The sequence below is a fragment of the Novosphingobium rhizovicinum genome (assembly GCF_040813635.1).
GTDB lineage: Bacteria > Pseudomonadota > Alphaproteobacteria > Sphingomonadales > Sphingomonadaceae > Novosphingobium > Novosphingobium rhizovicinum.
This window is the reverse complement of record NZ_JBFNXR010000044.1, coordinates 1-42710: the sequence shown is the minus strand read 5'-3', so window position 1 is coordinate 42710 and position 42710 is coordinate 1. Positions and strand designations below refer to the sequence as shown.

43 protein-coding genes are annotated in these 42710 nt (G+C 64.0%); 23 read left to right on the top strand and 20 right to left on the bottom strand.

The window, feature by feature from the left end; all coding sequences use genetic code 11:
- From ABUH87_RS11350 to ABUH87_RS11315, 8 genes are all read right to left on the bottom strand, one after another.
- A partial coding sequence (locus ABUH87_RS11350) for a methyl-accepting chemotaxis protein (protein ID WP_367773619.1) occupies positions 1-1790 on the bottom strand: 1790 nt, incomplete at its 3' end.
- A gap of 248 nt (positions 1791-2038) precedes the next feature.
- Positions 2039-3817 carry a DNA helicase RecQ gene (gene recQ, locus ABUH87_RS11345; RefSeq protein ID WP_367773615.1) on the bottom strand — a complete coding sequence of 593 codons (1779 nt, stop codon included), beginning with the start codon at positions 3815-3817 and terminating at the stop codon, positions 2039-2041.
- Between the two features lie 52 nt (positions 3818-3869).
- A complete protein-coding gene (locus ABUH87_RS11340; protein ID WP_367773613.1) occupies positions 3870-4439 on the bottom strand; it encodes an NUDIX hydrolase in 570 nt (189 codons plus the stop codon).
- Positions 4439-7057, bottom strand: a complete 2619-nt coding sequence (metH, locus tag ABUH87_RS11335; RefSeq protein WP_367773611.1) for a methionine synthase — start codon at positions 7055-7057, stop codon at positions 4439-4441. Before metH ends, ABUH87_RS11340 begins: the two co-directional genes overlap by 1 nt.
- Positions 7057-7596, bottom strand: a complete 540-nt coding sequence (locus ABUH87_RS11330; protein WP_367773609.1) for a GNAT family N-acetyltransferase — start codon at positions 7594-7596, stop codon at positions 7057-7059. Before ABUH87_RS11330 ends, metH begins: the two co-directional genes overlap by 1 nt.
- A 1-nt stretch (position 7597) precedes the next feature.
- On the bottom strand, positions 7598-8644 hold the full coding sequence (locus ABUH87_RS11325) for a homocysteine S-methyltransferase family protein (protein WP_367773607.1): 1047 nt from the start codon (positions 8642-8644) through the stop codon (positions 7598-7600).
- Positions 8641-9606, bottom strand: coding sequence for a methylenetetrahydrofolate reductase [NAD(P)H] (metF, locus tag ABUH87_RS11320; protein ID WP_367773604.1), 966 nt, complete (start codon positions 9604-9606; stop codon positions 8641-8643). Before metF ends, ABUH87_RS11325 begins: the two co-directional genes overlap by 4 nt.
- Positions 9603-10598 carry an ArsR/SmtB family transcription factor gene (locus tag ABUH87_RS11315; protein ID WP_367773621.1) on the bottom strand — a complete coding sequence of 332 codons (996 nt, stop codon included), beginning with the start codon at positions 10596-10598 and terminating at the stop codon, positions 9603-9605. Before ABUH87_RS11315 ends, metF begins: the two co-directional genes overlap by 4 nt.
- A gap of 169 nt (positions 10599-10767) precedes the next feature.
- Between ABUH87_RS11315 and ABUH87_RS11310 the strand changes: the two genes are divergently transcribed.
- The 4 genes from ABUH87_RS11310 to gltX all read left to right on the top strand — a co-directional run bounded on the left by ABUH87_RS11310 (position 10768) and on the right by gltX (position 13921).
- Positions 10768-10977 (top strand): hypothetical protein, encoded by a 210-nt coding sequence (locus ABUH87_RS11310; RefSeq protein ID WP_367773602.1) that lies wholly within the window; start codon positions 10768-10770, stop codon positions 10975-10977.
- 336 nt (positions 10978-11313) lie between these two features.
- The gene (locus tag ABUH87_RS11305; protein WP_367773600.1) at positions 11314-11748 is read left to right on the top strand and encodes a hypothetical protein; all 435 of its coding nucleotides are present in this window, start codon (positions 11314-11316) and stop codon (positions 11746-11748) included.
- Between the two features lie 17 nt (positions 11749-11765).
- Complete coding sequence (locus ABUH87_RS11300; protein ID WP_367773598.1) at positions 11766-12515, top strand: TorF family putative porin; 750 nt, start codon at positions 11766-11768, stop codon at positions 12513-12515.
- Between the two features lie 62 nt (positions 12516-12577).
- Positions 12578-13921: a glutamate--tRNA ligase gene (gene gltX, locus ABUH87_RS11295; RefSeq protein WP_367773595.1), complete on the top strand. Its 1344-nt coding sequence runs from the start codon at positions 12578-12580 to the stop codon at positions 13919-13921.
- A gap of 23 nt (positions 13922-13944) precedes the next feature.
- On the opposite strand, the gene ABUH87_RS11290 is transcribed toward gltX, so the two are convergent.
- From ABUH87_RS11290 to ABUH87_RS11280, 3 genes are all read right to left on the bottom strand, one after another.
- Positions 13945-14493 carry a pseudouridine synthase gene (locus tag ABUH87_RS11290; protein ID WP_367773593.1) on the bottom strand — a complete coding sequence of 183 codons (549 nt, stop codon included), beginning with the start codon at positions 14491-14493 and terminating at the stop codon, positions 13945-13947.
- Between the two features lie 21 nt (positions 14494-14514).
- A complete protein-coding gene (locus ABUH87_RS11285) occupies positions 14515-15297 on the bottom strand; it encodes a 3-hydroxybutyrate dehydrogenase (RefSeq protein ID WP_367773591.1) in 783 nt (260 codons plus the stop codon).
- A 106-nt stretch (positions 15298-15403) separates the two neighbouring features.
- Complete coding sequence (locus ABUH87_RS11280; protein WP_367773589.1) at positions 15404-18154, bottom strand: [protein-PII] uridylyltransferase; 2751 nt, start codon at positions 18152-18154, stop codon at positions 15404-15406.
- Positions 18155-18330: 176 nt separating this feature from the next.
- Between ABUH87_RS11280 and lgt the strand changes: the two genes are divergently transcribed.
- Both lgt and ABUH87_RS11270 read left to right on the top strand, forming a co-directional pair.
- A complete protein-coding gene (lgt, locus tag ABUH87_RS11275; protein WP_419956691.1) occupies positions 18331-19209 on the top strand; it encodes a prolipoprotein diacylglyceryl transferase in 879 nt (292 codons plus the stop codon).
- A complete protein-coding gene (locus ABUH87_RS11270; RefSeq protein ID WP_367773585.1) occupies positions 19206-20279 on the top strand; it encodes a class I SAM-dependent methyltransferase in 1074 nt (357 codons plus the stop codon). The genes lgt and ABUH87_RS11270 overlap by 4 nt, the downstream gene beginning before the upstream one ends.
- A 27-nt stretch (positions 20280-20306) precedes the next feature.
- Here ABUH87_RS11270 and ABUH87_RS11265 read toward each other — a convergent pair whose 3' ends face one another.
- From ABUH87_RS11265 to ABUH87_RS11255, 3 genes are all read right to left on the bottom strand, one after another.
- A complete protein-coding gene (locus tag ABUH87_RS11265) occupies positions 20307-22073 on the bottom strand; it encodes a bifunctional metallophosphatase/5'-nucleotidase (RefSeq protein WP_367773583.1) in 1767 nt (588 codons plus the stop codon).
- Positions 22074-22177: 104 nt separating this feature from the next.
- Positions 22178-23548 carry a glutamate--cysteine ligase gene (locus tag ABUH87_RS11260; RefSeq protein WP_367773581.1) on the bottom strand — a complete coding sequence of 457 codons (1371 nt, stop codon included), beginning with the start codon at positions 23546-23548 and terminating at the stop codon, positions 22178-22180.
- A 10-nt stretch (positions 23549-23558) separates the two neighbouring features.
- A complete protein-coding gene (locus tag ABUH87_RS11255) occupies positions 23559-24335 on the bottom strand; it encodes a 16S rRNA (uracil(1498)-N(3))-methyltransferase (protein WP_367773578.1) in 777 nt (258 codons plus the stop codon).
- A gap of 46 nt (positions 24336-24381) precedes the next feature.
- Here ABUH87_RS11255 and ubiA point away from each other — a divergent pair, with 46 nt between their 5' ends.
- Positions 24382-25281 carry a 4-hydroxybenzoate octaprenyltransferase gene (gene ubiA, locus ABUH87_RS11250; RefSeq protein WP_367773576.1) on the top strand — a complete coding sequence of 300 codons (900 nt, stop codon included), beginning with the start codon at positions 24382-24384 and terminating at the stop codon, positions 25279-25281.
- A gap of 97 nt (positions 25282-25378) precedes the next feature.
- On the opposite strand, the gene ABUH87_RS11245 is transcribed toward ubiA, so the two are convergent.
- Positions 25379-28084 (bottom strand): M1 family metallopeptidase, encoded by a 2706-nt coding sequence (locus ABUH87_RS11245; protein WP_367773574.1) that lies wholly within the window; start codon positions 28082-28084, stop codon positions 25379-25381.
- Positions 28085-28370: 286 nt separating this feature from the next.
- Between ABUH87_RS11245 and ABUH87_RS11240 the strand changes: the two genes are divergently transcribed.
- Together ABUH87_RS11240 and ABUH87_RS11235 are read left to right on the top strand one after the other, a co-directional pair.
- Entirely contained in the window at positions 28371-29237 is an 867-nt protein-coding gene (locus tag ABUH87_RS11240; RefSeq protein WP_367773572.1) for an SDR family oxidoreductase, read from the top strand.
- A 37-nt stretch (positions 29238-29274) separates the two neighbouring features.
- Positions 29275-29670, top strand: a complete 396-nt coding sequence (locus ABUH87_RS11235; protein ID WP_367773570.1) for a cupin domain-containing protein — start codon at positions 29275-29277, stop codon at positions 29668-29670.
- Positions 29671-29987: 317 nt separating this feature from the next.
- Here ABUH87_RS11235 and ABUH87_RS11230 read toward each other — a convergent pair whose 3' ends face one another.
- The 5 genes from ABUH87_RS11230 to ABUH87_RS11210 form a co-directional block, all read right to left on the bottom strand.
- Positions 29988-30209, bottom strand: a complete 222-nt coding sequence (locus ABUH87_RS11230) for a hypothetical protein (RefSeq protein ID WP_367773568.1) — start codon at positions 30207-30209, stop codon at positions 29988-29990.
- A gap of 98 nt (positions 30210-30307) precedes the next feature.
- Positions 30308-31144 (bottom strand): 2,3,4,5-tetrahydropyridine-2,6-dicarboxylate N-succinyltransferase, encoded by an 837-nt coding sequence (dapD, locus tag ABUH87_RS11225; protein ID WP_367773566.1) that lies wholly within the window; start codon positions 31142-31144, stop codon positions 30308-30310.
- 108 nt (positions 31145-31252) lie between these two features.
- Positions 31253-31927 carry a guanylate kinase gene (gmk, locus tag ABUH87_RS11220; protein WP_367773564.1) on the bottom strand — a complete coding sequence of 225 codons (675 nt, stop codon included), beginning with the start codon at positions 31925-31927 and terminating at the stop codon, positions 31253-31255.
- A gap of 78 nt (positions 31928-32005) precedes the next feature.
- A complete protein-coding gene (locus ABUH87_RS11215) occupies positions 32006-32458 on the bottom strand; it encodes a hypothetical protein (protein WP_367773563.1) in 453 nt (150 codons plus the stop codon).
- Positions 32459-32487: 29 nt separating this feature from the next.
- On the bottom strand, positions 32488-32988 hold the full coding sequence (locus ABUH87_RS11210) for an SspB family protein (RefSeq protein WP_367773560.1): 501 nt from the start codon (positions 32986-32988) through the stop codon (positions 32488-32490).
- A gap of 166 nt (positions 32989-33154) precedes the next feature.
- On the opposite strand from ABUH87_RS11210, the gene hisB reads away from it, so the two are divergent.
- The 14 genes from hisB to ABUH87_RS11140 all read left to right on the top strand — a co-directional run bounded on the left by hisB (position 33155) and on the right by ABUH87_RS11140 (position 42600).
- A complete protein-coding gene (gene hisB, locus ABUH87_RS11205; protein WP_367773558.1) occupies positions 33155-33748 on the top strand; it encodes an imidazoleglycerol-phosphate dehydratase HisB in 594 nt (197 codons plus the stop codon).
- Positions 33741-34370, top strand: a complete 630-nt coding sequence (gene hisH, locus ABUH87_RS11200; RefSeq protein WP_367773555.1) for an imidazole glycerol phosphate synthase subunit HisH — start codon at positions 33741-33743, stop codon at positions 34368-34370. The genes hisB and hisH overlap by 8 nt, the downstream gene beginning before the upstream one ends.
- A gap of 13 nt (positions 34371-34383) precedes the next feature.
- Positions 34384-35112: a 1-(5-phosphoribosyl)-5-[(5-phosphoribosylamino)methylideneamino]imidazole-4-carboxamide isomerase gene (gene hisA / locus ABUH87_RS11195; protein WP_367773552.1), complete on the top strand. Its 729-nt coding sequence runs from the start codon at positions 34384-34386 to the stop codon at positions 35110-35112.
- A gap of 1 nt (position 35113) precedes the next feature.
- Positions 35114-35875 carry an imidazole glycerol phosphate synthase subunit HisF gene (hisF, locus tag ABUH87_RS11190; protein ID WP_367773550.1) on the top strand — a complete coding sequence of 254 codons (762 nt, stop codon included), beginning with the start codon at positions 35114-35116 and terminating at the stop codon, positions 35873-35875.
- Between the two features lie 133 nt (positions 35876-36008).
- The gene (locus tag ABUH87_RS11185; protein WP_367773548.1) at positions 36009-36197 is read left to right on the top strand and encodes a PEP-CTERM sorting domain-containing protein; all 189 of its coding nucleotides are present in this window, start codon (positions 36009-36011) and stop codon (positions 36195-36197) included.
- 65 nt (positions 36198-36262) lie between these two features.
- On the top strand, positions 36263-36586 hold the full coding sequence (locus ABUH87_RS11180) for a phosphoribosyl-ATP diphosphatase (RefSeq protein WP_367773546.1): 324 nt from the start codon (positions 36263-36265) through the stop codon (positions 36584-36586).
- A 13-nt stretch (positions 36587-36599) separates the two neighbouring features.
- Positions 36600-36977 carry a histidine triad nucleotide-binding protein gene (locus ABUH87_RS11175; RefSeq protein WP_367773544.1) on the top strand — a complete coding sequence of 126 codons (378 nt, stop codon included), beginning with the start codon at positions 36600-36602 and terminating at the stop codon, positions 36975-36977.
- Between the two features lie 131 nt (positions 36978-37108).
- On the top strand, positions 37109-37600 hold the full coding sequence (locus ABUH87_RS11170) for a YbgC/FadM family acyl-CoA thioesterase (RefSeq protein ID WP_367773542.1): 492 nt from the start codon (positions 37109-37111) through the stop codon (positions 37598-37600).
- Positions 37597-38307, top strand: a complete 711-nt coding sequence (tolQ, locus tag ABUH87_RS11165) for a protein TolQ (RefSeq protein ID WP_367773540.1) — start codon at positions 37597-37599, stop codon at positions 38305-38307. Before ABUH87_RS11170 ends, tolQ begins: the two co-directional genes overlap by 4 nt.
- Positions 38307-38759 (top strand): ExbD/TolR family protein, encoded by a 453-nt coding sequence (locus tag ABUH87_RS11160; RefSeq protein ID WP_367773538.1) that lies wholly within the window; start codon positions 38307-38309, stop codon positions 38757-38759. Before tolQ ends, ABUH87_RS11160 begins: the two co-directional genes overlap by 1 nt.
- Before the next feature lie 17 nt (positions 38760-38776).
- Complete coding sequence (locus ABUH87_RS11155) at positions 38777-39766, top strand: hypothetical protein (protein WP_367773534.1); 990 nt, start codon at positions 38777-38779, stop codon at positions 39764-39766.
- Positions 39763-41151, top strand: coding sequence for a Tol-Pal system beta propeller repeat protein TolB (tolB, locus tag ABUH87_RS11150; protein WP_367773528.1), 1389 nt, complete (start codon positions 39763-39765; stop codon positions 41149-41151). Before ABUH87_RS11155 ends, tolB begins: the two co-directional genes overlap by 4 nt.
- A gap of 103 nt (positions 41152-41254) precedes the next feature.
- Entirely contained in the window at positions 41255-41770 is a 516-nt protein-coding gene (gene pal / locus ABUH87_RS11145; RefSeq protein WP_367773526.1) for a peptidoglycan-associated lipoprotein Pal, read from the top strand.
- Between the two features lie 296 nt (positions 41771-42066).
- Positions 42067-42600, top strand: a complete 534-nt coding sequence (locus ABUH87_RS11140) for a J domain-containing protein (RefSeq protein WP_367773524.1) — start codon at positions 42067-42069, stop codon at positions 42598-42600.
- Positions 42601-42710: the final 110 nt, after the last annotated feature.

Genomic DNA, 42710 nt, shown 5'->3' with positions numbered 1-42710 from the left:
GGCGGCGGCGCCAGATCGTTGACGGGCGGAGCCATCAGGCTGGTTGCGGACTTCACGACGACCTTGGCGGACCGTGCGCCATCGCTGATCCGGAACTGACCGGCGGTGACGGCGAGCGCTTCGGATTCGCTGTTCAGGTTGCGCGCTGCGGCCGACGTTTGCTCGACCATGGCGGCATTCTGCTGCGTCGCCTGATCCATGTTGTTCACGGCAACGCTGATCTGGGTGATCGCAGAGGCCTGCGCCTGGTTGTCGGACGCCATGCCGCCGAGCAGCTGGTGCACTTCGCCCACGCCTTCTGAAATCCCGGCCAGAGCACCATCGACCCGCTGCACGGCTTCTACCGCGGTGACAATGTCGGTCTGCGTCACCGTCAGCTGATCACGGGCGCGCTTGGCTTCCTCTTCGGCGCGCATTGCAAGCGCGCTGACCAGATCGGCCACGACAGCGAAACCACGGCCCGCATCGCCTGCACGGCCTGCCTCCACGGCAGCATTCATGGCCAGAACCCGGGTCTGGAACGCGATCTTGTCGACACCCTCGATGACCTCGTCGATGCCCTTGGCGCTTTCGCGAACACGGCTCATGGCGCGCACGGCTTCGTCAGCCACGCCCCGGCCGCCCGAGACGGTGCTGATCGCCTCGTCCGCACGCGTCACAGTGCGGCTGGCCGCTTCGGCGGTCGCCTTGATGCGGCCATCGATCTGCGTCAGCGCAGCCGAGGTCTCCTCCAGGCTGGCCGCATTGCTCTCGGTCCGGCGGGCCAGATCTTCCGAAGCCTGCGCGATCTCGTTCGACCCGGTGCGAAGGCTGTGCGAGCTCTCGATCACAGAGCCGATCAGCTCTCGCAGCGATTCCAGTGCCAGGTTGAAGTTGGTTTTCAGCTCTGCGTAGGCTGGCGGGAAATCGGCCTTGATCGGAGATGTCAGGTCGCCTGAGCGCAGGGCAGAAAGGCTGTCGCGCAGGGCGCCTGTGACGATCTGCTGCTCCGCTGCCTCTGCAGCCGCACGCTCGCGCTCCTTCGCCACGGCCGCGCTGAGGAAAGAATCCACCGCTCGGGTGATGTCGCCGATTTCGTCCTTCTGGTCGAGATTGGGAAGCTTGGCTTCTCCTGAGGAGCGGGCAAGTCCGCTGATGACAAGCGACAGGTTCTGAATCGGGCTGATGACTTTGCGAGTGATGGTGAAGAAGGAAAAGCCGAGAACCACCGCAGCTGCAAGTGCCAGGACAAACATCAGGATCATCGCGGCGCCTGCCGTCTCCAGCGCTGCCGAAGTATCCGTTGAAGCGACCTCGATCTGGATCTGGGTGAGCTTGCTCATCGTTTCCGACAGGGGATCGATGGTCTGATACAGTTCACTGGCTACGAACCGATCGAGCGCCTCGCGGTCGCCGGCCTCAAGGATGCTCAGTAGCCGCTCGACGCTTGCGCCCGAGACTTGCATGCGACGGGTTGCCTCCGAAGCAAGCGCCTGCTCTTCCCCTTCGATCTTGGTGGCACTGTAGCGCGCCCAGGCTGCGTCGGCTGCGCTCTCTCCCTCTCGGACCTGTTTTGCCGCCTCGGCAAAGGACAGGTTCCCGTTGCGGGCCTTGTGCGCGGAATCGACGATATCCACCGCATAGCTGTCTGCCACGATCTTGAGATCCCTAAGCGGCACCACGCGGTCGGCGAGCACGGTCTTCAGGGCACCGCGACTGTGGTTTCCCGACCAGTAGGAGGCGCCCACAAGCAACATGGTGGCCAGAGCGAAGAGGGCGAGACAACCTAGGAGTTTTTGTCGAATGGTCATTGGGCTTCCAGATATGCGGTGTTCCGTTCCCGCTGCCTGTGGAGACGGAGCATTGGTTCTTGGCGCTGCCCAACGCATCCAGACGCAGAGAACGCGTTGAGGTGCTTTGCACATTATAGGAGCGGGAGCGGTCGACCGGCGCGACCGCCCGGGGAATTTTAGCGGCCGAGACCCTGCCCGAAAGGGCAGTTCACCCGATCGCTGCGCGGAGCCGATATTTCATGCATGAGCCCCTTGGACGGGGAGATTCAGAACTGCCGGATTACCGTCAGGAAGGCATCGCCATATGCCTCAAGCTTTCGTGCGCCGATCCCCGAAACGCGTCCCATCTCAGCAAGTGAAGAGGGGCGCGCTGCGGCCATTTCACGCAAGGTTACGTCATGGAAGATCACGTAGGGCGGCACACCTTGGTTCTGGGCCAGCTCGCGCCTTGTATTGCGGAGTGCCTCGAACAGCGGGTTGTCGGCAGGGTTTGTGCGCATGCTGTCGCGCTGTTTGCGTCGACGCTCGCGTGGCGGCGGGATCGTGATCTCTACCGCAGCTTGTCCCTTCAGGATTTCGCGCGCATTCCCGCCAAGCGCGAGGCCGCCGTGCTCCGTCGGCAATAGCGAGCCGCGTGCTTGCAAGGCGCGAGCCACCGGCTTCAGCAGCGCAGCCTCCTCAGGCCCGACAATGCCGAACACTGAAAGGCTATCATGCCCACGTTGCAGGATGCGGTCGTCGCTCTGTCCCGTGAGCACTTTCTCGATGTAGCCCAAGCCGAAGCTCTGGCCGGTGCGATAGACGGCGGAGAGCAGCTTGCGGGCCACTTCGGTCGCGTCGGTGACCGCCACCGGCTCCAGGCAGTTATCGCAGTTGCCGCAAGTCTCCGGCGGATGCTCACCGAAGTGCCGAAGCAGGATTGCACGGCGGCACTGCGCAGTTTCGACGAGAGCGGCGAGGGCATCGAGGCGCTGGCGCTCCGAGGCGCGGCGATGTTCGTCTACCTCCGTCAGGCGCTGCCGGGCGCGCGCGAAGTCATCGGCCCCCCACAGCATGACAGCCATTGACGGGTCTCCATCACGCCCAGCGCGTCCGGTCTCCTGATAGTAGGCCTCGATGGACTTGGGGACGCCGGCATGCGCCACAAAGCGCACGTCGGGCTTGTCGATGCCCATCCCGAATGCGACCGTCGCCACCATCACCATGTCTTCAGACGCGACGAATGCAGCCTGGTTGCGCGCGCGCACCGCCGGGTCGAGCCCCGCATGATAAGGGAGCACCCTGCGACCGGTGGCGGCGAGCGCCTCGGCAAGCTGCTCCACCTTGGCTCGCGTGGGCGCGTAGATGACACCCGGTCCGGGGTGTTCCTGGAGAATGCCCTTGAGCTGGCGCAAGGCGTTGTCGCGCGGGCGAATAGCGTAGCGGATGTTGGGACGGTCGAAACCCGCGACGATCAGCCCGTCTTCGGGAATGCCAAGCTGGCTCAGGATGTCGGCCCGCGTATGCCGGTCCGCCGTGGCCGTAAGAGCAAGGCGCGGAACGTCGGGGAAGGCGTCGAGCAGCGGGCGAAGCAGACGGTAATCGGGCCGGAAGTCGTGGCCCCACTCGGACACGCAGTGCGCCTCATCGATAGCGAAGAGGGCGATCGGAGCACTGGAGAGCAGTTCGCGGAAGTGTGGCTGGCTGGCGCGTTCAGGCGCGATGTAGAGCAAGTCCAGTTCGCCCGCCCGGAAGGCGTCCATGGTCGCCATGCGGTCACTGTCAGCGCTGGTGAGCGTGGCTGCGCGGATACCGTTGGCAGATGCGCTGCGCAGCTGATCGTGCATCAGTGCGATCAACGGCGAAACGACGATGCACGTGCCGCGCAACATGACTGCCGGGAGTTGATAGGTCAGCGACTTGCCCGCGCCCGTCGGCATTACCGCGAGAGTGGACTGTCCGTGAAGCACGCGCGCCACGACTTGCTCCTGCACGCCACGGAATGCCGAGAACCCGAAGGTATCGTGAAGAGCGGTGCGGGCGTCGGGGAAGGCGGTATCAAGCATTGGCTCGGCTTGCCTAGCACGGCTGACCCGGCGTGTAACCGGGTGGCGCGGTTTACCAGAGTTCCGGGTGCTTCAGCAGGAGTGCCTGGGCAAGGATAAGCGTCTTCGCGTCGGTCAGGCGGCCGGAGAGTGCGAGGTCGCGCAGTTCGTCGAGGGCGATCTCGTGGACCATGATGTTCTCATGTTCGTTTGCGTTGCCCCCTCCTTCGCCGATCCGATCCTCAACCCGGTACTGCGCCAGATAGAGTTGCACACGCTCGGTGGAGACCGGGACCATCGACCACATGTTCACCACCGGCTCCAGGGCGTGGACCCGCAGCCCGCCTTCCTCCATCGCCTCGGCCGCAATCCGGCTCGCAGGATCGATGCCGTCGAGACTGCCGGCGATGGCTTCGTACGGGCTTGGTTCGCCATGGAACAAGGCGCCGGGTCGCGGCTGCGTGATCAGCATAACAACCCGGCGCGCCGGGTCGTAGGGAAGAACGGCGCAGGCGGAATCGCGATGCAGGAGTTCGCGATCGGCGACCAGGCCGTCGGGCATTTCCACGCGCAGGCGCATGAAGGTGTACCAGCCCTGGAACACCACCTCCCGACCGACAATGCGCGCGCTCGCCCCGGTCATCAGTCCAGGTTCGGGCGCAGCCAGCGTTCTGCCGTTTGCAAGTCGGCACCGCGTCTCGCGGCATAGTCCTCCAGTTGGTCTCGGCCAATCCGGGCGACGCCGAAATACTGGCTTTCGGGATGCGCGAAATAGAAGCCCGAGACGGCAGAGGTTGGCAGCATCGCCTGGCTTTCGGTCAGGGTGATGCCCGCGTTCTCCTGAGCCTTGAGCAGGTCGAACAGGATGGGCTTCAACGAATGGTCCGGGCAGGCCGGATAGCCGGGCGCGGGGCGGATGCCGCGGTATTCTTCGCGAATCAGGGCCTCATTGGTCAACTGCTCACCCGGCGCATAGCCCCACAGCGTCGTACGCACATGCTGGTGCAGGCGCTCAGCGAAGGCTTCCGCAAAGCGGTCAGCCAGAGCCTTCAGCAGGATGTCAGAGTAGTCGTCATGGGCAGCCTGGAAGCGAGCGAGGTGCGGCTCGATGCCGTGAATTCCGACTGCGAAGCCGCCGAGCCAGTCTCCGGCAGGATCGATGAAGTCCGCCAGGCAAAAGTTCGCGCGCGAGCGGGATTTCTTGAACTGCTGGCGCAGGAAGGGAAGGCGGGTCTCATTGTCCGCGAGGACGATGTCATCGCCATCGCGGCGGCATTCCCAGAAGCCGCAGACACCCTTGGCCGTCAGCCACTTTTCGCTGACGATCTTCTCCAGCATCGCCTTCGCATCGGCGAACAGGCTGGTCGCGCTTTCGCCTACGACATCGTCGGTGAGGATCGCGGGGTAGGTGCCCGCCAGTTCCCAGGCGCGGAAGAACGGCGTCCAGTCGAATATCTCGACCAGGTCGGTCAGGTCCCAGTCCTCGAACACGTGCAGACCGGGTTGTGCGGGTGCGGGAGGCTTCAAGGCAAAATCGGCGGGGAAGGCGTTGGCGCGTGCGTCGTCGAGCGGCAGCAGTTCGCTCTGGCCCTTCCCCTCGCGTGCCTCGCGCACCCGTCCATAGTCGATCGCCGTGTTCGAGACGAAATCGTCGCGCTGCGTGTCCGAAAGCAGCTGCGATGCGACGCCGACCGCACGGCTGGCGTCGAGCACATGGATCACCGGGCCCGCATAGGCCGGGTCGATCCGGAGCGCGGTGTGCACCTTGCTGGTGGTGGCGCCACCGATCAGGAGCGGAATGTTCATGTCAGCGCGTTGCATTTCCTCGGCGACGGTGACCATCTCGTCGAGGGAAGGGGTGATGAGGCCGGACAAGCCGATGATGTCGGCGTCGTTCTCGTTCGCCGCCTCCAGGATCTTTGTCCAGGGCACCATGACGCCAAGGTCGATCACCTCGTAGCCATTGCACTGCAAGACAACGCCGACGATGTTCTTGCCGATATCGTGGACGTCGCCCTTGACCGTCGCCATGATGATCCGGCCTTTAGCCTTCGCGCCGGGCTGCTTTTCCGCTTCGATGTAGGGGATGAGGTGGGCCACGGCCTTCTTCATCACCCGCGCGGACTTCACCACCTGGGGCAGGAACATCTTGCCCGAGCCGAACAGGTCGCCGACGACGTTCATGCCATCCATCAGCGGGCCTTCGATAACCTCGATCGGGCGTCCGCCCGCCGCTGCCGTCGCGGCGCGCATCTCTTCCGTATCCTCGACGATGTACGCGTCGAGACCTTTCACCAGTGCGTGCTCGATCCGCTTGTGAACCTCCCAGCCGCGCCATTCTTCGGCCGCCTTCTCGGCAACGGTGTCCTTGCCGCGGAACTTCTCGGCCAGCGCGACAAGGCGCTCCGTCGGAGTCTCGTCGGGGTTCCTCGCGGGACGATTGAGGATCACGTCCTCGCAAGCCTCGCGCAGTTCGGGGTCGATCTGGTCGTAGACGTCGAGCTGGCCGGCGTTGACGATAGCCATGTCGAGGCCGGCGGGGATGGCGTGGTAGAGGAAGATCGAGTGCATCGCCCGGCGCACCGGCTCGTTGCCGCGGAACGAGAACGACAGGTTGGACAGGCCGCCCGAGAAGTGCACGTGCGGACACCGCGCGCGTATCTCCTGCACCGCCTCTATGAAATCGACACCGTAGTTGTTGTGCTCTTCGATGCCCGTAGCGACCGCGAAGACGTTGGGGTCGAAGATGATGTCCTCAGGCGGAAAGCCGATGCCGGTAAGCAGCTTGTAAGCGCGCTCGCAGATCTCGACCTTGCGCTCCTTGGTGTCGGCCTGCCCGACTTCGTCGAAGGCCATCACCACGACGGCGGCGCCGTAGTCCATGCACTTGCGAGCAGCATCCAGGAACGGTCCCTCGCCCTCCTTCATGCTGATGGAGTTTACGATCGGCTTGCCCGATACGCACTTCAGGCCCGCCTCGATCACCTCCCACTTGGAGCTGTCGATCATGATCGGCACCCGCGCGATGTCCGGCTCGGCAGCGATCAGCTTGAGGTACGTGGTCATCGCCTCGACAGCGTCGAGCAGACCCTCGTCCATGTTAACGTCGATCACCTGCGCGCCGTTCTCGACCTGCTGGCGCGCGACTTCGACGGCGGCAGGATAGTCACCCGCCATGATCAGCTTCTTGAACTTCGCCGAGCCGGTGACGTTGGTGCGCTCGCCGATATTGACGAAGCGGGAAGAGGCAGGGGTGGTCATCAGGTTTCCGATGTTGCGGGGATCAGGGGACGGGCGAGCACGAAGTCGTCGAAACGCTGGGCGCCGACCTGGAACGTGCGGGCACCCGCTTCGATAAAGCCGTGCTTGCGGTAAAAGCGCAGAGCCCGGTGGTTGTCTTTCTTCACGCCGAGCAGCAAGCGGGGCCGGCCTTGCGCGCCATCAATCACCGCTCGCAGCAGGGCAGCCGAAATGCCGGTGCCGTGAAAACGGGAAAGAAGATAGATCCTCTTCAGCTCCCAGTCGCCGGGCCGGGCCTGCTCCAGATCGGATTCACACGCGAGTGCGTATCCGATGGGTGCTCCTCCCGGCTCCATGCTGACCAGCCACGCTCTCGCGCCTTGGTCCAGCAGCGCGCGGTAAGCGTCGGCGGAGTGCTGGTGCAGACAATGCTCGATGAGCGCTGCGCCGTCGATCGCGCCTGCATAGGCGTCGAGAAAGGTCGCACTCGCGACAAGCGCGAGTGCGTCCACATCTTCGCACCCGGCGGCGCGGATCGACCACTCCACAGGTGCGTACATGTCAGGCGGCCATGGTGAATGGCTCTAGGCCTGCAAGGCGTGTTACCGGCGCGAGACTTGGCAGTTGCCGCGCCGGAAGGCCTTGCACCGCCTTCGCCATCGCCGCGATGTGCGCCGGTGTCGAGCCGCAGCAGCCGCCCAGCACATTGACCTGGCCCGCGATGGCCCATTCCTTCACGAATCCGGCCGTCGTCTCAGGCATTTCGTCGTAGGCGCCCAGTTCGTTGGGCAGCCCCGCGTTGGGGTAGATCATGATGAGCGTGTCGGCGTTCTCGGCGAGGGTCTTGACGTGAGGGCGAAGCTGCGTCGCGCCGAACGAGCAGTTCAGGCCGATCGTCAGGGGTCTGGCGTGGCGTACCGCGTGCCAGAACGCCTCGACGGTGTGGCCCGACAGGTTCCGGCCGGATAGGTCGGTCAGTGTCATCGAAAGCATGATCGGCACTTCGCGACCGAGCTCTGCCTCCAGCTTGCGCACGGCCATGATGCCCGCCTTGGCATTGAGAGTGTCGAACACCGTCTCGATCAGGATGAAGTCGGCCCCGCCTTCCACCAGGGCGCGGGCCTGCTCCAGATAGACATCGACCAGCGCATCCCACTCGATCTCGCGATAACCTGGATCGTTGACGTCCGGGCTGAGCGAGAGCGTCTTGTTGGTCGGTCCGATAGCGCCGGCGACGAAGCGAGGGCGGCCATCCTTGGCTGCGAACTCATCGGCGAGGCGACGCGCCAGACGCGCGCTCTCGACGTTGATCTCGCGTACGAGATGCTCTGCGCCGTAGTCTGCCTGGCTGATCCGGTTTGCACTGAAGGTATTTGTCTCGGCGATGTCCGCACCCGCCTCGAAGTAAGCGCGGTGAATCGATTCCGGCACCTCCGGCTTGGTGAGGGCCAGAATATCGTTGTTGCCCTTCTGATCGTGCGAGAGGCCAAGGCTCCCGGCATAGTCAGCTTCGGACAGCTTCCAGTTCTGGATCTCGGTGCCGAACGCGCCATCGGTGATGAGGATGCGCTTGGCTGCCTCGGCCAGGAACGTTTCGCGGGCGGTCATGGCTGGGTCTCCTTGGGGCGCAGGCCCAACAACTGGCAGATGGCGTAGGCCTGTTCTGCCCGGTTCAGTGTGTAGAAGTGGAAGTCGCGCACACCGCCTTCGTACAGGCGGCGGCACATGTCCGCGGCGGCCACGGCTGCCACCAGCGCGCGGGGGCCCGGACGCTCGTCGAGCCCCTCGAACATGGTCTCCAGCCAGCTCGGGATCTCGGTATTGCCGGACATGCGGCGGATCGCCGCGAAGTTCGTCACAGGCATGATGCCGGGCAGGATCGGGGTCTCGATGCCAGCGGCCAGAGCCTTGTCGAGGAAGCGGAAGTAGGCGTCCGTTGAATAGAAGAACTGCGTGATCGCCCGGTTTGCCCCGGCATCTAGCTTACGCTTCAGATTGTCCAGGTCATCGTCCGCGCTCAGAGCTTCGGGGTGGACCTCAGGGTAGGCGGCTACCGAAATCTCGAAGTCGTGCTGGCTTTTAAGACCGGCGACCAGTTCGGCGGCGCTGCCATAGCCCTCCGGATGCGGGACGAAGCGCCCGCCATCAGCCGGTGGTGGATCGCCCCGGAGCGCGACGATGTGGCGCACACCAGCCCGCCAGTACTGATCCGCAATCTCGGCGATCTCCGCCTTGCTCGCGGCGACACAGGTAAGATGCGCAGCGGGCTTCAGGCTCGTCTCACGAACGATCCGTGCTACTGTGGCGTGCGTGCGCTCCCGCGTGCTGCCTCCCGCCCCGTAGGTGACGGAGACGAAGCTCGGCGAGAGGGGCGCGAGATCGCCGATCGCCTGCCACAGCTGCGCGTCCATCTTTTCCGTCTTGGGCGGAAAAAATTCGAAGGACACGCCAATATCGCCTGGAAGCTCTGCGTAAGGGCAGGCGCCAGACGCGGCGTTCTGTCCAAGCTCGGCGTTTTGCCCAAGCTCTGCGTTCTGCGATGTCTTTGGCTCTATCACGCTGGTCATCATCTCTCTTCCCGCTGGAGCAGCGCGCTGCCGGCTGCCTTGGGCGCGGCGTCCTTGCGGGCGGTCCAGATCTTCACAGTAAGGGGTTGTCCTGCCACTTCGCGCATTGCTTCACCGGCAAAGCCGGCGCCGGCAAGAAAGCCGGCCATCTGCTCGTCAGTGAAGCCCAGGCGGGCGTGCGCGTGGCGCTCTCGCAACTCTTCGCGGTCATGCGCCGCGAAATCCGCGATCGCCACCCGGCCGCCGGGGCGGGTCACTCGCGCTGCTTCAGCAAGGACCGCCGCGGGGTTCTGGGCGTAATGAAGCACCTGGTGGAAAAGCACCGTGTCGAATGTGTCCTCATCGAAGGGCAGTGCAGTGAAATCACCCTGCACCAGATCCACCGCTCCCGAAGGCATCTTGTCGAGCCGCGAGCGTGCGACGCGAAGCATCTCCGGACTCTTGTCCAGGGCGGTGATGCGCGCAGCCCTTGGTGCAAAGAGCTCCGCCATTCGACCCGTCCCGGTACCAACATCCAGAAGAATGCCGAGCGACTGATCGCACAGTACGGACTGAAGCATGTCCTCAACCGCCGCATCGGGGCTGTGGAGAGAACGCAGAGTGTCCCATTCGCGGGCATGCCGCGCGAAGTATGCCTCAGCGCTGGCCTGCCGCGTCGCCCGGATCGCTGCGAGGTGGCGGCGGTCCTCCTCGCACTGCATGGCGAAGGCGGCATCGTCGCGTTCCGAAACGGATAGCAGCCGCGCCGTGGCCGCCCCAAGCGGAGGCGTACCCGTCTCGGTGATGGCGGCGCGAAGAAACACCCAGCTGCCCTCCTTGCGCCTTTCCGCAAGGCCGGCCGCGCACAGGATACGCACGTGGCGTGAAACGCGCGGCTGGCTCTGCCCGAGCACTTGCGCGAGTTCGCCAACAGCCAGCTCCATATGCGCAAGCAGGCGCATGATCCGCAGGCGCGTGGGGTCGGCAAGGGCCTTGAGAAGCGGTTCAAGTCGCATTTCGCCGCGCATATAAAGAAATCTTTATATGACGGCAAGGGTGCTGCAGGGGCGGCTGGAGCAGCCGGATTATTCCCGTTTGCGTTGCATCATGCACTCGTCTACACAATGCCCCGCAGGCTTGCCTGCAAGCGTTGGCGCCTGCGCCAAACAATGCAAGGGGATTCGCATGAAGAAGATTGCTTACGCCGCTTTCGCGTCGGCTGCCGCTCTGGCTCTCGCCGCTTGCGGTAGCTCGGAAACGCCGACTGAAGAGGTCGCCACCGACACCGTAGAGACCATGCCTGAGGAAACTCTGGCTGTTGACCCGATGGCAACCGACGCCATGATGGCCGAAGACGGCATGGCCACGGAAGCGGCCACCGAAGCGGCGATGTAATCCGGCCGGGGGCCGGGTGCGCGATTTTCGCGCACCGGCCCCCGATCGTACTTGCAAGCCTTCAGGTTCTGTAGTGCCGCGCCGTGCCGGCTGACCTCCTCCTGGAGGTTTTTTTGTGCCCTAGTCAGATGCGTTCTGGGCCGGGCTAAGCTTTCGGCATCTTTCGGGCGTGCATCAGCGGGCGCAGCAGGCCAAAGGGCGGTTGGTGCCGCTCAAGACAGACAAGCCTACATCCCAGCAATAAATGGGAAGCATCCAGACCTTAGTTCGCGTCTGCACAAAGATTGTGCAGAGTGTGCTTAATATTTAAGCAGAAACGCGAATGGAGAGATCATAATGAGCCTGCTTGCCCTTGCCGCTGCCGCAGCAGCAACGCTTGGCGCCAATCCTGTCCACACGGTTCACATGGATCATCGCGGCAGCACCTATCGGGTGGATTATCGCGCCCAGGTCGAGACGCAGATGCGCACGATTGGCATGTCGGCGCCCACCCGTTCGAGCAGCCAGCGCTGCCTGATCACCGCAAATGTCGCCGTAGAACGCGTTATCGCTTCGGCCACAGGTGGGCACGAACTCAAGTCCATGTTGCCTGAGGACGAGAGCTTCACGAGCAGCCTGCCCGGCCACTGCCGCGGCCGCGATGGCGAAGCGGCTCGTCTTGTAGAGAACAAGACTAGCGCGATAAACGCGCACCTCGCGAGCACTGCCGCTGGCGATTCACGCGCAGCGTTGGCGGCGATCGATTCCGCCCACCATTTCGCTGCAAATTGAGAGTATAGAACCGGACGATGAATACGCGAGTTTGTTGCTGGACGATCGCCGCATGTGGCGCCCTTTTCACGGTCGGCGCGCAGGCCCAGCCGGTAGCAAGTGCAAGCGTATCCCTCGAAGCGGAGACCGATCGGCGCGAGCGGGGCTTGAGCTGGAGTGACGGCAAGCCTGCCCTTTCGGTCTTCGCGACGGTCCCGTCGGGTGATGCACTGGCCTTTGATCTGGGTGCCGCCACCTTGCGGGATAGCGCCCGGCATGGCGGGGCGGATGTCGCGCTGACGATCGCGCCCCGCTACACCGTCTATACTGGCGGCTTTGCATTGAGTGCAGGTGCGCGCGGGAACGTGTTCATCGGCCGCTCGGGCATGACTTATGCCGAGATTACCGGCGAAGTGGCGCGCACGATAGGACCCGTGCAGCTTGTGCTCGGCGCGGACTTCGCGCCGTCACAGGACTCGATCGGCGGACACAACCTTCATGTCGATGCCAGTGCATCGGCCGGCATTCCCGGGCTGCCTTTCACCCTTTACGGTGGCGTTGGTCGCACCAGTGGGTCATCGCGAGACGATGCGCGGTCGGCCCGTCTTCGTCCCGGCGGAACCTATACCGACTATCATCTGGGAATCGAACGGTCGCGTGCGCTCTTGTCAGTCGGCGTGCGATACTCTGATACGTCTATCGGCAAGAATGAGGTGGACCGTCTCTCGCCCTACTACGATCAGCATTTCGGTTCACGAATCGTTGGATATCTGCGCATTTCGACGTGATCAGCCGCGGGCCGTCTCGGCTTAAATTGACCTGATCTCCCGCGCGCCGTAATCGGCGCCACATGACCGTCGTCACTCGCTTCGCGCCTTCGCCTACCGGGCATCTGCATGTCGGCAATGTCCGCACCGCCTTGCATAATTGGCTTCTGGCCAAACATCATGGCGGGCGCTTCCTGCTGCGCATTGACGATACGGACGCGGAGCGCAGCCGGGAGGAATACGTTCACGCGATCAAGGCCGACCTGGCGTGGCTGGGCATAGAGCCTGAGGGCGAAGAGCGCCAATCTGCCCGCTTCGCTATCTATGAGGAAGCATTTGCACGCCTGGCCGATGCCGAGCGAGTCTACCCCTGCTGGGAAACACCGCAAGAGCTTGAGCTGAAACGCAAGGTCCTGCTCGGACGCGGACTGCCGCCGGTATATGACAGGGCGGCTCTTGCCATCCCGGAGATGGAACGGATGCGTCGTATCGCTGCGGGCGAGCAACCCCATTGGCGCTTCCTGTTGGATCGGGAGCGGCCCATCGAATGGGACGACGGTGTACGCGGCCCCCAGCGCTTCGACCCCGCGCAGATGTCGGATCCTGTGGTTCGGCGCGCTGACGGCTCGTGGCTGTACATGCTGCCGAGCGCGATCGACGATGTGGCGATGGGCGTCACCGATGTTCTGCGGGGCGAAGATCACGTATCGAATACGGCCGCGCAAGTGCAGATGTTCGAGGCACTGGGTGCAACCGCGCCTCGCTTTGCGCATGAAGCGCTGCTCACCGGCACGGAAGGCAAGCTGTCCAAGCGGCTCGGATCCATCGGCGTCGCGCAGTTCCGCGATGCTGGCATCGAGCCGGCAGCTTTGGTGGCGCTGCTCGCGCGGTTGGGGACGAGCGATCCGGTCGATCCTTCTCTCGACGCGGATGCGCTCGCTGCCTCATTTGACCTCTCGCACTTCGGGCGTGCGCCAGCACGGTTCGACGAGGCCGAACTGGAGCGAGTCAATGCGGCCGTGGTGCATGACCTTCCTTACGCTGCCGTCTCTGACCGCCTTCCCGAAGGGATGGACGCAGCGGCCTGGGAAGCCATCAGGCCCAACCTTTCGCATGTTGGTGAGGCAGCGGATTGGTGGCGCGTGGTAACTGGCCCGGTGCCGGCTCCCGCTCTTTCAGACGAGGACCGGGGCTATGTTGCCGAAGCGGCGCAGGTGCTGGACGAAAGCGCCTGGCAAGAGAGCCCGTGGCAGATGCTGACGAGCGAGTTGAAGGCGCGGACTGGAAGGAAGGGCAAGGCTCTCTTCCTCCCGCTCCGCTTGGCTCTCACCGGCATGGACCATGGTCCGGACATGGCGGCACTGCTGCCGTTGATCGGACAAGCTGCCGCAGTGGAGCGATTGCGGGCCGCCAGCATCCCGACCTGAGGTTGAAGAGGTAGAGTGCTGGATCAGGCAGTGACTTCGCGCCATTCACCTGGCTGCAGTTGATCCAGCGACCACGGGCCGACACTCTCTCGCACAAGGCGCAGGGTGGGGTGCCCGACCGCTGCAGTCATGCGGCGGACCTGCCGGTTGCGGCCTTCGCGGATCGCGATGCGGAGCCATCGGTCGGGAATCGACTTCCGAAAGCGGACCGGCGGATCGCGAGGCCAAAGGTCTGGAGGTGAAATGGCGGCGGCCTGTGCGGGGCTGGTCATCCCGTCCTTGAGCATAAGGCCTCGGCGTAAGGCTTGCAGCGCCTCTTCCCCCGGCTCGCCTTCCACCTGGACTAGGTATGTCTTTGGAAGCTTGTAACGCGGGTCGGCAATACGCGCCTGTAACTGCCCGTCATCGGTAAGAAGCAGAAGGCCCTCGCTGTCCCGATCCAGCCGTCCGGCGGGATAGACACCTGGCAGGTCGATGTAGTCAGACAGCGTAGCGCGCGCGGTCTCCGTTCCCCGGTCGGTGAACTGACTGAGGACGCCGAAGGGCTTGTTGAAAAGGAGCAGCCGGGACATTCGCGCGCTTCTAGTCGCCTATCACTCCATGAACCAGCCATGGCTTGCGACAAGCGATTGCCCGTTCAGCGCATTGCTTTCGAAAGCGGCGAAGAACAGGGCAACTTCGGCTATGTCCTCCACCGTCGTGAACTCGCCATCGACCGTCTTCCCCAGCATGACGTTCCTGACCACCTCCTCCTCGGAGATGCCCAGTTCCTTGGCCTGCTCGGGGATCTGCTTGTCTACGAGGGGCGTGCGTACAAAGCCGGGGCAGATGACGTTGGTCCGCACGCCTTTGCCTCCCCCTTCCTTGGCGATGACGCGCGCAAGACCGAGAAGGCCGTGCTTGGCTGTTACGTAGGCGCTCTTCAGCGAGCTCGCCTCCTTGGAGTGGACCGAACCCATGAAGATGATTGAGCCGGCGCCCTTGGCATACATGTGCGGAAGACAGGCCTTGGAGGTGAGAAATGCACCGTCGAGGTGAATGGCGAGCATCTTCTTCCAGTCCGAAAATGCAAACTGCTCAACCGGATTGACGATCTGGATACCAGCGTTCGACACGAGCACGTCGACACCACCCCAGTGCTCGACGACATGCCCGATGCCCGCATTGACCTGATCCTCATTGCTGACGTCCATTGCCAGCGCCAAAGTCTCGGTGCCGCAACTCGCGGCGATGCCGTCGGCAGCCCTCCGTGCTGCGTCCAGATCGAGGTCCGCGATTGCGACCTTGCCGCCCGCTGCAGCGAAGCGCCGGGCGATCGCATAGCCGATCCCGCTCGCCGAGCCTGTGACAACACAGCTTTTGCCTGCCAGCTTCATGTGCGATTTCCCATCATGCCAGATCCAACCGCCTCGCTCCTTTGTGCGGTGCATCAAAGCATGCCACGGGCGGGCCCAAGTGCAAGTGCGGCCAAGCAACTGCCTCTCAGGCGGCCACCGCTTCTCCCGTCGCTTCGCTTGCTGCCTCGAGCAGGCGTTTCTCAAGGCTTTTGATGCGTGCTTGCGACTGCAGCTTATCGCCGAGAAGATCGGTGACATAGAAGGTGTCCGCCGCACGCTCCCCATATGTCGCGATATGGGCCGAATGGACCATCAGGCGTGCGTCGAAAAGGGTGTGTGCAAGCCGGTTCAGCAGCGCCGGACGGTCGCGGGCGTTGACCTCGATAACGGTGAAGCGGTTTGACGCCTTGTTGTCCACGAGTACGCGCGGGCGGACATCGAACGCGTCGGCACGAAGGCGCGCGTCTGGCCGGGCATGCAACTGGGGTAGCAGCTCCACACGATTTGCAAGTGCGTTCTCGATCGAGACACGCAAGCGTTCCAGCTGTGCGTCCTCCTGGAAGGGGCGGCCCAGCGGATCCTGGATCAGGAAGTTATCGACGGCCCGGCCCGTGCGTGTCGTGTGGATGCGCGCATCGATGATGTTGCCGCCAGCGAGATGGATGCCGCCGGCAATCCGGTAGAACAGGCCGGGGTGGTCGGCCGCGATGACCGTCACCAGTGTGGCGCCGCGCGCAGGGTAATACTCGGTCTGGATCGAGAGCGGTTCGTCGCTTGATCCGTGGTATTGCGCGAGGTTTTTTGCAATGACGTCTTCAGGTTCGGCAATCCAGTAGGCGTCCGTAAACAAGTCGCCGGTCGCGTCCAGCAGCGTGCTGTCGTCGCCAAGCTGTGCTTCCACAGCAGCACGCTTCGCCGCGATGCGCTTCTCGCGTCCGTACTCGGCATGGCCAAGACGAAGGCGCTCTTCGGCTGCACCGTACAGATTACCGATCAGCTGACGTTTCCAGCTGTTCCATGTGCCGGGACCGACCGCTCGTATATCGACGATGGTCAGCAAAGTGAGCTGCCGGAGCCGATCGATGAACTGTACCTGCCCAACGAAGTCATCGATGGTCTTCGCGTCGGACAGATCGCGCTTGAAGGCAGTCGCACTCATGATCAGGTGGTAGCGGACCAGCCAGCTGACCAGTTCGGTCTCCTCCTCGTGCAACCCCAGACGAGGGCAGAGTTTCAGCGCAATCTCGGCACCCAGTACCGAGTGATCGCCACCCCGGCCCTTCGCAATGTCGTGCAACAGCACCGCGACGTAGAGCGCGCGCCGGGATCGAACCTTTCTGATGATGTCGTGTGCCAGCGGATGCTCGTCGTGCAGTTCGCCGCGCTCGAACCGGGCGAGCAAGCCGATGGCGCGGATCGTGTGCTCATCGACGGTGTAATGATGATACATGTCGAACTGCATCTGAGCGTTAACCCGCCCGAACTCTGTCACAAAGCGCCCAAAGACCCCAGCTTCGTTGAAGGCGCGCAGAGTTTTCTCGGGATCGCGCCGGCTTGTCAGCAACTCCAGGAACAATGCGTTGGCACGTGGGTCATTGCGCAGTTCATCGCGGATCAGCACTGCATCGCGCGCAATCAGGCGCAGCGTTCCGGGGTGAATTTCCAAGCCCTCGCGATCGGCAACGACGAACACGTCCAGGAGCCGTACCGGGTCCTCGCTGAACCAGGTCTCCGAGGGCGCGCGGATGCGTCCTCCGAACACCTTGTAGCCCTTCACGGTGCGCTCCTTGGCGCGGAAGGTGGCGAGCAGGCCGCGCACCGGGCGCTGCGCGAACTGGTCGTCCAGTTGTGACAGGAAGACCCCGGTCAGGCTCCCCACCACTTTGGCCTGGAGGAAGAAGTACTGCATGAACCGCTCTACCGCGCTTTTGCCTGGGCGATCGGCATAGTTCATCCGTGCGGCGACTTCGCGCTGAAGGTCGAAAGTCAGCCGGTCCTCGGCCCGCCTTGTGATCGTGTGCAGATGGCAGCGTACGGCCCAGAAGAAGTTCTCGGCACGGCGGAAGGAGCGGTATTCCTTGCGCGTGAGAAGTCCCACGTCGACCAGCTCGGCGGGTGAACGCACTTTGTGGATGTATTTGCCGATCCAGTACAGCGTGTGCAGATCGCGCAGGGATCCTTTGCCCTCTTTCACGTTCGGTTCGACGACGTAGCGGCTGTCGCCCATGCGCTTGTGGCGACTGTCCCGCTCCGCCAGCTTCTCCACGACGAACTGCCGCTCGGTCCCTCGCACAACGTCCTTCCAGAAGCGCTGGCGTGCCTCGTCGAACAGGGCCTGATCACCCCACACATAGCGGGCCTCGAGCATCGCAGTGCGGATCGTAAGATCCGACTTGCACATCCGCACCATCTCGTCGAGCGAACGGCTGGACTGGCCCACCTTGAGGCCAAGGTCCCACAGGAAATAGAGGATTGCCTCGATCACCTGCTCACACCACGCCGTGGAACGGATCGGTGTCAGGAAGGCGATGTCCACGTCAGAATGGGGCGCCATCTCGCCCCGGCCGTAGCCGCCGACCGCCGCGATGGTCAGGCGTTCCGCAGTTGACCGGTTGCTGGCTGGATAGACGTGCGTGACCACGTGATCGTGGACGATGCGCAGGATCTGGTCGACGAGGAAGGCCTGCGCCTCTGCCAGGTCATGCCCGGCGCTCGGCTTGACGACGAGGCGGCGCGCGATTTCGGCGCGTCCCTCCGCAAGCGCGTCGCGCAGCAGCGGTACGATGTCCTTGCGGGCTTCAGTGGAGCCTTGCTCCTCTACGAGGGCCGCGATCCGGGTGGTCAGGCTCCGGCGATCGATCACAGCCCGCGGTGAGGGGATACGGATGACGTGCATGCTTTGGTTATGTAGAGACTGGCGATGCAGGAGGGAAGGCGAGTCACCGCCAAAAGCTGCTTCGTATGCAGGATAGAAGGCGGCTTTTCTCGTTCGCCTGCCTATGCCAGAAGGCCGCCATTCCGGCGCGTCGCTCTGCGCGCGTCCAGCGCTAACACTGTGAGGCTGCACGCTTGCTGATCCTGTCCGCCGCCGCCGCGGTCCATGAGCCGATCCATTGGGTCGACCTGGGCCTCAAGACCGGTATCGATCTCGGCTTCTTCACGCTGCGCTATTATTCGCTGGCGTACTTGGCCGGTATTCTGCTGGGCTATTGGCATCTCACGCGCATGATCAAGGCGCCCGGCGCTCCGCTGGCGCAGAGGCATGCCGACGATCTGTTCTTCTACTGTACCCTTGGCATCATTCTGGGCGGCCGGCTCGGCTATGCGACGTTCTACACTGGTGGTGACACCGGCATTCCCAGCCTGTGGCTGCATCCGGGCGAGTTACTGTCGCTCTGGAATGGCGGGATGAGCTTTCACGGGGGGCTGATCGGCGTCATGCTGGCGATTGCCTGGGTCTCGTGGCGGGGAGAGCTGAACTTCCTGCGGGTTGCCGACTACATCGCGGTTTGCGTGCCGTTCGGCATGCTCTTCGGGCGCCTTGCCAACTTCGTGAACGGAGAACTCTGGGGACGCGTGGCGGATCCCTCCCTCCGTTGGGCTATGGTCTTTCCGGACGGCGGGCCGCTCCCGCGCCACCCCAGCCAGCTTTACGAAGCTGCGCTTGAGGGGCTGGCGATGATCGTCATCATGCTCCTGCTGTTCTGGAAGACGCGGGCTCGATACCGGCCCGGACTGCTCGTCGGGGTGTTTACGACCGGGATCGGTCTCGGCCGGTTCGTGGTCGAGTTCTACCGCGAGCCTGACGCGCAGCTTCAGGACTTCGCGATGCGCACCGGCCTTTCGATGGGGCAATGGCTGACCGTGCCGCTGATGGTGCTTGGCCTGATCATCATCGCGCGCGCGCTCAGCAAACCACCGCTGGCGGCGGGACGGCCCGTTCCGGCATGAGCGTCGAAGGTTCGGCTCAGGAGAAGGCGCGGGAATCGCTCAGCGCGATGTTCCGGCGCCTGATCGCGAACACCGGACCGATCAGCGTGATGTACTACATGGGCGAGTCGAATGCCCGATACTACGCCTCGCGTGATCCGCTGGGCGAAGGTGGCGACTTCATCACCGCCCCCGAGATCAGCCAGATGTTCGGCGAACTTATCGGGCTGTGGCTTGCCGACATCTGGATACGCGCGGGGCGTGCCGAGCCGGTCCACTACGTAGAATTGGGGCCGGGCCGGGGCACGCTGGCACGGGACGCCCTGCGCGCAGCGGCGCAATACGGCCTCGTGCCCAAGGTGCACTTCGTCGAGAGCTCTATCGCACTCAAGACCTTGCAGATTGACGCGGTGCCGAACGCACAGTGGCATCACGATCTCTCGACCGTTCCGCAGGAAGGCGCGATCCTGCTCGTGGCCAACGAATTCCTGGACGCACTCCCGATCCGGCAGCTGGTGAAGACGCCGGAGGGCTGGCGTGAGCGGATGGTCGCCGCCGAGGATGAGCGGTTCGTCGCCGTCGCCGGTAATCGGCCGATGGATGCCGCTGTTCCTGAAAGCATGCGAGAGGCCGAAGCGGGCACTCTGATCGAGGCATGCCCCGGAGCAGCGTCAGTTCTCTATGAAGTGGCCGGACGGCTTGTGGAGCAGGGCGGTGCGGCCCTTTTCATTGACTATGGCCACGATGCCGTACGGACCGGCTCCACCTTGCAGGCGGTGCGGGCGCACCGGAAGCTGGACGTCTTCGAGCAGCCGGGAGAGGTGGACCTTACAGCCCACGTCGACTTCGCAACACTGGCGAACGTGGCGCTTTCGCGGGGTTGCCGCTGGCTTGGCACGGTCGAGCAGGGTGCCTGGTTGCAGTCTCTTGGGATCACCGCGCGGGCGGAGGCGCTCGCCCGATCATCGCCCGAGCACGCCACTTCGATAGAGGCCGCACTGCAGCGCCTCACTGCGGCGGATCAGATGGGCGCTCTGTTCAAGGTCATGGGACTTTCAGCACCGAACTGGCCGGACGGCGCCGGCTTCTAAGGCAAGGCAGCACCCGCTCGTCGGCGGTTAGCCGCCGATCTGTACCGCGCGCTTCTCATCTGGAACCTTCCGAACCGGCACGGCGGTAAGCCAGGCTTCCAGTGCGTCGATGTCCAGCCCGGCCCGCACCTTGTCCGTTGCCTTGGTAAACTCGGCGAAGAAGTCTCCGCCTTCGGAAAGGAAGTTGTTCGTGGTCACCCGATATGTCGCGCGCGGGTCCAGCGGCTTTCCGTCGAGCGTCAGCGACACAAGGCGCTGTCCGGACGGACGACCCATGTCGAAGCTGAAGCGCAAGTTGGCGGAAGGGGCAAGCACCTGCTTGACGTCCGCATCGTCCAGCCCTTCCTCGATCGCCGCCCTGATCTGGGCGCCCGTCATCGTCTGGACGACGAGTTCGTTGTTGAAGGGCTGCACGGCGTAGAGCTGACCGAAGGTCACCGATCCGTCAGGAGCAGGGGTAAGGGAGGTGCGCACGCCAAAAGGATTGGTGAAGGCAATCTGTGCGCCAAGAGCCTTGGTTGCGCCAAGCTGGCTGTCGGCGATGAGGTTGCCGAGCGGCCCGCCAGTCCAGCTTTCGCTGCTGTCGCTCTTGGGTGCAGGGCCAGACAGCTTGCCCACGGGACGCGAGATTTCCCCTGCGACGTCGTCAGCATAGCGCTTCACATAAGTCGCCACGCTGGGCTTGGGTGCGAAACGGGGCGCAAGGTCGGTGTTCTCGATCCGTCCCCTCCCCGCGTCGTAGGGTTGCGATTGCACGATTACGTTCTGCGCCTTCTTGCCGATCACCGCATGCGTCGCCGGATCGAAAGAGAGGGTAATATCGGTGACGAGCTTGCCGTACACGCCGGCGCTGGTCAGCAAGATGGGCTTTGCTGAGGCCGACGTCCTGTATTCGCACGTGTAAGCCCAGTGCGTGTGGCCGGATACGACCACATCCACGCCACCTTCAAGACTGTCGAGGATGGGCACGATGTCTCCTGCCAGACCTTCGCATCCGCTGGGGTCCTCCGTAGCCTCGGTTTTGCCGCCCTGGTGGATGAGCACGACGACAGCGTCCGCCCCCTCGGCTCTGAGGCGCGGGACCAGTGCGTTGATCGTTGCGGCCTCGTCCGCGAAGCTGAGGCCCTTCAGAGCCTCTGGGGAAACCAGCGCCGGGACCGTGCGCAGCGAAAGGCCGATAAAGCCGACCGCGATCTCGCCTGCGGAAGTGTTGAACGTCTTGAGACCCGTGGCGGGGAAGAGTGTAGATCCATCTTCCTTGCGGGTGCTTGCGGCAAGATACTTGTAGTTGGCGCCCGCAAACTGCTCCAGTCGGCAGGGTTGGCGCCGCGTGTGCTTCTCGCAGCCGCCATTCTGCAGGCGCAGCAGTTCACTCCAGCCCCGGTCGAATTCGTGGTTGCCCACAGCATTGAACTCAAGGCCAATGCGATTCAGGGCGCCGACCGCCGGCTCGTCGAGGTAGAGCGATGAGGCGAGCTGAGAGGCGCCGGTCAGATCGCCAGCTGCGACGACTACGTTGTTGGGATGCTTCGTCTTGAGCTGGTCCACTGCGGAGGCGAGCCAGGCCGCACCGCCCGCGGGAACGCCTGTGATGCTGCCGTCCGCGCCGCGGATATTGACCGCTTGCTTGGGAGGCTCGAGTGCGCCGTGAAAGTCATTGATCGCGATGATGCCGACGCTAACCGGCGCCGCCGCGCCAGAACGGGGTGTCCGATCCGAGCCCTGCGGGGTGGCGCAGGCAGCCAGCAGCGACGCGATGAGCAGCGGCAGGCCGCGTTTGGTCTGTAAGATCATGATGTGCTTCTATCGAAGGTGAAGGTGACAAGCCAATGGCGATCCGGCATGTTACCAGCGCGAGCACGAGCCTACTTACCGTGTCGGCCCCCCGCAGGGCAGCTTCAGAGGCTTTCCTCGTAGGCGTGGGCAATTTCACCCTTCCAAGGGCCATGGAATTTCTCAAGCAGCCGTTCTGCGGGCACCTTCCCGGATTGCACGATTTCCGAGAGGGGGGAGAGGAAGCCCGTCTCGTCTTCCCCCATCGAATTCAGCCTGGCACGGGCGGCCAGCCCAGAGCGGGAGATCGCCAGCACTTCGGCCGCAATATCTCGCAAGGTGCCTCCGCCTGGAAGCGGCGCATCCAGGCCCAGCCGTGGCACCTCGCTGCGAAGGCGCTCACGGCCCTCCATGTCCCAGCCCTTTACCAGATCCCATGCGGCATCGAGTGCGCCCTGATCGTAAAGCAGGCCAACCCACAAGGCGGGCAATGCGCAAATGCGGTTCCAAGGGCCCCCATCGGCACCGCGCATTTCCAGGAAAGACTTGAGCCGCACTTCCGGGAAGGCGGTGGAGAGGTGGTCCTGCCAATCGCTCATGTGCGGTAGCTCGCCCGGGAGCGCGGGGAGCTTGCCGGCCATGAAGTCGCGGAATGATTGTCCCGCTGCGTCGATGTAGCGTCCATCGCGGAAGACGAAGTACATCGGCACGTCCAGCATGTACTCGACGTAACGCTCGTATCCAAAGCCCTGCTCAAAGACGAACGGCAGCATGCCCGTGCGGTGCGGGTCTGTATCCGACCAGATGTGGCTGCGGTACGAGAGCATGCCGTTCGGCTTGCCCTCGGTAAACGGAGAGTTGGCGAACAGCGCTGTCGCAAGCGGCTGCAGAGCAAGGCTGACGCGGAACTTCTGCGCCATGTCTGCCTCGCTCGAATAATCGAGGTTCACCTGGATCGTGCAGGTGCGCAGCATCATGTCGAGCCCCAGCGATCCCACCCGCGGCATGTGGCGCAGCATGATCGCGTAACGGCCCTTCGGCATGATCGGCAGCTCGTCGCGCCGCTTGTCAGGCCACATGCCCAGACCCAGGAAACCTACGCCGAGTTTGTCGCCGATCGCTTTTACCTGCTTGAGGTGCCGTCCCGTCTCGTTGCAGGTGTCGTGCAGCGTCTCCAGCGGAGCGCCTGAAAGCTCAAGCTGGCCTGCCGGTTCCAGGCTGACGGTCCCATCGGCGCCTTTCATGGCGATGACGTGCCCACCTTCTTCGATCGGCTCCCAGCCGAACTCGCGCAGCGAAAGCAGCAGGTCGCGGATACCGCCGGGTTCATCATAGGACGGGGCGTGGTGATCGGAGAGAGCATAGACCTGCTTCTCGTGCTCAGTGCCGATTCGCCATTGGTCGCGCGGCTTTTCGCCCGCAGCCATCGGCTCGGCAAGCTGGGCAACAGTCTCGATCACCGGATCATCGCGATCCGAAACCTCGCGGGTACTCATGTGCGAGCCGTTAAGCTACAGGCCCGGAGCGCGCCAGCGAATTATGCCAGTCACCCGCCACGGCCATCCAGGATCCGCAGCCGGAGATTGCGGCGGTCTCTGCACGCAGGATACGTGGCCCCAGGCTGATTGCGCGTGCTTGCGGATGGCTGCGGACCGTCGAACGCTCTGCATCGTCAAACCCGCCCTCAGGGCCGATCAGCAAGGCGGCGGGCCCCCGGTGTGCGGTAAATGCCTCTGCGGCAGGTTCTCCGCCGTTCTCATCGGCGAAGAACAGCGCGCGATCGTCCGGCCAGTCCTTGAGCAGGGTGTCCAGACGTACCGGTTGCGATAATTGCGGCAGGGCCGTGCGTGCGCATTGCTCTGCCGCCTCCGTGACGATTGCCAGCGCTCGCTCTTCGTTCAGCTTGTCCGCGACGCAGCGGCGGGTGACGATCGGTTGAATGCAGCGTACACCCAGTTCCGTCGCCTTCTCCAGAACGAGGTCGAAGTTCGGCTTCTTGAGCAAGGCCGCGCAAAGCCAGAAGTCCGGCACCTCCTCGCGTTCCCGCAAGCGTTCGCGAACGGCAAGGGACACGCTCCGCTTGCCTGCCTCCGTCACCTCTGCCGCCCACTCGCCCGTCAGGTCATCGCAGAGCACAACCGTGGTGCCGACCGTAACACGCATGACGCGCGAGAGGTAATGCGCCTGCGGCCCATCGAGTTCGAGAGCTGTTCCTGCGCTGAGCGGCGCAGAGACAAACAGGCGCGGTGCGCTCTTGGGCGGCCATGCAGGAGTGGCGGGCATGAACCCCACCTAGCCGATCACGGTCCAGACGGCTATCGTCGTCCACATGGCGCAGATCGTTCCCGATACGCAGCACCGCGGTCTCGTTTCCGCGCTGCCTCCGCAATTGCAAGACCTCGCGCTTCTTGCGCGGTTCGACCGGCCGATCGGCTGGTGGCTGTTGTTCTGGCCGGGCGCCTGGGGCGTGCTGCTTGCCGGCGGCGAGGATCGCTGGGGTCTCATTGCCTGGCTGCTGGTGGGCGCTGTCGCCATGCGCGGCGCGGGGTGTGTGTACAACGACATCGTCGATGCCGACATCGACCGGAAGGTGGCGCGCACGGCTGCAAGACCGGTTGCCAGCGGTCGCGTAAGCAAGAAGGCGGCGGGGTTCTGGCTTCTGGCACTGTGCCTTGTGGGCCTCATCGTCCTGCTGCAACTGCGATGGCAGGCGCAGATTGTCGCGCTGGGGAGCCTGCTACCCGTTGCGGCCTACCCTTTCATGAAGCGCATCACATGGTGGCCGCAAGCGTGGCTTGGCCTTGTCTTCTCGTGGGCGGCATTGGTCGGCTGGGTCGAAGTACGTGGCGACGGACTGCCTACACTGGCGTTGCTTTATGCCGGGTCGATTGCGTGGGTGATCGGGTATGACACGATCTATGCGCTACAGGACCGGGAGGATGACGCTCTGGTCGGCGTGCGATCTGCCGCGTTGCGCCTGGGCAGTCATGTTCGCAGCGGTGTCGCGGCTTTTTATGCAATCGCGGTTGCTTCGTGGGCGTGCGCGTTTTGGCTTGTGCGCTGGGACTGGCTGGCACTGCTCGCGCTGATCCCGATCGCGGTGCACCTGGCGTGGCAGGTGTTGACGCTCGATGCAGCGGATGGAGGCAATGCCTTGGCCCGTTTTCGCGCGAATCGCTTCGCCGGGTTGCTGATGGCGCTCGCCTGTTGGGTTGTCGGGAACGCTTGAGCGCGCCCGGCTCAAGGATCGTCGCTAGTGCGCCGCCGCATGAGAGCGGCGCACTAGCGACAGTTTCATTTCACCAGTTGCAGAGCGGGAGCGCGCGTTAGCGGGCTGCCTTGCGCAACCAGGTGGTCAACTGCTCGCGCTGCCGTGGCCGGCTCGCGAGACGCTGTTTCAGGGCCGTCAGAGCCTGGACAACCGGCTTGGCTTCGTCTTCCGGCAGGGTTGCGGCGTAGGTTTCCAGTTTGCTGACCATTTCCGGATTGGTGCTCGCTCCCACGACTCTGGCGAAGAAGCGCGGGCGGCCCGGACGCTCGATCAGCCGGTCCACAGCATCCTGATTGGCGCGTACGAAATCGAAGGCCATTTCCGGATAGTTCAGCGCGACCGAGGTGATGATCTGCGGAGCGCTGGTTACGTCAGGCGTGCCGGACACCGAAAGCGCGAGTGCCTCACGGGCGAGCGCCTCGTCCTGAGCGAGGCCCAGGCTGCTGTAGTATAGCTGGCGTTCGACGAGGCTGTCAGCCTTTGCGGCCTGAGCTCGCAGCAGCTCCCAGTCATCGCGGGTGGCGTTCTTCGCCGCTACCCCCAGCCACGTACGCTTGAGCGGCCCATCCAGCGCAGTGGGGTCCGTTGGCAGAGACTGCAGCCGCTGGCGCGCTTCTGCCACGACCCTCGGCTCGCCGGCAGTGCCTAACGTCTCGATCAGCTGGGCGCGCAGCTTGGTCTGCGTGAGAGGCTCGCCAGCGCGCGGTTCGAAGCCGAGCTGCGCGAGCCGTGGAGCCCGGGTGCGCGAGATCAAGGCTGCCAACTGCTTGCGCGCCGGGCCCTCTTCCAGCACGCCATACAGCCGTTGCCACTGCTCGGCGGCGCTGGTGGCCAGCGCTGCGTCCGCCGTGTGGGGGATGGAGGCGAGCAGCCGCAGGCCGCCCGACATGTCCTGGTATCCGGCAAGCGAGAGCGAGATATTGTCCCGCATCAGCCCATACTGATCGATCGTCTTCAGCGAGCCGAAGTTGGAGACCAGCTGGTCTAGCGAGGCTCGGTCATAAAGCGTGCGGTAGTAACCCAGCTGCCCGCTATTCACGAGCACCGCGCCACAGCCTGGCACGGTGACCGTCTCTGCCTTGCCAGTCATCAGATGACGTACGGGGTCGCTGTGACCGACCTGGATGAGGAGGGGCATCGGCCAAGTCGGCTTCTGACCTTTGCGTGACCCCGCATCGAGGGAGAATGCATCCTGTGACAGATCGAGCCGGCTCTGCCCGCCCTTGCAACGTATGCTCCGTACGCGAAGCAGCGGCACGCCGGGGGTGCGGGTAAATGCGTCGGCGATCAGGTTCACGTCCTGCCCGCCTGCGCCCTCGATGGCCGTCCAGAGATCCTTGCTGACAGTGTTCGAGTAGGCGTGCCGGCGCATGTAGCTGCGCATGCCCTCACGCCAGGTGTCGGCGCCGACATAGTCCTCCAGCATGGCGATCACCGCCTGCCCCTTTTGGTAGGTGATGGCGTCGAAGGCCTGCTCCATCTCGGACGCGGTGCGAATCTGTTGCACGACGGGGTGTGTGGTCGGCAGTGCATCGAGCGCCATGGCGGCTTCGCGACCGTCGATGCCGCCAAGCTCCCAGCTCCATTCCGGATTGAAGTGCGCGGTGACCTTATCCGCCATCCAGCTTGCGAAGCCTTCGTTCAGCCAGATGTCGTCCCACCAGGACATCGTCACAAGGTTGCCGAACCACTGGTGAGCAGTCTCGTGAGCCTGAACGCTGTAGATGTCCTGCTTGCCGGTGGGGCTGGTGGTCGCCGGATCGAAGAGCAGAATACGCTCGAACGTCATGATCGCGCCCCAGTTCTCCATCGCTCCGAAGAACTGCGAGCTACCCGGGGCTACCACGTTGTCCAGCTTGGGCAGCGGATACTTCACGCCGAAGTACTCGTCGAACCAGGGAAGCACCTCGGCAAGGGATTCGCGTGCATAGTCAGCCTGCTTGCCGCTGCCGGCAGGCGCGACGATGCCGGCCTCCACGCCGTCCGCCGCCACCTTGGTCGTCCGCTCAAAGTCGCCGAGGCCGAAAAACAGCAGATACGAACTCATCCGGGGTGTCGTGCCGAAGGTCACGCGCTTGCGACCGTTCGGCAAGGCTTCCTCCCGCACGACCGGCATGTTGCTGACGGCCATCCGGTCAGCTGGAACTATGGCGGCGAGATCGAAGGTCGCCTTGTAGCTCGGCTCATCGAAGCTGGGCACGAAGCGCCGGGCATCGGGTGCCTCGAACTGCGTGAATAGGCCGCGTACTTCGCGTCCCGTGCGCTTGTCAGGATAGTCGAGAGCGAAGAGCCCTGAGGGCTGCTTGCCGATCGTACCGGCATAGCTCACGTCGAGCTGATAACGGCCGGGTTGGATCGGCTTGGCCGACGTGAACGTCAGGGTCTGGTTCTGCTCGTCGGCCGTAACCCGCAGCGGGATCGCCGCGCCTGTCGCAGGCTTGAGGGTGGCGGACGAAACCTTCAGGCCATTGCCGTGCAACGTCAAAGCATCGCTGGCAGCGAAGACCGCCAGGTCGATGCCGACTTTGCCGGTAAAGGTAAGGGCCTGCGCATCGGGTGTCACCTCGATGGTGTAGTGCGATGGCCGGGCATTACGGGGCAGGTCGCTGGGCACCGTTTCGGGAAGCGGTGCAAGCTCTCGCGAGGAAACCGCTGGCGTTGATGCAGGCGGTGAAAGAGCGGGCTGGGAAAGAACGGGCTGAGAGAACGCAATAGCGATCACCGCTGAAGCGGTGGCAAAGGAACGAAAGGCTGGGCGCATGAGGATAGAATGCTCCGAATACGTCGACCGTGCGACGAGCTGCGCCAGTGGTAGCGCGCGCCGCGCTGGTGATCCAGTCTGACGCAAGGGCACCTCGGCTTGTCGCTGCATCTCAGTTGCGGGAAGTACAGCGTCGCTGTGTCTTCGGCGATACGGCAGGGCATTCCCGGCCGTGAGCGCAGCTGCTGCACAACCGAACTGAACTCGAGCCTGAGGCGCGGATCGGCTTGGAAACCCCTCGCCCCGCGCAGCGGTTGCATCGGCAGAAATGCAAAGGAGGCCCCCAATGGCAAGCAATACTGACGCCGCAAAGCCGCCGCTGCCGGAACAGCAGCAGAAGGTACCCGGCAAGACGACGGAGATGAATCCCAAGCCCGATCACGGCGAGGAGAGCTATCGCGGGTCGGGCCGGCTGGAAGGCAAGAAGGCTATCATCACCGGCGCGGACAGCGGGATCGGGCGGGCCGTCGCCATCGCTTTTGCGCGGGAAGGCGCGGACGTGCTCATTTCATACTTGTGCGAGGACGAGGACGCTCAGGAGACCGCTCGCTGGGTGGAGCAGGCTGGCCGCAAGGCGATACTGGTGCGGGGGGACATCAGCCATGCCGCACATTGCCGCGCCATCGCGGACAAGGCGGCAGAAGAGTTCGGCAGGATCGATATCCTGGTCAACAACGCCGCGCACCAGATGACCTTCGAGGCTCTGGAAGATATCCCCGAAGAAGAATGGGACAAGACCTTCGCCACCAACATTCACGCGATGTTCTACCTGGCGAAAGCCGCGCTTCCGCACATGGGAGAGGGGAGTGCCATCATCAACACGACCTCGATCAACGCCGATACACCCAAGCCCACTCTCCTGCCTTACGCCACCACCAAAGGTGCGATCCAGAACTTCACCGGGGGCCTGGCGCAGCTGCTGGGAAGCAAGGGCATTCGCGTGAACTGCGTCGCGCCGGGGCCTGTGTGGACCCCGCTGATTCCCTCGACGATGCCGCCCGAGCAAGTGAAGGAGTTCGGCAAGAACACGCCACTGGGGCGCCCAGCGCAGCCGAAGGAGCTTGCCCCGGCTTACGTGATGCTGGCCACCGACGAGGCGAGCTATGTCTCCGGTGCAACGATTGCCGTGACTGGCGGCAGGCCGCTGATATAGTCGGCTCTTTCCCGTCGGGTGCAAGGAGGCAAGAAGCATGAAGGGGTTTGTCGGAAACATCGAAGAGCTCACGGAGCAGAACGGAGACTTCCGTCGCGTTCTTTACACCGGGCACAACCTTCAACTGGTGCTGATGTCCATCGAGCCCGGCGATGAGATCGGCGAGGAGGTGCACGACGACCGCGACCAGTTCTTCCGCATCGAGCAGGGGGAAGGGGAAATCTGGATCGACGGAGCCTGCAACAAGGTGAAAGCCGATGATGGCGTCATCGTGCCTCAAGGTGCCCGGCACAACGTCAAGTCGACGGGTAGTGAGCCGCTGCGGCTTTACACCATTTACGGACCGCCGGAGCATGTCGACGGCACTGTCCACAAGACCAAGGCCGACGCGGACTCGTCGCACGAGCACTTCGACGGAAAGACAACGGAGTAGGTCTCGCATAACGCCCCTGCCAGCGTACCATCGCGGGCAGGGGCGTTATGGTCATCGACAGGTGACGGTGGCGGACCTCTTTTCGGCCACTGTGGCAGCCGTCATCGCGGGCCGGCAGCAAGTCCAGGGTGCCGGTATGGTCCGGTCTTTGGAGAGGGCGCCACTTAGTTTCGGCGACGAGGACTGCATCACCTTCCGCGGCGATCTGCAAGGCGCGCAGTCCACATCCGTCCCAACCGCCCAAACGCAAACGCCGGGCCAACCTCTGGGGCGGCCCGGCGTTGTGATGTTCGCCTTAACCAGTGTCAGCGCCGGCCTTACTGTTCCACGCGCCTTTCCTCTTCGGCCACAGCACGCTGCGTATCCTCGTAGGCACTGCCGCTGTGACTGGTGCTCATCGCGCCTGTGACCCAGACCACTGTCAGCGCGACAATGACCAGAGCAAGGCTGATCAGCAGAACATAGCGGACTATATGGGGCGTGCTTCCCGCGCGTGCTTCATCCTGTTCGACGTGGACTTCGCGACGTTGATTATCCATGGCGTATCTCCTCGCTGCGATGCCGCCAATGGCGGAACTCTTGCTAGGAAAACGCACCAGTGGGGCCGCCGTTCCGCGCGGACGATCTTTGTGGAGGCTCAGTCTCGCAGAAGCTCGTTGATTCCGGTCTTCGATCTCGTCTGCGCATCGACGGTCTTGACGATCACTGCGCAGTAGAGAGACGGGCCAGGCGTGCCGTCCGGCAGGGGCTTGCCCGGAAGCGAGCCGGGGACAACGACCGAGTAGGGCGGAACCCTGCCGACGTGCACTTCGCCGGTGGAGCGGTCGATGATCTTGGTCGAAGCGCCGATGAATACGCCCATCGACAGCACGGAACCTTCGCCCACGACCACGCCTTCTGCCACCTCGGACCGGGCGCCGATGAAGCAGTTGTCCTCGATGACAACGGGGCCGGCCTGCAACGGTTCAAGGACACCGCCGATGCCTGCACCGCCGGAGATGTGCACATTGCGGCCGATCTGAGCACAGGAGCCCACGGTCGCCCAGGTGTCGACCATCGATCCCTCGCCAACGTACGCGCCGATGTTGACGAAGCTGGGCATGAGCACCACGCCCTTGCCGATGAACGCGCCGCGTCGTGCGATCGCGCCGGGCACCACGCGGAAGCCTGCTTCGCGGAAGCGATCGGCACTCCACCCGGCGAACTTGAGCGGAACCTTATCGAAGGCGGGAGCGCCGCCGGCGCCGTACTCAAGCGGCGCATTATCGTTCAGGCGGAACGAGAGCAGCACCGCTTTCTTCAGCCACTGATTGACCTTCCAGCCGCCCGCACCGTCAGGTTCGGCGACCCGCGCCGTGCCCGAGTCCAGCAAGGCGAGAGCCTGCTCGACATGACCGCGCACCTCGTCGCTCGCCGGCGTGACAGTGTCGCGCGCTTCCCATGCGGATTCGATCGCGGCTTCGAGTTGGGACATGCTGAGGGTCTCTCCAAGAAAGGTGTGGCGCCGCAGCGCCTATCCGCTGCCGCCTGGCAGGACAAGGGCGTGTTCGCCGATGACCTGCAGCGATCCGGCGAGGATCGGTCAGGCTTCGGGCGCTGTCATTTCGCGAACGAACCCGATCAGCCCGGTCTGGCGCGTGCGCCGCATGCGCTCTGCCGCCAGGATCTGCGCCACCTTGGCGTAGCAGATCTCGATGTCGTCGTTGACGATCACATAATCGTAAGCGTCCCAGTGGCTGATTTCCGCTTTTGCGCGGTCCATCCGGGCAGCGATGACGTCCGGGCTGTCCGTGTTGCGAGCGGTAAGCCGGCGCCGTAGCTCATCGATGCTCGGCGGGAGCAGAAAGACGCGCACCACGTCAGCCTGCATCTTCTGGTGAAGCTGCTGCGTCCCTTGCCAGTCGATGTCGAAGAGATAGTCCTTGCCTTCCTTCAGGCCGGCTTTCACCTCGGCCTTGGGCGTGCCGTAGCTGTGGCCGAAGACGTGCGCCCATTCCAGGAACTGCCCATCCTCCGCCATCCGGTCGAACTCGGACTGATCGACGAAAATGTAGTCTCGTCCGTTGACTTCGCCGGCGCGCGGGGCGCGTGTCGTAGCGGACACGGACATGTGAAGGCGTGAATCCTGCGCGAGCAGCATGCGCGCTACGGTCGTCTTCCCAGCTCCAGAGGGAGAGGAGAGGATAAACATCAAGCCACGCCGATGAAGCGCGTCGGAGTCCGGGATGGAAAGGGCGGAAGGTTCTAAGTCAGTCATGCCCGCTGATGGCGCTGACGATGGCGCAAATCAAGATGCGCCAGCGCCACTCACGCTCCGGCAGCTCCAGGGCGAGATCTAATCTTCGCCCTTCTTCGCCATCTTGTGAAGTTCGGCCTCACCCTCAGCGCGGGCAGCATGAGAAGATTTGCTGCGGTCGTAGAGTGTTTTCGCGAGCAGTCCGCCGCCGACGAGAATGGCGCCCGGTACCGACCTTGTAGCGACGCGCGCGATGGCCGTGTGGAAAATCGTCTCGCCGAAGGTCCGGCCCTTGAGAATCGCTTTCGCTTTCTGCGGGGCGTACTTGGAGCCTAGCATCCCGCGCTCCACGACACGGCGTGCCAGCATGGCGCTTCCGCGAAGCGCAACATCGGCGATCAGCAGGTTGGTATGCGGATTGGGGCTCGGTCCATGCAGGTCACCCGGCTCACCGGGAAGGATGGCCTTGACCTTCTCCTTCGCTGCATCAGCGGCGTCGTGGCTCTTGGCCGACAGATCGCCCATCTTCTTGCCCAGTGTGGTCCTGCCCATCGCGTTCACCGATCCCGGGCTGCGGCCCGTTACTTCTTCTTTCCGAAGTCCACCGAAACGACGTTCGATCCTTCTTCCGACGAAGTAATGCGCGATGTGCCATCACGTTCCGCACCATCGTTGTCCGGGTCGTGATCGTTGTCGTCATCGTCGGCGACCATGGCCTGGAACTGCAATCCGAAATCGACTGCGGGGTCGACGAATGCGGTGATTGCGGAGAACGGCACTTCCAGCTTTGCAGGAATCTGATTGAAGCTCAGCCCCACGCTGAAAGCATCTTCGCGCACCACGAGATCCCAAAACTTGTTCTGCAGAACGATCGTCATCTCGTCGGGGAAGCGCGCCCTCAGCTCAGGTGGAACCGAGACGCCGGGAGCTGCGGTCTTGAACGTAATGTAGAAATGGTGAGTGCCCGGCAGGGTACCGCCGCCGGCAACGACTTGTCCCAGCACCCGTCCCACGACGGCGCGCAGTGCCTCCTGCACAATTTCGTCATAGGGAATAAGGCTATCGGGCGGCGTTTCGGTCATACCGCCTAACTGCGCATCGAGTCGCGGGCGGTCAAGGCGCTTGAGTGCGCATTTTCAACAGTGTTCGTCGATTTCGCACTGGTGCGCTTGCAGTGTGCCCGCCACGTCACGCTCTGGAGTGGATCAGGGCGATTGATTCCTGGCCCTGTCAGCCTATAGGCCGCGCATGCGCACAGCCCGGATCGCCCGCAAGACGCACGAGACCGACATTGCTGTCGAGGTGAACCTCGACGGCACCGGCCGTTACGAGATATCCACCGGCATCGGCTTTCTCGATCATATGATCGAGCAGTTCTCGCGTCATTCGCTGATAGACATCTCCTGCCGCGTGGTCGGCGATCTGCATGTCGACCAGCACCACACGGCCGAGGACAGCGCGATAGCCATCGGGCAGGCGATTGCCGAGGCGCTGGGCGACAAGCGTGGCATCGGCCGTTACGGCTCCGCCTATTCGCCAATGGACGAGACGCTGGCCCGCGTCGCGCTCGACATTTCCGGGCGGCCTTACTTCGTGTGGAAAGCCAGGTTCACGCAGGAGAAGCTGGGCGAGCTGGATACCGAACTCGTGGAACACTGGTTCCATTCGATCGGGCAGGCTGTCGGCATCACTCTGCACATCGAGCTGCTGTACGGCAGCAACAATCATCACATCTGCGAGGCCATCTTCAAGGGCTTCGCGCGCGCCATGCGCACCGCGGTTGAGCTTGATCCGCGCAAGGGGGACGCTGTGCCCTCTACCAAGGGTCAGCTCGGTGGCTGAAGTTCTGGCCCTGGTCGACTACGGCGCCGGAAATCTTCACTCGGTCGCCAATGCGCTCAAGGCCGCAGGCGCCGATAACGTGCACGTCACAGCCAGCCCCGATGTGGTCCGCGCTGCGGATCGCATCGTCTTGCCGGGCGTCGGTTCGTTCAAGGCTTGTGCCGAGGGGCTGCGGTCCATCCCGCATCTGGTCGAGGCGATGACGGAGCGCGTGCAGGTCGGCGGTGCGCCGTTTCTGGGTATCTGCGTCGGCATGCAACTGCTCGCCACCCGCGGGCTGGAGCATGGCGTAACCCGCGGTCTCGACTGGATCGAAGGGGAAGTGCGGCTGATCGAGCGCACCGATCCCGCGATCAAGGTGCCGCACATGGGTTGGAACGACGTCTCGCCAGGACGTCATGATCCGGCAAGCGGGCTGATCGAGCCGGGTGAAGCGTACTTCCTGCACTCCTACCACTTCGCGCCGGAGAACGGGCATACGGTTGCCGCGATGACCGATCACGGCGGCGGCCTTGTCGCCGCTGTCGCGAAAGACAACGTCGTGGGCGTGCAGTTTCATCCGGAGAAGAGCCAGGCCTATGGCCTCTCCTTGCTGGCGCGCTTTCTGGAATGGCGGCCTTGAAGGATAGTTTGGCATGATTGTGTTTCCCGCCATCGACCTCAAGCAGGGTCAGGTCGTCCGCCTCGCCGAAGGGGATATGGACCGCGCCACCGTTTATGGGGACAACCCTGCGGCGCAGGCCATGCTCTTCGCCGAGGCTGGCTCGCAGTACCTGCACGTGGTGGACCTCGACGGCTCCTTCGCCGGTCGGGCGGAGAACCGCGAGGCCGTCGAGGCGATTCTCCAGGTGTTCCCGGGCCACGTGCAGCTTGGCGGCGGGATTCGCACGCCCGAGGCGGTCGCAGGCTGGTTCGATCTCGGGGTCAGCCGCGTGGTGATGGGCACCGCGGCGCTGAAGGACCCGCAGTTCGTCAAGGACATGGCGCGCGAGTATCCGGGCGGCATCGTCGTCGCCGTGGACGCGCGCGACGGCATGGTCGCGACCGAAGGCTGGGCCGAGGTTTCGGACGTCTCGATCGTCGACATGGCCCGCCGGTTCGAGGATGCGGGCGTTGCCAGCCTGCTGTTCACCGACATTGGCCGCGACGGGATGCTCAAGGGCTGCAACGTCGAGGCGACGGTCGATCTGGCGCACCGTACCGATCTTCCGGTGATTGCCAGCGGCGGCGTGAAGGGGCTCGACGATATTCGCCTGCTTACGCTTCACGCCCGCGACGGCATCGAGGGCGTGATCACGGGGCGCGCGTTGTACGACGGGCGCCTGAACCTGGCGGCGGCCATCGCCATGGCGGAGCGCGAATAGCATGACCGTTCGGGTTCGCGTCATCCCTTGCCTCGACGTCGCTGACGGGCGCGTTGTGAAAGGCGTGAACTTCGTCGATCTCAAGGATGCCGGAGACCCGGTGGAGCAGGCGCGCGCCTACGATGCTGCCGGTGCGGACGAACTGTGCTTTCTCGATATTTCCGCCAGCCACGAAGGGCGCGGCACGCTGCTCGACATCGTTCGGCGCACGGCGGAGGTGTGCTTCATGCCGCTCACTGTCGGCGGTGGCGTCCGCACGGCAGAGGATGCGCGGGCACTGCTACTGGCGGGAGCTGACAAAGTCGCGGTCAACTCGGCCGCGGTTGCCCGACCCGAGGTGGTTTCGGACATCGCTGCGCGGTTCGGCAGCCAGTGCGTCGTTGCCTCCGTCGATGCACGGCAGGTGGAGCCAGGCCGCTGGGAGATCTTTACGCATGGAGGGCGCCGCGCGACCGGTATCGATGCGCTGGAGCACGCCGAGAAGCTGGCGCGCTTGGGCGCGGGCGAGCTCTTGGTGACCTCGATGGACGGAGACGGCACACAAGCCGGCTACGACCTGGCGCTTACCCGCGCGATCGCCGACGCGGTGGGTGTGCCGGTGATTGCCAGCGGAGGCGTGGGGACGCTCGAGCATCTTGTTGCTGGCGTTACCCAAGGCCGCGCAAGCGCCGTGCTGGCGGCTTCGATCTTTCATTTCGGCAAGTATTCCGTTGCCGATGCGCATGCAGCCCTTCGCGCCGCTGGTCTGCCTGCCCGGAGCTGAGTGTCGGCACGGTTTACAGGTCACGTGAGGGCGAGCGGGCTGTTAACTATCAGCCGCCGCGGTGATCGGTCGAAGCGGGCAAGTGGCACAAGGGTTGCGTTAACGCTTGCACCAAACGTGCAATGAGGCTTCCGTGCTGCGCAATCGCTCCCTGCCGAGTATCTTTACTGCATCGTTCCTGGCGCTGCTTCCGGTTGCGTCTGCTCATGCGGCCAGCGGCAGCATTCCGCTCCCGGAACCAAGCGCTCTGGTGCTCCTGACGCTCGGCATCGCGGGCGTAGCGATCGGGCGGAAGTTCTCAGCCAAGCGCCCCCGCGACTGACATGCACCTGCGCGCGCCTGCCGGCGCTTGACCCTGCTCGCCGCCAGCCGCATGGATGGCGGCGCATGGCTACTTCCGATACTCTCCAGCGGCTCGAGGCGACAATCGCCGCCCGTCGAAACGCCGATCCCGACAATAGCTACGTCGCCAAGCTTCACGCACGCGGCCTGAACAAGATCGCGCAGAAGCTGGGAGAGGAGGCGACAGAGACGGTGATCGCCGCTCTGGCCGAAGATCGCGCCGCCCTCGTTGGCGAGGCGGCTGACCTGCTGTTCCATCTGCTCGTCCTGCTCGGGGCGAAGGACATTCCGCTGACTGACGTTCTCGCCGAGCTTGACCGTCGCGAAGGCGTGTCCGGCATTGCCGAGAAGGCGGCGCGCAACTCCTGAGGACCCCTGACCGATGCCTATCGATCCCAAGCTGCCTTACGACGACGCCAACATCTTTGCGAAGATCCTGAGGGGCGAGCTGCCGTGCAACAAAGTGTACGAAGACGAGCATGCGCTTGCGTTCCACGACATTCGCCCCCAAGCTCCGGTCCACGTCCTCGTTATTCCCAAGACCCCGTTCGTTTCCTGGGACGACTTCACGGCAAAGGCGAGCGACGCGCAGATCGCCGGGTTCATGCGGGCCGTGGGCAACGTGACGCGTCAGCTGGAGCTGGATCAGCCCGGCTACCGGCTGATGGTCAACATGGGTGGGCACGGTCATCAGGAGGTTCCCCACCTGCATGTCCACATCTTCGGCGGCCGTCAGTTCTTCCACATGATCGCGGACTGACTGCACGAGCCCGCACAAGTGGGGCATGCTGTTTAGCCACCGTTCAGCTGCGGCGCTTTAGCGCGGCTGTGCCACGTTTTGCGCGCGATGCCTTTGCAGCGCCCGGTGGCGACGTTAAGGACTGCGCGCAAATGACAGAACTCCCCCAACCCGCAGGCGGCAGCATCGATGGCCCGGTCCATTGGTATGCGCTGCGCGTCTACTACGAAGACACGGATGCGGGTGGCATTGTTTACCACGCCAATTACCTGAGCTGGCTTGAGCGAGCCCGGTCGGACATGCTGGAGATGCTGGGCGTCGATCAGGCGGCATCGCTGGCTGCGGGTGAGGGCGGCTATACGGTGACCGAGGTGACAATTCGGTATCGTGCTCCCGCCCGGCTCGGCGACACCGTCCATATCGAGACCCGCGCTGACAAGATCGGTCGCTCCAGCAGCACCTTGAGCCAGAGTGCATGGTGCGGCGAAACCAAGCTTGTCGATGCAACGGTCCGCGTGACTTTCGTCGGACCCGACGGACGCCCGCGCCGCCAGCCGGATGCATGGCAAAAGGCGTTCGCTGAGTTCGCCGGCGGTCTGATCGATGGCAATTCGGGCAAAGCAGCCCTGGAAGGACAAGAATGACGTTCGATCTGCTGATGGCGGCCAGCGATGCTGCAGTTGGTGCGCCGGACCGGCTGAACCCGGTCAAGCTCTTCCTCGATGCCGACATCGTCGTGCAGGCCGTGATGGTCGGCCTCATCCTGGCCAGCATCTGGACCTGGATGATCATTGCGTCCTTCATGCTGCGGATCGGCAGTATCTCGCGCCGCTGCGATTCCTATGAGAAGGGCTTCTGGGACGCAGAGAACTTCGATGCCTACCAGCGCGAGCGGCGGCGCAGCGAGTTGCCCTTGGGCAAGGTCGCCGGAGCCGGTCTGGCAGAGTACAAGCACAATGCCGCCAGCTCGACAGATCCGGAAGGTGCGCGCCAGCGGATTGCCCTGGCCATGAACTCTGCCGTGGGTGAGGAGGCGGACAAGCTCTCCGACCGGCTGAACTTCCTCGCGACCGTCGGATCGGTCGCGCCGTTCGTAGGGCTGTTCGGCACAGTCTGGGGCATCATGAACAGCTTCTTCCAGATCGGCGAACAGCAAAACTCCTCACTGGCTGTCGTGGCACCCGGCATTTCCGAGGCACTGTTCGCTACGGCTATCGGTTTGTTCGCGGCTATTCCGGCAGTCATCGCCTACAACCGTTTCTCGCACCGGGTGAATGGCTTTGAAGCGCGGCTGCAGCGTTTTGCCGACAAGCTTCACGCTGCGTTGACGCGCCAGCTGGAGCAGCGCTGATGGCGATGGGCGTGGCAGGCGGCGGACGCGGGTCGCGGGGCCGCAGGGGCCGTGCACCGATGGCGGACATCAACGTCACGCCACTGGTCGACGTGATGCTGGTGCTGCTGATCATCTTCATGGTCACAGCGCCCTTGCTGAAAGCCGCTGTGCCGATTGAACTTCCCGACAGCCGTGCCAAAGCAATGGCCGAGGAAGCCGAACAGATGACGATCACGATCCAGTCCGACCGCACCGTCTACCTCGAGGAGGCCCCTCTCGCGCCCGGTGAGCTGACTGACCGCCTCACTGCCGTTCCGGCCGGAGCCGATGGCAAGAAGCCGCTGGTGACGCTGCGTGCTGACAAGGCGCTCGATTATGGCACTGTCATGAGTGTCATGGGTGAACTCAACCGCGCAGGCTTTACGTCGATTTCGCTGGTGACAGGCGTCAGCGGCGGTTCAGGCGCCTGAGGATAGCCGGAACGGGAATGGCTCTGGCGCTGCGCAAGGAGGAAGGTCTCGGCCTCGGGCTCGCCATCGCTGCGCATGCAGCGATCGTGGCGGTTCTTTTGCTGCGTCCGCAGGCAAAGCCGGTGGTTCAGCCGCCAGAGCGTATCGAGGTGACCATCAGCGACGAGGTTGGCTTGACCTCGACAGCGCCGCAGCCCAGTGCCCCGGCCGCGCCCTCGATCGCGCCCACCCTGGGAGAGCCGCAGCCTGCGCAGGAGCCAGCGGAAGCTGAGCCTGCACCGGCAGAGCCCGATCCTGCCCCAGCACCGCCGAAGCCTGCTCCCCCCCCGCCTGTACCGCGCAAGGCTGAGCCTGCTCCCAAACCGTCTCCGCGCGCCACTCAGCGTCCAAAGCCTGCTCCGAAGGAGAAGGCGAAGGAGCCCGCTCCGAAGGCGCCGCCGAAGAAAGCGCCTGCGCCCGAAGCTCCGGCCAAAAAGGCTCCTGCTCCCAAGGCTCCTGCCCCCAAGGCGCCAGCGAAGAAGGCCGAGGCCAAAGCGCCCGCGGCGAAAGCGCCAGCGGCCAAGGCCCCAGCGAAGTCGAACGCACCTGCAGGCGGCAGCCGTATCGGCGCCGACTTCCTTGAGGGGGTGACCGGCGGATCGTCTGAAAGCCGCGCAAATACGAGCGCGCCAGCTGCCGCGACGATCGGCCCGGCTGTGCGCTCTTCGCTGGCCAGCGCCATCTCGCGCCAGCTGAAGCCGCGCTGGCAGGCACCGCAAGGTCCGGATGCCGAGGACCTTGTGACGATCCTGTCGTTCAGTCTCAATCGCGACGGCAGCCTTGCCGGCGCGCCGCAGGTCGTGCGTCAGCTCGGCATCACTGACGTCAATCGCAACCAGGCAGCGCGACACGCGGAACAGGCGATCCGCGCCGTTCGCCTTGCCGCACCGTTCGATCTTCCCGAGGAATACTATGACGCGTGGAAGCGCGTGTCGCAGTTCCGTTTCGACAAGAGGCTTTCGCAATGACCGTCCGCTCGATGACGCTCGCATTCCTCATGGCTCTGGGCGTCACCACGCCTTTGGCCGCGCAGGAGGCCCCGGCCGCCCCAACCCCGCCTGCAACGGCGGTTGCAGAAGACGGAGGGCTCGTCGGCAGCGTTTCCGATGAGAACGAGTGGCAGGATCTCGGCATCGCGATCACCAATTTCGCGACCGATCGGGACGTGCCGACACAAACCAACGCGGGCTCGACCGCGCAGCTGGGGCAGGCGATCGCCCAGGTCATCGCGTCGGACCTCAGGAACAACGGACTGTTCAAGCCGAGCGGTCCGCAGGGCTTGCCAAGTCCCAGCTTTCCGCAAGTGCAATCGCCCGAGTATGCGCTGTGGTCGGGGCGGGGCGCCGACATGCTCGTGCAAGGGTACGTTCGGGCCAATCCTGACGGGCAGCTGACCGTCGGCTGCTATCTCTACGACATCTCGCTCACGCGGCAGTTGGTGAAGGGCGGTTGGCAATTTGCTGCGAGCGACTGGCGGCGAGCGGCTCACAAGTGCTCGGACCTCGTCTATTCCCGGTTGTCGGGGGAAAGCCCTTTCTTCGACTCCAAGATCGCCTACATCGCGGAGACCGGGCCCAAGGACCGTCGCATGAAGCGCCTGGCGATCATGGATTCGGATGGCGCAAATCACCGCTATCTCACCAGCGGCCAGGCGATGGCGCTGACGCCGCGCTACTCGCCGGACTATTCGAAGATCCTGTACCTGTCCTACCTCAATGGTCAGCCGAGCATCTATGCTTACGATCTGACCACTGACACGCAGAGGCTGATCGCGCGCACCGGCAACCCCACGCTCGCCCCTCGCTGGTCGCCGGACGGCAAATGGGTGCTCTATTCCATGTCGGTGAGCGGCACGACGGACATTTACCGGGTGTCGGCAGCAGGCGGGGGCACGCCGGAGCGGCTGACTCACGGTCCTGGCATCAACATCGGCGGCAGCTATTCGCCCGATGGCCGCCAGATCGTCTTTGAAAGTGATCGTTCGGGCAGCCAGCAGATCTACGTGATGAACGCGGATGGATCCAACCAGCGCCGCATCAGCTTCTTCGGCGGCCGCGCGGCGACTCCGGAATGGAGCCCACGCGGGGACCTGATTGCCTTCACTCATGTCGCCGGTGACTTGCGCGTTGCAGTGATGCGTCCCGATGGGGGCGGCATGCGGTACCTGACCAACAGCTGGCAGGATGAGGCCCCCACCTGGTCTCCGAACGGCCGGATCGTGCAGTTCTTCCGCACCGCGCGCGGCTCGGGACAGGCTTCGATCTGGCAAGTGGATCTGACCGGACGCAATGAGCGGCGCCTGCCTACCCCGGTTGGCGCATCCGACCCGGCTTGGGGGCCCATACGTCCGTAGACCTGGCGTGAGGGACCGCTAAGCTGGCCCTTGCGCTTACGGATGCGCGAACGGAACTTTCGCATCTGATGACCATTTTGGTCGCGCTGAATAGGAGATTTCGATGCCTGCCCATGCCAAGCTCGGACCTGCCGCTATCCTCGTTGCCGGGGCGCTTGCCTTATCGGCTTGCGCGAGCAAGGCACCCAAGGAGCTTCCGCCGGAGCCCGGCCCACCGGCTACGTCGACCGACACCGGCCAGATGGGTGCGACGCCCGGCAGCCAGGCCGAGTTCGTGCAACTGATGGCAGGGGCGGACACGATCTATTTCGACACCGACCGCTACGACATTGACTCTCAGGATCAGGCGGCACTTGCACGGCAGGCGCAGTGGCTGGCCCGCTATCCGGGCAAGCGCGCCACGATCGAGGGGCATGCCGACGAGCGCGGCACGCGCGAGTACAACCTCGCCCTGGGTGAGCGCCGCGCCAATGCGGCCAAGAACTACCTGGTGAGCTTGGGCGTCGATCCCAGCCGTCTGTCGACTCTCAGTTATGGCAAGGAACGCCCCGTCGCGCTGGGTTCGGACGCTCAGTCGTGGGCGCAGAATCGCCGCGCGGTGACAGTGACGATAGACTGAACAGACAGGGGCGCGCCGAACCTCGGGTTTGGCCGCCCCACGTTACCGGGCGCTCAGGCCGCGACGCCCATGACCACATAGAGCGCCATCATCAGCACTGAGAATGTGGCGGAAACAGTCAGGCGGTCGCTCATGAGTTCCTCTATTCGCTAAGCATGCTTACTATAAGGATGCTGAGGGCATATTGCAATGCAGCAATTGCCCTGCGGCTGGTTAACATCCGTTGAACGCAGGCCTGACTTTAACTTCGAGTCTGGGGTTGCTTCGGCTCCGAGTCGCGGCTTATCGCGCAAGGGATGAGCAAGGCCCGCCGATCCAATGACTGGGGTTTTCCGCGCTGGCGTGGCTATGGCAGCGGGCGCGAAGCCACGAACGTGCGCATCTGCGATCGCCACGGCTGCAGCGATCCTGGCGATTGCCCCGCGCCCAAGTCGCCCAACAGCCCGGAACGCTGGTACTTCTGTCAGAAGCACGCGGCCGAGTACAACTCCGGCTGGGACTATTTTGCCGGTCTCGACGCTGAGGAAGCGGCGCAGCGCGAATCCAGCGAGCGTGCACAGACGGCGGGCTACAAGGAATCCTCCCACTATGGCTGGGCAGGATCTGGGGACGGAACTCGGACCCGGGATGAGATGCGCGCACTTGAAGTGCTTGGCCTCGATCCAGACGCGGATTTCGACGCCGTGAAGAAGTCCTGGCGCGCCAAGGCGAAGGAAGTCCACCCCGACGTGCGGCCCGGCGATGCCGAGGCGGCCAAGGCGTTCCAGGCCTATCAGGTTGCCTACGAAGTGCTGCGACAGGCCGAAGAGCGCCGGGAGTGGAAAGGCTGAACTTGCCGGGCATGTCGCATCGCCCGCTGGCGAATGCGGGGTAACGCCGGGAGGGGAGAGAACACGGCGGACGTGCGGCCGGCGCGGCCTGGCACGACAGGCTTGGCTCG

Excerpts from the sequence above, each read along its gene's own strand:
- recQ (WP_367773615.1), bottom strand. The coding sequence starts at position 3,817 with ATGCTTGATACCGCCTTCCCCGACGCCCGCACCGCTCTTCACGATACC.
- ABUH87_RS11340 (WP_367773613.1), bottom strand. The coding sequence starts at position 4,439 with ATGACCGGGGCGAGCGCGCGCATTGTCGGTCGGGAGGTGGTGTTCCAG.
- metH (WP_367773611.1), bottom strand. The coding sequence starts at position 7,057 with ATGACCACCCCTGCCTCTTCCCGCTTCGTCAATATCGGCGAGCGCACC.
- ABUH87_RS11330 (WP_367773609.1), bottom strand. The coding sequence starts at position 7,596 with ATGTACGCACCTGTGGAGTGGTCGATCCGCGCCGCCGGGTGCGAAGAT.
- ABUH87_RS11325 (WP_367773607.1), bottom strand. The coding sequence starts at position 8,644 with ATGACCGCCCGCGAAACGTTCCTGGCCGAGGCAGCCAAGCGCATCCTC.
- metF (WP_367773604.1), bottom strand. The coding sequence starts at position 9,606 with ATGATGACCAGCGTGATAGAGCCAAAGACATCGCAGAACGCAGAGCTT.
- ABUH87_RS11315 (WP_367773621.1), bottom strand. The coding sequence starts at position 10,598 with ATGCGACTTGAACCGCTTCTCAAGGCCCTTGCCGACCCCACGCGCCTG.
- ABUH87_RS11310 (WP_367773602.1), top strand. The coding sequence starts at position 10,768 with ATGAAGAAGATTGCTTACGCCGCTTTCGCGTCGGCTGCCGCTCTGGCT.
- ABUH87_RS11305 (WP_367773600.1), top strand. The coding sequence starts at position 11,314 with ATGAGCCTGCTTGCCCTTGCCGCTGCCGCAGCAGCAACGCTTGGCGCC.
- ABUH87_RS11300 (WP_367773598.1), top strand. The coding sequence starts at position 11,766 with ATGAATACGCGAGTTTGTTGCTGGACGATCGCCGCATGTGGCGCCCTT.
- gltX (WP_367773595.1), top strand. The coding sequence starts at position 12,578 with ATGACCGTCGTCACTCGCTTCGCGCCTTCGCCTACCGGGCATCTGCAT.
- ABUH87_RS11290 (WP_367773593.1), bottom strand. The coding sequence starts at position 14,493 with ATGTCCCGGCTGCTCCTTTTCAACAAGCCCTTCGGCGTCCTCAGTCAG.
- ABUH87_RS11285 (WP_367773591.1), bottom strand. The coding sequence starts at position 15,297 with ATGAAGCTGGCAGGCAAAAGCTGTGTTGTCACAGGCTCGGCGAGCGGG.
- ABUH87_RS11280 (WP_367773589.1), bottom strand. The coding sequence starts at position 18,154 with ATGCACGTCATCCGTATCCCCTCACCGCGGGCTGTGATCGATCGCCGG.
- ABUH87_RS11270 (WP_367773585.1), top strand. The coding sequence starts at position 19,206 with ATGAGCGTCGAAGGTTCGGCTCAGGAGAAGGCGCGGGAATCGCTCAGC.
- ABUH87_RS11265 (WP_367773583.1), bottom strand. The coding sequence starts at position 22,073 with ATGATCTTACAGACCAAACGCGGCCTGCCGCTGCTCATCGCGTCGCTG.
- ABUH87_RS11260 (WP_367773581.1), bottom strand. The coding sequence starts at position 23,548 with ATGAGTACCCGCGAGGTTTCGGATCGCGATGATCCGGTGATCGAGACT.
- ABUH87_RS11255 (WP_367773578.1), bottom strand. The coding sequence starts at position 24,335 with ATGCCCGCCACTCCTGCATGGCCGCCCAAGAGCGCACCGCGCCTGTTT.
- ubiA (WP_367773576.1), top strand. The coding sequence starts at position 24,382 with ATGGCGCAGATCGTTCCCGATACGCAGCACCGCGGTCTCGTTTCCGCG.
- ABUH87_RS11245 (WP_367773574.1), bottom strand. The coding sequence starts at position 28,084 with ATGCGCCCAGCCTTTCGTTCCTTTGCCACCGCTTCAGCGGTGATCGCT.
- ABUH87_RS11240 (WP_367773572.1), top strand. The coding sequence starts at position 28,371 with ATGGCAAGCAATACTGACGCCGCAAAGCCGCCGCTGCCGGAACAGCAG.
- ABUH87_RS11235 (WP_367773570.1), top strand. The coding sequence starts at position 29,275 with ATGAAGGGGTTTGTCGGAAACATCGAAGAGCTCACGGAGCAGAACGGA.
- ABUH87_RS11230 (WP_367773568.1), bottom strand. The coding sequence starts at position 30,209 with ATGGATAATCAACGTCGCGAAGTCCACGTCGAACAGGATGAAGCACGC.
- dapD (WP_367773566.1), bottom strand. The coding sequence starts at position 31,144 with ATGTCCCAACTCGAAGCCGCGATCGAATCCGCATGGGAAGCGCGCGAC.
- gmk (WP_367773564.1), bottom strand. The coding sequence starts at position 31,927 with ATGACTGACTTAGAACCTTCCGCCCTTTCCATCCCGGACTCCGACGCG.
- ABUH87_RS11215 (WP_367773563.1), bottom strand. The coding sequence starts at position 32,458 with ATGGGCAGGACCACACTGGGCAAGAAGATGGGCGATCTGTCGGCCAAG.
- ABUH87_RS11210 (WP_367773560.1), bottom strand. The coding sequence starts at position 32,988 with ATGACCGAAACGCCGCCCGATAGCCTTATTCCCTATGACGAAATTGTG.
- hisB (WP_367773558.1), top strand. The coding sequence starts at position 33,155 with ATGCGCACAGCCCGGATCGCCCGCAAGACGCACGAGACCGACATTGCT.
- hisA (WP_367773552.1), top strand. The coding sequence starts at position 34,384 with ATGATTGTGTTTCCCGCCATCGACCTCAAGCAGGGTCAGGTCGTCCGC.
- hisF (WP_367773550.1), top strand. The coding sequence starts at position 35,114 with ATGACCGTTCGGGTTCGCGTCATCCCTTGCCTCGACGTCGCTGACGGG.
- ABUH87_RS11180 (WP_367773546.1), top strand. The coding sequence starts at position 36,263 with ATGGCTACTTCCGATACTCTCCAGCGGCTCGAGGCGACAATCGCCGCC.
- ABUH87_RS11175 (WP_367773544.1), top strand. The coding sequence starts at position 36,600 with ATGCCTATCGATCCCAAGCTGCCTTACGACGACGCCAACATCTTTGCG.
- ABUH87_RS11170 (WP_367773542.1), top strand. The coding sequence starts at position 37,109 with ATGACAGAACTCCCCCAACCCGCAGGCGGCAGCATCGATGGCCCGGTC.
- tolQ (WP_367773540.1), top strand. The coding sequence starts at position 37,597 with ATGACGTTCGATCTGCTGATGGCGGCCAGCGATGCTGCAGTTGGTGCG.
- ABUH87_RS11160 (WP_367773538.1), top strand. The coding sequence starts at position 38,307 with ATGGCGATGGGCGTGGCAGGCGGCGGACGCGGGTCGCGGGGCCGCAGG.
- ABUH87_RS11155 (WP_367773534.1), top strand. The coding sequence starts at position 38,777 with ATGGCTCTGGCGCTGCGCAAGGAGGAAGGTCTCGGCCTCGGGCTCGCC.
- tolB (WP_367773528.1), top strand. The coding sequence starts at position 39,763 with ATGACCGTCCGCTCGATGACGCTCGCATTCCTCATGGCTCTGGGCGTC.
- pal (WP_367773526.1), top strand. The coding sequence starts at position 41,255 with ATGCCTGCCCATGCCAAGCTCGGACCTGCCGCTATCCTCGTTGCCGGG.
- ABUH87_RS11140 (WP_367773524.1), top strand. The coding sequence starts at position 42,067 with ATGAGCAAGGCCCGCCGATCCAATGACTGGGGTTTTCCGCGCTGGCGT.